The sequence below is a fragment of the Clostridium senegalense JC122 genome (genome assembly GCF_000285575.1).
GTDB classification, from domain to species: domain Bacteria; phylum Bacillota; class Clostridia; order Clostridiales; family Clostridiaceae; genus Clostridium_J; species Clostridium_J senegalense.
On record NZ_HE611053.1, the window covers coordinates 342,094 to 399,764 of the forward strand.

Consider the following 57,671-nt stretch of genomic DNA (forward strand, 5'->3'; position numbering starts at 1 on the left):
GTTTGTTCCTGGTTCAAAATCGTAAGGTAAATGTTTAAAATTATTTATTAAATCTATTGTCTTATGACTTTTTCTCATAATATTAGAGAACTCTTCAATGTCGGTATAATTAAAGACTCCTGCTGTATGAGTTAATAAATTATGAATGGTTATATTTTTTCCCTTAGGATAATCATTTATATATTTATCTAAAGTATCAGTTAAATTTAACACTCCTTTATCATATAATTGTAATATTGTTGCTGCTGTAAATTGTTTAGTTATAGAACCAATTCGAAACTTTGTCACATTAGTATTTTTAACATCCAATTCAAAATTTGCCATGCCAAAGCCTTTGCTTATTAATTTTTTATCTTTTATTGAAATTAATATAGCTCCATTAAAGTTCTCTTTATATAGATAATTTTCAATTTCTAATTTTACTTGATTTAAAACATTTTCATTAACCATAATTTTTTAGAAAAAGATTGATACTTATTTCTATCTTTTCCCTCCCCCTTTCTTGAATTATAAGTAGCTAAAGTCTAATATTATTTAAAGCTGCTTTAAAATAAAAATTATTTATTACACCCTTTTTAATAAGATAAGTAAAGCTTATAGAATCACTTCATTTTATACTTTTTATAAACTTCAATCATTTCCTCTACGTCTATGCCGTTAATATACATACCATCTATATTACAATTTTCAATATTTAAATTTTGAATATTAGAATCTATTATCATACTATGATTTAAATCGCATCTTTTTATAGTAATGTTACAATTTTCTTTATCCACATCTAAATTGACATCATGTATATATGCATCTGTTAATGACACATGACATATTTCTACTTTATTCATATTTGAATCACCAAATACTGAGTTACTCATATTATCATTAGTAAATCTACTATTATTTAAGTTTGAATTTGCATATGTATTTTTACATAATTCCATATTGGAAAATTTAGAATTACTCATATTACAGCTATATAAATCAACATCACTTATATCACAGTTACGTAAATTGCTGTTGCTAAAATTTTTGCTTTCTACCTTCTTTTCTATCTTATCATTAATATTATTATTTTTCTTGCAATAATATCTTTCTTCTGAGTCTTGTCCTACTAATTTATATCCATTTTTTTCGTAAAAATGATGATTTCTTTGACTTTGCTGAATAGTATCTAATGTCCATATATTAATACCTTGAAATAAATTTTCTACTAATTTAAGAACCTCAGATCCCATTCCTAAATTTTGGTATTCGGGTAGTATATAGAACCTATCTATTCTTCCATGCTCTTTTCCTGTGGTATATATAAGAACTACACCAACAATATTATTTTCATATATAATTTTATAATACTTATTATCCCATGTATGATATTTTTGCATTTCTATGGAATTATATCCTGGTACATATGGTTTATCACCATTTTTAAACCATCTTACAGACTCATCCTCAACAATCTTAATCATAATATCTTTTATTTCTAACGCATCACTAATTAATATAGGCTCTAATCTTAACTCTTTACTCATTCAAAACCTCTCCTTTTATATAATATAATACCTTTTAATATACTTTAATACAATAATTTACATATTTAAAATAATGCTGTTTTCTATATTTTATCTATTTTACTAAAATAAAAAATAGAAGTATCTTTTAAAAATACTTCCATACATAACTTTTATATTTAATTACTTAGTTGTAAATCTTTTTATAGAATCATAAATAACCAATATTCCAATAATAAATGATACTGTTCTCATAATAAAATCACTAATTAATAAACCACCTAATAAGTAACTAACATTATAAAAATGACCTGTAATTATACTTGGACCCAATATAATTGTAATGCCTAAAAGACAATTAATTAATAATATAATAATTTTTTGAATATTTAACTTCATTTAAATCCTCCTAATATTTCAAATAAAAATTACTCATATTTTAATATCGGATAATTATCAGCTATAGAAGATAATTATGCTATTTTAGTAAATTATAAAATAACTGATATTTACTTGATTTATCAATTCTATCGATTATAATTTAAAGCATTTCCTTATATATTTCTCTACTTCAAGAAATTCACCTCCTAAACTTTCTTATTTCTTTACTTAATTTATCTAATTTTTTATAATAAAAAAGGTCTCCATCCATAAAGGACGAAGACCTGTATTGCCAACTTTTAGGCTTAACTTTACACCTATGCTTAATATCCTATAGTATTAACAACTTGTTTTTTTACACTTTTTTTCAAACCCATGTAACCAATTAAATTTTAGATAGTAAATTAAAAAAATTACAGAACTTAAAAACCAAGTCAATGGATATGCCCAAAATATCATTCTTATTTCAGGTATAAAATGTGTAGCCACTGTTACATAAATTACTCTTATAATGCACCAGCAACACAACATTACAAGCATTGGAACAATAGCTTTTCCTGCGCCCCTTAAAATTCCTGCTACACAATGAGAAAATGCAAGAAGAAAGAAAAACAACGAAATTGTTCTTGCCTGAGATGTACCATATTGAATAACTTCTGGTTCACTATTAAAAAGTGCAACAAGTTTTGGTGCTGTTAAAAAGAAAATTATACCAATAACTTCTGCAAGAATAATTGAAACAACTATTCCAAAATATGTTCCTTTCTTAGCACGTTCATATTTTTTTGCACCAAGGTTTTGACTAACAAATGTTGTCATAGAAAAAGCAAAGCTAGTAATTGGAATAAATACAAACCCTTCAATTTTAGAATATGCACCACAACCTGCTACTGCCACGGCACCAAAAAAATTTATATTTGATTGCACAACAATATTTGCAAGAGCAATAACAGAATTTTGTATACCTGCTGGTATTCCCATGTGAAGAATTTGTTTAAGCATATCTAAGTTTAAACGTATTTTATTAAAGGTTACTTTATAAATATCTTTTGTACGAACAAGATGATAAAATGCTAGTACAACACTTACTGCTTGAGAAATAACAGTTGCTATTGCAGCACCACCAATTCCCATTTTAAAAACTGCAACGAATAATAAATCTAATACAACATTTACAATTGATGAAACAATAAGATAGTACAGTGGATGTTTGCTATCACCTACTGCTTGAAAAATACCACTTGCAGTGTTATACATAACAACTGTTAAAATTCCACCAAAATAAATTCTCACATATAAAACAGCATTAGGAAATACTGACTCCGGTGTTCCCATAAGCCTTAATATTTGAGGTGAAAATACTGTTCCTACTAAAGTTAATATAATTCCTGATATAATTCCAAAGGCAATAGATGTATGAATTGCTGTTTGTACATTTTCTTTTTCATTTGCACCAAAGTATTTTGAAATAACAACACCTGCACCCATAAAAATTCCACCAAATAACCCAACTAGTAAAAATATAAGTGAACCAGTAGAACTTACTGCTGCTAATGCATCTCTTCCTACAAAATTACCAATTACTAATGAATCAACTATATTGTATAACTGCTGAAATAAGTTTCCCCAAAAGATTGGCAATGCAAATCTAATAATTTTTTTACCTATTGATCCGTTTGTCATTAATACTGCATTTGATTCCATATAATCTGTCACCCACTCTCAAACAACCACTTGTTCATTATTCTAATCTAATCATATACACTATTTTTCAGCCATATAAACAATAAATGAAAAATTATATAAAATATATTTAAATTAAATAATTTTTCTTAGCACTATTTAAAAACTATAACATTATTTTACAAAATAATCAATTTCATAAAAAGAGTAGATAATCAAAGTAAGTATCTTACAACTTGATATATACATACAAGGGTCAACGCAAAAAACAAAATTATATTTCTAATAATTACTTTATTGTCATGTTCATTTCTAGACATCTTATATTTTAAATAAATTAAAGTTAAAAACACTAAAGCTAACCCAGACAAAATAATTCTAAATATATACATATACAATTTAATATTTTCAATAGTAATTATAAAAACTGGGATATAAAAAAATAAATATAATTTGTAATATCCTTTTTTATCTAGAATATCTTCTTGTAAACCATATAAGAATTCATTATCCATAAAACCATACCCTTTCAAAGCTATAATAGTTTCAATTTATAAATCTTTTAATAACATTTGAATTTCTTCTTCTACAAGGGTTCTATATTGTCCTTTTTTTAGAGTTTCATCTAAAGTTAACCCTCCAATTGAAACCCTCTTTAGGTAGATTACATAACATCCAACTGCTTTTAGCATTCGCTTTACTTGATGTTTACGCCCTTCAGAAATTATAAGATATCCAGATACAACTGGTTGATTATAGCGATTTGAATCTATGTTATAAAATTTTTTAATGTCCATTTCCTTTTCAAATTCTTTATAAGTTCCATTTCTAATTATATTTATTTTTGCAGGCTTAGTTAATGGTTCATCTTTACCTATAGAAAGTCCCTTTTCTAATTTATTAACATCATCTTCTGTTAGTGAACCTAATGCTATAAAAAAGTACTTTTTTTCAACATGTTTTTGTGGACACATTAAATGATGTTCAAAATCACCATCATTAGTAAATAGTAATAATCCCTCTGTATCCTTATCTAATCTTCCAACATGGAATACTCCATTCATATCAACTTCATCAAAATAATCAATGACTGTTCTATTAACTTCGTCTTTTCTTGCAGTAATACATCCTGCTGGTTTATGAAACATGTAATACACCTTTCCAGGATGAACAACTAATTTATCAAAATACTCAATAACATCCACATTTTCATTAATATCTATTGCTGGTTCTGTTATAACTTGTCCATTTACTTTTACAGAACCTTCTTTAATATAAATACGAACATTTTTTCTACTTCCAATTGATGATTCTGCTAAAAATTTATCTAATCTCATGTTTCTCCTTTTCTTATCCTTTGTAAAATAGTTTTAAGTGTAAATCAACTATTTTAATATACACCAGTTTTATTTCTCAGTAAAGATATCTAAATTTAAACTTTCTTTCTAAAAATAAGTATTTATAATACCTATTCAGTATATATGCATTTTTACAAATTTCAATACATATCTTTAATTATATGAACAATATAATTTTCTTAATAATTAAGTGGATTCTAAAAATTTATAATTAGGGGGTGTATTTATGTTTTTTTATGAATCATTACCTTTTACAAGTTGGCTCATGTGGTTAGTAGTATTTTTGGTGTTAATTGGACTAAATGAATTAGGTCGTAGATCTAAATATGGTGGAATTTTTCTTTTTGTTGTATTACCAATAATTCTTACTTTTGCTATATGGCCAAAAACTACTGAAGGTACAAGTGTAAACGACTGGTTCCATTATGCTAAGGTATATTCTGCACTTGCAGGATGTATTGGTTTTTGGATTATTCGTCATGTTAAAGATGTAAGTACTAAAAAATGGGTTTTATGCTTTCCACCACTTATTTTAGCTATTAATATTTGTGAAGCAGTAGCTCGTGATTTTCAAATCTATGGATTACACCTTAATAAAGAAATATTCGAAGGAATGATGACTTTAAGTGGACCTTGGAATATTATGAATGGAGTTGCTGGAATATTAAATATTATTACTATTACAGGCTGGTTTGGAATATGTATTAGTAAAGATAAAAGTAAAGATATGTTATGGCCTGATATGCTATGGTTTTGGATTGTAGCATATGATATTTGGAATTTTGCATATACTTATAATTGTTTACCTGATCATTCATGGTATTGCGGTTTAGCACTATTATTAGCTCCTACCTTTGCTGCTTTCTTTATAAAAAAAGGTGCTTGGTTACAACATCGTGCACAAACACTTGCATTATGGTGTATGTTTGCAATGACCTGTCCGAGCTTTATTGATGAATCACAGTTTGCAGTTAGATCATCACATAATTCAACTGCATTATTTATTGTAAGTTTAATAGCACTAATAGCAAATATAGCAGTATTTATATACTATGTCTATAAAATAGTTAAAACAAAACGTAATCCTATTAAAGGAGAACTTTATACTGATCTTAATAGTTATAAAGAAATTAAAGCATTATCTGAGTAATGTTATTATAATTTTAAGAGTGCCCTAAAAATTGAGAAATATTTTATGGCACTCTTTTATTTTAATTATATTATTCATATTTAAAGTATTATTCTAACTTTTTTGTTGAATTTGAAGTGATTCTGAGCATATCTCACTATTTTAGGTATCTAAGTTTTGAAATGGATAATTTTAAAAGTCAACTTGGAACCCTATAATTCACTTATTGATTATACTTTACAAATTTATAAGATTTCTATTCAATTCTTATTATTGTTACCAAGGAAAAATTTAATAGTGATATAATAAATTACAGGGGGATTTATTATATGAGTAGTTCAATTAAAGAAATTATTATTAAATTTATTTTTGTTTTTTTATTTCTTTGTATTATTGGCTATTTTATAAAATGGTTAGAAATTAATTTTAATAAGGCATTAGCAATATCCCTTGGTATAGGATTAGTTGATTTTGTAACATACACTATAAAAAATTCTAGAAATAAAACAAATTTTTAAATTCAAAAAGAGTGCTCTCCTACTGAGATGCACTCTTTGAAATAAATTTAAACTTCACTTAACAACTTTTTTTTCTTTTCAGTAAATTCTTCGTCTGTTAAAATTCCTTCTTCTTTTAATCTAGACAATTCTCTAAGTTTTTCATATACTGTGGTGCAATTATCTATTAACTGAGAATTATTTTTATCATTAACAAATTGTATTTCTTTTTCAGGAATTAAATCTTTTAGTGTATCATAGGCTGATATATGAAAAAACAACTGCTCATATTTATTATTATTAATAAATTCCAGTGTAATATCCTCTTTTTTAGATTGAGAATCCTTTGATGTTACTATTTTATTATGAATTCCTCTATCCTGTTTTAAAAAATGTAAAATATCATCTCTATGAATTTCTAATAATTTTATTATTATAGAATGATATTTATTAGCAAAACATAATTTATCATCTTTAATCCATACATATAATTCAGTGTTATTAATCATTTTTATCAAGGAAGATCTGCTACAAATAACTATCTTTGCTGTTTCAGGCACACCGTTTTTTATTATTTGCTCATTTAATACTTTTTCTAAATTATATTTTTCTAGTTTGATGTTATACTCTTTTAGTCTATTTTCAAATTTAGTTTTATATATAGTCTTATTTAATGTAAAGTTTATTAATAAGCAAATTGTAGGAATTATAATTGGAGGAATTATGATTAAGATTATAACTATAATTTTCCATGATCCATCGCTTAGCCCTAAATCATAACAAAAGAAGTTATAAAATTTCTCTTGTATGGAATCCACGAACAAAATTAGTAAGGAGAATATACCCCCAATAATAAACCCCAGACAGCCAGGTGCAACGCCCATATAATCCGGTGGAGTTGGTTCAGTATCTAATTTACTCATTTTAAATCCCCCTATTTTTATTAAATATGTATTAAATTATATATATGAATAAAATGACGATAAAATTACAATGTTATATTTACTTTTTCAATATTACTTCATGATTAAATCCTATATAACAATAAACACACTAAAAAATACCATGAATTTTCATGGTATTTGGATAACGTAAGCTTATTATTGTATATATTTAAAAATAATTGATTCCACTGCATCTATTTTAGGCGCAAATTTCATTGTGGTTACATTAGTTAGAATAATTACTTGTAAATCATATTTTAAGAAAACATGATTTATTTAAAAAAATCTCTATGGGAAACATCTAAATTTTCAATATTATTTATTTTTATATCTATACTACCACTAGCATTTTTACCAACTACCCTAACAAAATATTTTTCATTTTTTATAGCATCAAATTCTATATTTGATTTCTTATCTAATTCATTATTTTTATCTATTATATTATAATCAGAATCTAAAATCACAGTATAACATTTTCCACTATTAATCTTACTATTATCATCTATAGTTATTCTATTATTTTCTTTAGCACTTAACTCTATTAAATCCCAAGTGCCACTAAGCCCTGTAAAGTTAAAATTTATTCCATTAGGAGTATCATTCAAATCATCCATTAATTTAACTTTTAGTTCATCTGGATTCTTGCATGATAAATACCTGTCAGAACCAATATAGAAATTAGTATTTTTATAAAAAATACCTCCTATTAATGGAATTATTATTAAAATTAATACATAAATAATTGTTAATTTATTTTTCTTTATATTTTTCATAATTATCAAACTCCCCTTTTTACAATACTTATTTGTATAATATATGAAAGTTTAAAGCCCTAAAGACTTATTTTATTTTAATAAATCTTTAGAGCTATTTTTTGCAAAATATTATAGAATTTAATTTTAAAACATTTACATGTTTGTCGTTATATTATTATTTTCTTTATATTCTTTAGTAAATATAAATGGTACAAAAACAATAGCATTAATTGCTATTCCCAATAATAACATTTTCAATGTAAAGTTGGATTCATAACTTCCACCAGAAAGAGCAACTGATACAGCATTGTTTGTTAAATGAATTAATATTGGAGTCCATAAATTTTCAGTTTTCATATATGCATACCCTAAGAATATTCCTAGAAGTATACAATAAGCTATATGAAATATAACACAATGTATCGGTGTTTTTGGACTATATAATGTAAAACAAAGTGGTAAATGCCATATTCCCCAAATTGGCCCTAATATTAAAACTCCTAGTTTTTTTCCAAAAATACTTTGTAATCTTGGTTGAAGATATCCTCTCCATCCAAATTCTTCTCCAAAAAACATAATGAAAGAAAAAACTACATTAAAAAATAAACTTAAAGGTAAAGAAACCAAGGTGAAAATTAAAGTTGAAACTTTAAAAGAATCATCCGGCTGCACTATTAAACTTACACCTGCCCTTATTATAAACAGACCAACAAATATCAATAAAACTATAACAACTTTTTTAAAATTTTTACCAATTTCTAAATTTAAACCTTCAAAATCTTTATTTTTGTTAGAAAATATAACAATAGAAGAAGCAACACTAGCTATGGCAATAATACCTTGGATAGTAAAACTTAAAACTTTAGGATTATTACTAAAGAAAAAAGTACATATAAATAAAGCACAAATAGAAATTATAGTAGTTGCTATAAAAATATTAAAAAATATATTTACCGGTTTGCTAAGCTTTTCTTTATTAAAATATTTTATAGTAATAATTGTAGCAAAGGCTGGATACAGCATTTGAACTGCACCAAAATACTGAATGCTTTCTGAAGGTATTTTTTCATATAGCACAAAAAGTATGATTCCAATTAAAGCTGTAATAGCAAAATTGATTGCTAAAGCTATAGAAATCTCTTTTTTTACATTTGATGAATAGTTGTTCATTGAATCACGCTCCCTTATTTTATTGTATCAACTATATAACTATTTTACATAAAATTTCACCTTTTTACAATAAATTCAATTGATTTTTAAAATTGTTTATTTATTTTTTCCTAAATCTTAATTTCTAATTAAATATATTTCTCAACTAATAATAAGGATTTTATGTGTATTTTTAGTGTGATAAAAGTATTTATATCTACACATGTAAATAATTAAATATTTATTTGGGTATTATTATAGGATTCCAATTTTACTTTTAAAATTATCCATTTCAAAACTTGGATACCTAAAATAGTGAGACATGCTCTAAATCACTTGGAATTCAACACTATATTTTGTATAAAAATACTTTAAAGTTATTGAATAAATTTAAATTTGAGCTTGTTTCCCTATATTTTTCTTATATTCTTTAGTAAATATGAACGGTACAAAAATAATAACATTAATTGCTATTCCTACTAATAATGTTTCTAATTCAAAAGTTGCTTCGTAATTTCCACCACTAAAAATTCCTGCAAAATTATTATTTATTAAATGAATTAATATTGGTGCCCATAAATTTTCAGTTTTCATATATGCATATCCTAAAAATATACTTAAAAGTATACAATGGGCTATATGTGCTATAACGCAATATATCGGTGTTTCTGGACTGTATAATGTAAAACAAAGCGGCAAATGCCATATTCCCCAAATTGCTCCTAATATTAAAACTCCTAATCTTTTTCCAAAAATACTTTGTAATCTTGGCTGAAGATATCCCCTCCATCCAAATTCTTCTCCAAAAAACATAATAAACTCAAAAAATAAATTAAAAACTAATAAAACTGGTAAAGTAATTAGATGTATAATTAAGGTAGAAAACTTAAAAGTAATACTATTATCATGTACTAGAGCTATACACGTTGTTATCATAAATAAACTTATAAAAATTAATAAAATTATAACAACTTTTTTAAAATTTTTAGTAAATTTTAAATTAAATCTTTTAAAGGAATTATTTTCATTGGAAAATATAAGCATGATAAAAATGATATTGGATATAGTAACAATACCCTGTATAATACAGCTTAAAATTTTAGGATTATCATTAAAGAAAAAAGTACATACTAGTAATGAAATGATAGAAACTATAGTAGTTGCAATAAATACATTGAAAAATATATTTAATTCTTTATCAATTTTTCCTTTATTAAAATATTTAATTGTAATAATTGTAGCAAAGGCTGGATACAGCATTTGAACCACTGCAAAATCAGAAGTACTAGTTGTTGGTATTTTTTTATATGCTACCACTAATATAATCCCCATTAAAGCTGTAATACCAAAATTAATTATTAAAGCCATAGAAACTTCTTTTTTTGCATTTGATAAGTAATTGTTCATTTAATTACGCCCCCTTATTTTTGTAAACTATATAATTATTTTACATAATGTTTCATAAAATTACAATTTATTCAATTAACGTTTTAAACTATATTTTAAATAAATAGAATTTATGCTATCTATTTAATGAAGTTTATATTATCTAAAGTAGAAAAGTGACTATATTTAGAATAAGTTTTTTCATTCTAATATAGCCACTTTTTATTACATTTATATTTCAAATTTTTCTATTATTTCATGTAACTTTTTAGATATATTTTTAAGTTCCTCTGAATAATTAAGTAGAGTTTTCATCTTTATATTTTGCTCATCAGTAGCTGCTGATACTTCTTCTGTTGCTGCTGCAGACTCTTCTGAAACTGCTGATATAGATTGAATATTTTCAATAAATTCATTTTTAGCCACATTTATTTGTTTTAAATTATCATTTACTTGATTTATCAATACTTTTAGATTTGATATTTCCATATTTATATTTGTAAACACTTCAAATGTACTTTCCACATTCTCATTTCCTTTATTTATAGTTATATTGGTATTATTAATATCCTTTACGACTTTATCTATATCATTAATGTTTAATTTTATTATACTTTCAATTTCAGAAGCTGATTGTGATGATTGTTCTGCAAGCTTTCTTATCTCTTCTGCTACAACTGCAAATCCTTTGCCACTTTCCCCTGCTCTTGCTGCTTCTATACTTGCATTTAATGCTAATAAATTAGTTCTACTTGTTATAGATTTTATAGCATCTAATATAATATTTATTTTTTGAGAATTATCTTGTAATATTTTTGAACGTTCCACTGTCAATTCTATATTTTTTGTAATATCATTTTGCATATCTTTAAGTTGTGATATTACTTGTTTACCTTTTTTAACAGAATCCATTGTATTATTAGACTTTGTTATTACTTCTTGAGAATACTCAACAGATGCTTTAACTCTATCACCTAATTCTAAAGATAAATTAACAGTTTTTTCTAATGATGATGATTGTTCTATTGCTCCTTTTGATATTTCACCCATAGCTTGAGCTATATTACTACTTATATTGTCTGATTCCTGTGATATGCTAGTTAATTCATTAGACTTATCATAAACTTCTTTAGATGTATTAAATGCATTATTTAAAAGTAACACTATATCTTCTATCATCATATTAGTTCCGTTAGCAATCTCCAAGAACTCTTTATTATCAATTTTAGATATATCAATTTTTTCTTTAAAATTCCCATTTTTACAATTATATAAAACATCTACTATTATTTTAGATGCTTTAGTTATCCTTCTAGAGAATATAATCGTTAATATTATAGCTATTATAAATATTAACATTGTTATTATAATAGTGAATTTAATATTTGAAAGAGTTAATTTATATATATCATCATTGGATATAAACCCATATAATGAATAATTTGTGTTTTTGTTTTCTAATTTTTTTACAATATAATTTTCTCCATTTAAATTCATTGTAGATTCATCTTTTATAGACTTTAAATTCTCACCATAACTCTCTTGAGATAAGTTTTTCATCAAAAATTCTTCTTTGCTACTAGCTATTATATTATCGTCATTATATGCAACAATTAAAAATCCATTATTACCAATCTTACAATTAGAAACTATTTCTGATAACTTAGAAAGCTGTATATCTATAGCTAAAGCACCTTGTATTTCTCCTTTTTCATTAGTAATTTTTTTGATATAGTTATTATATTTGTTGATGTAAACGCATCTAAATAAGGTGGAGTAATAGCTATGCTTTCTGAATTTTGTGCATCTATATACCATTGCCTTGTTCTTGGATCATAATTTGATAGCTCTTTTTTAGGATATAATAATGTTTCTCCTTTAATTGACCCCATATATACAGAAGACACATTTTCATTATTATCTTTTATACTTTTAAATACCTTTAACGTTTTTTCCTTAAAGCTATCTTCTTTAAAGCTATCTATTATATATGGATCCTGTGATAAAATTTCTATAAATTCTGTATTTTTTAGAACTAATGTTTCAATCTCTTTTTCAACTGATAGTATATTTTTATAAGTTTCATTTATAAAAACAGTTTTTGATGCAGAATATTGAGCTTTATTTAACCCTAATCCAAGTAGACAAATAGGAATAATACTTGTTAAAATAACCATTACAATTAATTCTGTTTTTAATGTACGTATTTTCTTTTTTCTCACAATTCTCCCCTCCCAAGTAGTAAAATATTTTCTATGTTATCTATATTTATCGTTGTTTTAAAATTTTATTTTATATTATCTAATATTATATTTACATTGTTTACAATTTATTATATAAAAATAGACTACCTAACATTAGGTAGTCTAAAAAACATATACTTTTATTGATCAACAACTATAGTGTCAAATATTTTATCATGCCATGCTTGATTATCTCTATCAATAAATATCCATATATAGCCTAAACCAAAAAACAATCCTGATACCTGTTTTCCAATTAATTCTCTTAAAACCATCTTCAAAAATCCCACTGGTTGATGAGTTCTTTTATCTAAAACTTTCATCTTCAAAATTGCTTTCCCCATTGAAGTACTTTTACTCCAAAAGTAAAATTGTATTATTATTGTAGATAATATTAATACCCCTATATAAACTGCATATAATCCACTAAAAAAGCTATTTATATTTTCAGTATCTGCTATAAATATACTAGGCAATCCTATAAAAAGGCTTATTATAAGTGCTAATATAAAACTAACTAAAATATCAAGAATATAAGCCAAAAATCTTCTTCCTGGTGATGAAATCATATTTAACACCCTTTCTTTTTTACTTTTAAATAGTATTCCACTAAAAAAGGTGTTTTAATAAGGAAATATTATGAAAACAATTTAATAATCTACATCTATTACACTTACTTATTTTTACAAAATTTTCTTCATTTCTATAAATTCTGTTTCTTCTCCATTTACATTCCATATAAATTCTTCTAAAATTTCAAATTCTAAATTACTATATAGTTTTATTGCTCTTTTATTAAATTTAGCAACTAATAAATATATTTCATTGAATTTGTAGTTCTCCTTAGCAAATTTGAGTATAAATTTTAATACTTCATCACCCATTCCTTTTCCAGTTAAGTCTGGTCTCATTTGTACCCCAAAATTAAATTTTATGTTATCATCATCAAAATAGAAACAACAATTTCCTATTAATTTATTTTCTTCATTATACATAACAAATGTATCTTTTTCATTATGTATATTTAATGCCCATTGCTGTTTTTCTTTTGTTTTATCATTGTCATAAAATGAATAAATACCTTCATATCTCCATGTAGCTATGTCTTTTCCATCATACTTATTTGGTTTTCTAAATTCAATATTCATAAAAAAGCCTCCCTAAAATAAAAACTTTATACATATTTTAGCATTTAGCTTTGACTTTTTAAATCTTAAAAACAGTTATTAACTAAAGTTGAGACTACCTATAGAGTTGCAAATTTATATAAAATAGATTAGTTGTATATCTAAATTATTTTAGATTATTGCATTATTAAATTTCACAAAAAAGAAGAAGCATTTTACTTCTTCTTACAATCTAACTTAAAAAACTTTTACTTATTATCTTTTAATTTATTAATAAGTTTTTCTGGATTTACAATCTTTTTTAGTTCATATTGATTTTCATCGTTTTTTATTTTTATACTGTCTCCAGTTTCTAATGCTGTTTTCCAAAATAAATCTGGTGTAATATCCGGATTAACTTGACATGCTAAAGCATATAATCCTGAAATATATGGTGCGCACCAATTCCATCCACCACAAGGATAAAAAACATAGTCATTTTTACCAGTCTCACTTGCTACCGTTCTTGAATCCATTGGCACCAATAATATTTCATTATATTTTAAATTTTCAGCCTTATTATTGTAAAGTTCTCCTTTTTCTTCATAGAATGCTTTTCTGCACTGTTCATTTATATTATAGGATGAAACTTCATTTGGATCCTGCAAAATTCCTCTTCCTAATCCATCATATCCAAAACCATAGGTCTTGTTTAAATATGGTGTTACTACAAATATATTTGCTTCTTTTGCTCTGTCAACAGCTTCCATAAACTCCTTATATCCTTTTTGATTTTCACTTATTCCTACTGAAGCTGATATAACCCTAATTTTCTTATCCGAATCTAAACTTTTATTAATTTCTATTATATAATCAATAGATTCAGCTAGCCAAATAAAATTATATTGAACTCCATCAGATTGTGAACTTATATCTTCCCAATCAGTTGCCACATAGTATAAATTTGCTTTTGGTGCCACCCCTATATTTTTTCCTACAGCTATAGATGCTACTGCTGCTCCATCCATATTAAGATTCATTTCAAGATTATGAATTTCTTTGTAATCTTGAAGATTATTTTTATACTCATTATGATCTTTTAAAAGTTTCTTATCAATTATAGCTATTCCTATATTTTCTCCATTAATTCCTTTTTTGTGAATACTTTTTAATCCTAATCCTGGATTTTTTCCATATTCTAATACTTTTTTAGGATTATATTCATTTGGAAGCTTTTTAGTCCACTTTGTAGAAGTGTTAAAGACTGCATGTTCTAAATTATTTAACTCATTAGTTAAATCCAATTCAGATAAATCTTTATCTCTTACATCTACTTGATATGGTGAATTTATATTTTGTTCATACTTTGGCAGTGAAGAGAGCTTAGGTATAGAATTTGAAGATTTACTGCATCCATAAGTAAACATTAACATAAATGCTATTATAACAGTTAGAAATTTTTTCATCTTTTCTCACACCCTAACATCTTATTAAAATTAGCCATATAAATATGCCTTAAATATATTATATTAAATCATTGTTAAATAAATTGTTGAAAAAACATTTTCAACACTAAATAATATTTAAACCTTTTGTAACGTTTTAAATATTATTTTTATAAGACTTAATAAAAATATAAACTTTAAATTTTATCTAACTTTAAAACCAGCCCCAGATAGTTCCTTAATATTAAGGAGCTATCTTATGGACTGGCCTTTATATAACCTTTTATAATAATTTTAAGTTAAAATTTATTTTTTCTTTATGAACTATTCTTCTTATGCTTTTATCCGAAAGAAAGTATATGTCCACTAATTGATTAATAGTAGCACCTTTTAAATACATATTGTAGATTTCAGAATCTCTAGTTTGTAAAAATTTTCTCGTACCATTTTTTTCACCCCAGGATTTTTCATTTTCAAACTTTCTTGGGATATAAATACAATCTCCATCTATATATTTCTTGAATTAGTTTTATTATTTCACTTGGTAATACATCTGCTACTCAAAATATGGACAAAAATACCCATATTGAGATTTTTCCTGTTTCAATGTACTCCATTTTGCCGAAGCTACTTTAGTTTATATAGCACTCCACAGGCTTAAATTCCCATCTAGCCAACGGTACATATATAAGTATCTATTTAACGTTAGATAATCTTATATTCTTTTGCATCTCTGAGATTATATGAAGCATTTGCATCTCTATCAAAACTATAACCACACTTGCAATTATATACTCTATCTGAAAGCTTTAAGTCCTTTTTTATGCTTCCACATTTATTACAAAGTTTAGATGATGGATACCATCTACTCACTTGTCTTATTTCAATATTATTTTGATGTGATTTTGAAATAAGTTTATTTCTTAAGTCATACAATTTTTGTTGTTGTACAGCTTTAGATAAATGCTTATTCTTAATCATATTAGAAATAGCTAAATCTTCTATAGTTATAAAAACTGGTTTGTTTTTCACTAGTTCTGAAACTATTTTATTATTATAATCATTTCTAATATTATATAATCTTTGATGGATTTTCTGTACCTTAACTACTTGCTTTTGGATATTTTGTCTAGTAGCTCCCTCCTTATTATTTTTATTTCTTATTTTTAAACTTTCATATTTCCTTGAAAGTTTTCTTTGTTCCTTTTTTAATTTTCTTTCTATTTTTTTAACTTTACTCGTCTTATTTATATTTTTAAATTTTATTCCATTACTGCAAATAGCAGTATCTTTTATCCCTAAATCAATACCTATTCCACAAGAATAAGGTTTATCATTCGGTTTTATATCTTCTTCAACCAATATAGAGACATAATATCTATCTGATTTTTGACTAACTGTTCCACTCTTTACAATAGAGTTAGTTGGTATATACCCATATTCTTTTAATCTCATCCACCCAATCGTTGGTATATTAACTCTATGTCTTTCTATAGTCCAATCAGTTTTATTATTCTTAGGAAAATAAGCTTTAACATCTTTATTCTTCTTTTTCTTGAACTTAGGAAAACTTGTTTCTCCTTTAAAGAATTTTTTAAAAGCTTTTTCTCCATTCATAATAGCTTGTTTTGTAGCTTTAGAAGATACCTCTTTTATCCATTTTTTATCTTGGTTCTTAGGGATATATTCATTATTAAGCCATTTTGAAAAATCGATTCCACTTACAAATCTTTTTTCTTTTTGATAAATTTCTTTATTATGAGCAAGATAGAAATTATATATAAACCTTGATATGCCTATAGTTTGATGTATTTTTATTTTTTGTGCTAAAGTAGGTTTAATCTCTATCTTGTAAGCTCTTTTCAATTTCTTCATCCTCCTTAATCTTTTTCTTATACTTTCTAAGACCATAAATTCTGCAACTAAAAACATGTAATATTGATATTACAACAATAATACCTTTTGATTGTTGGTAGAAACTCTTGTATAAATGATTATTTTTCTTTCCATTTCTTTTTTAAAACCTTTGAATTCTAAATATTGGTCATAAGTATAATACCTTCGATTAGTAGGAGTTCTTTTTACTTTTAATATATCTTCTCTATCCCAATGCTGAAGTGTTTTTACTGATACGTTTAGTAATTCAGCAAAATCTTTTGGTTTGTAATTTGTAATATGTTTCATTTAATATACTCACTTCCTTTTATGAGTACATTTCAACACATTTTTACACTAATTTCAATAAATTTAGCAACTATTACTTAGCTCCTGCTTTAATATAAGCCATAGCTTTTCTCCTTTTTATAAATAATATAAAAGTTAGGGAAAAGGTTACTATAGTGAAATAAAACTTTTAAAATATTTTTTAAAAGTTAACTTATTTTATCATAGCAACCTCTGCTATGATAAGAAAAATAACTTTAAAGCAGTATATTTCATAAATTTATCCTCCTATTAAAATACAATTTAGTTATATTTATGATACCACATAGTATTCATTTTGCTCCTTATAATTAATTAAGTTTCATAAACTTTTTCCTTTTCTGATAAAAGTTGAACATCCTGTGCATCTCCAGCATATAAACTTTTTCTTAAAGCAATTATTGCTATAAACATTATACTAGCACAGACTAAGACTGCCATATAAGCTGGTATTTTATCATAAAGTATTCCAAAAAACATTGTTCCTAATGGTGCTATGGCCATTAATAATGAATTCATTACTGTAGACACTCTTCCTAAATATTCTATAGGGACTTGTTTTTGAATAGAAATAGATAAGGCCATATTAACTGCAGATATCATAGTTATAAATATTATACATAACATAGTTATTATTCCAAACAAAATTAAATTACTTGAGACGGATTTAACTACTATGCTTGTTGTACATATTGATATTAAAAATATCATTACTGAAGAAATAAGTACTCCTTTAAATATTAATTTTCCTAGCGGCATCTTTTTGCACATAAACGCACAAATAACTGGTGCTAAAAACATTCCTATAACTAAAATAGACTGCATCATTCCATATTGGGAATCAGATACTTTTAAAATTTCTTTACTAATATATAATAACCCTACTGATACAAATGAACTAAATGCAAAATTTAAAACCATACCTAATTTTATTATAGTTTTAATAATACTTCTTTCTTTTATAAATTTAAGACCTTCTGAGAAATCTTTTTTAAAAGATTTAAAGTTGATTTTTTCAGGTTTTTTATTAGTCTTTGGAACATTTATAAACATTTCACTTATCGCTGATAATATAAAGCTTACAGAATTTATTATCAGTACCAATTGCAATCCTTTTATTCCAAATAATATACCTGCAATACATGGCGAAATTAACAAACCTATATTCATTATAGTAGAATTTACCCCATTTGCTGCTACAAGCTCTTCTTCTTGAACAATGCTAGGTATAACTGTTGAAATTGCAGGTTGAAATAATAATTCAATAGTGGCAAGTATTATAGTTAAAACATATATACTCAGCATTGAAAGTTCTCCGTTTATAAAAAATAAAATAGCATATATCCCAATAATTATTCCATTTATAAAGTCTAAACATACTATTATTTTCTTTCTATCAAACCAATCAGCAAAAACTCCTGCTACTGGTCCTAGTATAATTTTAGGTATAACTGTTATTGCAACAACTGAAGCAAACTTAGTTGCAGAGCCAGTAATAGCTAGAACATATAGAGATAAAGCAAAACTTTGCATTTCGCTTCCGATTAATGAAACAAGCTTACCTAACATGAGCAATAAGAAATCTTTCTTTTTAAATAATTTCACGTTCATTTAAAGTAATTCCTCCTCTTTAAAACAACTGCTATTGTTAAGAATATTCTATATTTTTAAAACATTTCGATTTCTCATCTTTTGTACCTAATATTCTTATTACTATGTAAAATATTTATTTGATTAACATATTGGTATTTTTAATATATGATTTTAATCTTAAATTTTCTCATTTAATAAATTTTTAAAATCAAATTAAGACATTATAAAATTTCCATTAATTTTTTATATTTTAAACTGATATTATTAAATGTGTTCACTGTAGTATGCTTAATAAAATGTGATTATTATTAATTTTATATTTGATTGGTTTATTATATAAAAACTTAGCAAAATGTATACATGATAGTTGTATTTACAAATTTCATTATATTACTTATTTCAATGCTTACTTTTATTTGAAAAGTTTACTTTTATTTTAAATAGTTATATTCATATTATCATTTTCTTTTATTAAAGTAAACACTCTTTTATTCACTTTTTATTTTTATAATATGTTTAATAACAAACAAACTGCTTTAAAACAGAATTTAACTTCTACTTTAAAGCAGTTCTTATAAATAATTTTTTAATATTTTTTTATTTTATTAAATAATTTCACTAATTCATACCACATTACTGAAATTATTGATATAATCACAACTGTACCTAATTGCTTTATACTAAGTGCTGATAAACTTAAAAAACTAGAAATTGGTGAATAAAGTATTACAGCTAATCCTAAAAATGTTCCACCTATTGCCAACCACATTACTGGGTCTTTTTTTAAATACATAAATGATTTATATGCAAAATCTTTATTAGAACTATTAACTTGAACAAGTAATATATTAGAAATTATTATTATAGATAATCCCATAGAGCGAGCTACATTAGCACTAAGTGGATTATTCTTTAAACTTATATAATACGTTCCAAAAGAAGCTGCAAATAAAACTAATCCTTGTATTATACTTTTGATTAAAATTTTTGAAGTTAATATTCCCTCATTCGGATTACGAGGATTACGATTCATAATATCATCTTCTGCACGTTGTCTTTCTAATACTATCGAACAAGTTGGATCTATTACAAGTTCTAAAAGTACTACATGTACTGGTAGTAATAATAAAAGTGATGATTTAATACCAAGAAGTGGTCCTAATAAAGATGCAAAGGCAATTGGTATATGAATTGTAAATATATATCCAATGGCTTTTCTTATATTATCATAAATTCTTCTTCCATCTTTAATAGTATCAACTATAGTTGAAAAATTATCATCTAATAAAATTAAATCTGCTGCCTCTCTTGAAACTTCTGAGCCCTTTTTCCCCATAGCTATTCCAATGTCTGCATATTTCAAGGCTGGTGCATCATTTACCCCATCACCAGTCATTGCAACAACTTCTCCATTTTCTTTAAATGCTTTTACTATTCTCATTTTATGCTCAGGTACAACTCTTGAAAAAATACTAACTTCTTTAACTCTTTCTCTAAGAACTTCATTACTCATACTGTCAAGTTCATCACCAGTAATGACTTCATTACTATGTGGAATACCAACCTGTTTTGCAATAGAACTTGCTGTTATTCCATTGTCACCAGTAATCATAACTACTCTTATACCTGCTTTAATACAGTTTTCTATATCACCTTTTATTGATTCTCTTGGTGGATCCATAAATCCTATTAATCCTAAAAATTCTAAATTACACTCTTCTAAAGTAGTTGGTATATTTGATTTATCCTCAATATCCATTTTACCGATAGCAATTACTCTTAATCCTTTAGAAGACATTGAATGTATCTTTTCTTCTACTTTTTTATTTTCTTCTTGCTTCAAATTACATAAAGTTAAAATTTTTTCTGGTGACCCCTTAGCTGCTATAATAACTTTTTTATCTTTTTCCCATACGTGACCCATCATTTTATTTTCATTAGTAAATGAATATTCATAAATTAAATTTCCGCTAAATAAATCTTTTTTACTTATATCATTATCTTCACAATATTTAAGCATAGCATGTTCCATTGGATCATAAGCATCAGTTTCACAAGCCATTCCCATAACATAACTTAACTCTTTTATATCGCAATTTAAAGTCCATGTGTCACTTAGTTCCATCTTATTCATTGTAATTGTCCCAGTTTTATCTACACATAATATAGATACAGCTCCTAAAGTTTCAACTGATGGAAGTTTTCGAACTAAAGATTTCTTTTTTGCTAATCTCCAAGCTCCCATAGATAAAAACACTGTTAAAATAACTGGAAACTCCTCTGGTATCATTGCCATAGCTAGAGTTATTCCAGATAATATACTCTCAATAATCCTATCTTTTAAGCTATGGTCTGAAAGATTTATATACGTTATTACACAAACTAATAAGAATAAAACTGCTGCTATTATTGCACAAACCTTTACTAATTTTCCAGTTTGTTTCTGAAGTGGTGTAGGCATATCTGGTGCTTTTGCTATATCAATACCTATCTTCCCATATTCAGTGTCGGCTCCTATTTTATCTACTAAAACTATTCCACTACCTTGGGTAACTAAAGTACCTGCATAACAATAATCTTTTTTCCAATAGTCCTTATTCTCGCTATCATCTGTACATTTCCATACACCTTCAGCTTCACCAGTTAAAGAAGATTCATTTACACAAAGATCACTAACTTTAATTAGTTTACCATCTGCAGGAATTTTCACACCTTCATTTATTATCATTAAATCCTTTGGAACCAAGTCTTCACTATTTATAATGCATTCTACTCCATCTCTAATCACGGTTATATTGGGAGCTGATAAATTTTTAAGTGCACTTAAAGTTTTATCTGTTTTCCATTCTTGAATGACATCAATACTAATTATTCCAACTACAAATATTAACATTACTAGTCCATCTCGCGGTTCACCTAATATAAAGTATATGATTGCAGCTAAAATTAAGAGTAAAAACATAGGCTCTTTTAATACTTCTAAAATTTTTAGAAAGAAACTTTCTTTTTTCTCAGGTATTAGCTGATTTTTGCCATACCTCTCTTGAGCTTTAATTACCTCTTCCTTAGTTAAACCTTTAAAATCATTTACCTTTTTTTGTTCTGTCATAAAAAGTTACCTCCGTTAATTCTTGATTTATCAAGAATATTTTGTTTGATAGCTCTATGGCATTGCATTAAAGATCTTATTTGTTTTATTGTTCTAAAGGTAGACAAAAAACACCTGTAGAACAATAAACTGTCCCACAGGTGTTTTTATAATCCTGTTGCCAATTAAGGCCCGGCTCCATAAACAAAATAATTCATCGGCCTGATCAGTTTGTACTGTAGATTTATATGCAGTGCAAAGAGATTACATATTATTATATGTGATAAACAAAATAGTTTCTACAACTTAACAAAAATTTTATTTTTTTAATAAAATAATCTCTAATTTACAATGTATAGATTCAAATATAATTTTATATTCTATATAAATAAATTAACCATTTCTCTAGTGATTTATTCTTTGGTTATATTAGTTTTCAATTTTGATTTTAGTTTACATTTATTTTTATATACTTAATTTAAATTATGTAAACTAATTGTATTTTTTAAGTAATTTAAAGTTTTCTACGTATATATATCTAAAATTTTTTACTCAAAATTTTTTATTAAATTTAAGGTACTATAGGGAAATAAGCTCCTATTTAAATTTATTCAATAACCTTAAAATATTTTCGTACAAGATTCAGCATTGAATTCTAAATGATTCGGAGCATGTCTCACTATTTTAGGTATCCAAGTTTTGTAATAGATAATTTTAAAAGTCAACTTGGAATCCTATATAATCTATATTAATGTAAGGATTTACAATAGTTTAATAATAGTATATTATTAAGTTAATAGAATTTGTCGAATAAGGAGAATCGCGGTGGAGAATTGTTTAAATTGTAATGCATCATCCTATAAAGATATTGAGGAATATAAAATCGATATAAATAATGCAATAAAAGAAATTTTAAATAATAACCAAAGGTTAAGTTTTGCTTTGGTTGTAAAGAAGGTAAAGATTACTCCTTTTGTTATAAATAAATACCCTCAACTTAGGACATATGTATTAGAAAGAATGAAATACTATAAAGAAATAAGAGTTATAGATTGTAAAATTGATAGAGCCGTTGAAAAATAATAAAATCAAATGAAAATTTAACTTTTATGGCAATAGCAAAAAATGTAGATTTTCTCTTGATACTGTTTATAAAAATGAATATATTAAAGAAAAAATTATTAATACTATTATAGAAAATAAAAACCAATTAGGTTATAAAATTATCTAATTGGTTTTTTATTATATACTACAAAATTTAATTATAATCAAAATAATAACTATTCAATAAATATTTTGATTCATATTTTATTGCATATTCCTTTAAAAGTTTTTTTATTTCTGTTAAGTCTTTTCTATTTTCTTCAAATTCCTTTATCATTTCAAAAAGGCATGTTTTTTCTTCTTCAGTAGCAACTTTTTTAAAATATCCCCATATATGATGAACTGTATTTATTACTTGACTTTTCATAGGTGTTTCTTTTATTACTATGTTTATCTTTTCATTAAATTCCTTATGTGTATAATTGTTCAAACCTATATCTTTACTTATTTCTTTATACTCTTTATAAGATCGTTCCATTACAACATATTTATATTTGGACCAAAGAATATCTATGTTTTTTCTATCTTCCTTTATTGTCAACTAAAACACCCCATTTCATATATTTAAATAAAAAAATAACCAGTAAACAAATTTGGCGACCTAGAAGGGACTCGAACCCTCGACCCCCGGCGTGACAGGCCGGTACTCTAACCAACTGAGCCACTAGGCCATATCGCAATGTTTACTGATTACATACATTATATTACATGAATATTTTATAATTGTCAATACTTTTTGGAAAGATTGTAAAATATTATTATTACATTGAGTTAATATATATTAATTTTCACTATTTATAGATTTTGCTTCATGGTAATAACATAATATAGAAGTAATAAAAGCTGCTATAATTTTTACAATTAAATCTGTTGCAGTGTCTTCAATTCCACCCTTTACCATATTAGTTTTAAATAAATAGTCTCCTACAAATTCAAACACTTCCCACATAGTACCTAATGAAATTGAAAAATTAAATGCAATAACTAATTTAAAAATAAGAAACCGTTTTTTAGTTGTTTCCTTTGTGTTTGTAATAATTCCTTGATTTAATTTTAATGCTATAAGAACTGCATAACTACCAAATATAAAGTGAATAAATAAATCCCACCACCAAAACCTCATATAAAATTTTCTAAACTCTCCAAAATATATTGTAAGTACAATAAACACTAAAGATATTAATTGAAAATTATAAGGTAATATTATATTTTTTTTATTAGCAATGCTAGTAATTATAAATGGAAATGTAATGCACACAATAGCCAATATTAAAAAATTCAACCCACTCCATTGTTTAAATATAACATTTAAAATAATAGTACCTAATAAAAATATTTCAAGTATTACTGCTATTCCAATAGTCCATTTATTATTTTTATTACTCATTTAAAATTTATTCCTTTCAAATATTATGATTTTTAAATAATTAGATATATAGGGAAACAAGCTCACATTTAAATTTATTCAATAATTTTAAAATATTTTCACATAAGATACAGTTTTGAATTTTAAGTGATTCGGAGCATGTCTCACTGTTTTAGGTATCCAAGTTTTGGAATGAATAATTTTAAAAGTCAACTTGGAACCCTATACATATACAAATTTAAAGGTTAACTTAATATATGAAAATTTGAAATTCTATAATTATTTACTTATATGTTTTCCTTTTATATAAAAAAATATAATATATAATTGCTGTATAAACTAAAAATATCCCTAAAAAATAATATTAATACTATTTTTAGAGATATTTCCTATAAAATATCATTATTTTAAATTTCAAAACAATACCTATTGATTTTTATAAATATATTTATGATGCTGTCTTAGTCTTTGATACAAAAGATTTCCCAAGCCATTTTCTTTTCTTCCATCTATTATAAACCAATATTCCTCTAAACCATTCATCTATTGCAAATGCTATCCACATTCCAACAAGTCCAAGACCCAATTTTATTCCTAGTATGTATGCAAGTCCAACTCCAAAGGTCCACATTGAAAAAATACCTATACATACAGGAAATTTAACATCACCTGTAGCTCTTAAAGATGTAATACCAACTAAATTTATAGTTCTTCCTGGTTCTAATATTAAATCTACAATTAGAACTATAAATCCAAGAGCTATTATTTCTTCATTTGATGTAAATATTCCAAGTATATGTTTTCCAAGTAAAAGAAATATAAAACTAACCGTTGTTGTAACAATCATTGCTTTTTTTAAACATTTTAAACATAATTTATATGCTAACTCCGTTTCTTCTTCTCCTACTAATTGTCCAACAAGTATACTACACCCTTGTGCCAATGATGCTGAAAATAAATAAGCAAAACTTGCAATATTAGCTATGTAGCTTTTAGTTGCCATAGAATTTATACTAATCAAATTAATAAAACCTGTAACAACTAACTGTGAAAGACTATAGGATATTTCCTCACCAGCTGCTGGAATTCCTATTATCAATATATTTTTAAAATCCTCCATTGGAAATTTTTTAAATAGGCTTAATTTAAAATCTTTCAATACTTTTTTATAAACAACTATTCCTAAGATTATAGTACCAATAATTTTACTTAAAGTTGTTGAAATGGCTGCGCCTTTAACACCTAATGCTGGTAAATTAAAGTTTCCGAATATTAATATGTAATTTAAAGTAATATTAATTATATTCATTATAAATGTTACTATCATACAAATCTTAGTAAGTCCGTGTGGTCTTAAGATTGCAGTAAAAGTCATTGAAAGTGCCTGTATGAACACAAAACCACCAACAAAACTCACATAACTGTTTCCATAAATTAAAAGCTCATCAGCTGTATTTAGAGCTTTTAATAAAACAGTTCCTCCCATAACCATTAAAATACTTATTATTATTCCAATAATAAGATTAAACACTATTGATACTATACTTACTTTAATTATATTTTCATTACCTTTTTTATACTCTTTATTATGACCAATATATTGAGACACTAAAATTGACGTACCAGCGGTTATTATTGCAAAGGTTAAATTCACCATAAACATAAGTTGATTTGCTACACCAACTGCCGCAACTGCATTATCTGAGTACCTTCCCAGCATAAAAATATCAGTTCCTCCAAGTAATGAAAATAATATACTCTCTATAAAAATAGGCCATGTAATCTTTATAAGTTTTTCTTTTAATTTTCTTTCTTCCATAAATTTATTCTCCAAACTAGTATTATTAGTTTTTAAGTTTAATTAACAAACCTTGTTTAGTATATACAATATTAAAACCTAATTCCATATACAAGAAAAAATTTTAAAAACTAAAACTTTTAAATATTTTCAAAAAATTTAAATAAGAGCCTAATTAATAGACTCTTATTTTAAGGATTTTTTATAAAAAACTCTATGATAGCTCCACGCTCTTCACTATTATAAGCTTTAATGTTTCCATTGTGCTTTTCAACTAAACTTTTAGAAATATATAGTCCTAAACCTGAATTTCCTGTAGATTTTCTTCTTGATTTGTCCCCTCTATAAAATTTAGTAAAAATATTTTTTAAATCTTCTTCATTAAACCCTTCTCCACTATCACAAATTTTAAAAAATAAGTTTTCTTTTTCATATTCCACATCAATTTGAATTTTTCCACCTTCCGGAGAAAATCTTAAACCATTTGTAATTATATTATCTAAAACTTGAGAAATTCTCAATTTATCTAAATAAAATGTAGTATTTGCATCTATATTTATTTCATTTAAACTTAATTTTATATTTTTCTTATTTGAAAATGGTAGATATTCCTCAATTTTATCTTCAAGAAAACTTTTTACATTAATTTGTTCTACTTGTAATGTAAAATCAGGATTTTCTAGTTTGGATAATAAATTTAAATCTTCTACCAATAAAACTGCTCTATTAACTGAATTTTCCATAGAGTTTAGATATCTTAATAGCCTCTCTTCATTCTTATATGAACCATCTTGCAAAAGCTCAACATGACCTTTGATAACTGTAAGTGGTGTTCTTAAATCATGAGATAATGCATTAATCATATCTGTTTTTTCCTTTTCTGTTTCCCATTGTTTAGTTAAAGTTTTATCCAACTCAACTCTCATTGATTCAAAACTTTTCATAAGTTTACCTATTTCATTGTCATAGGGATAATTTAGTTTAAAATTTAAATCTTGAACTTGTATTTTATTTGAGGCTTCAATTAACTGTTTAAAAGGTTCATTTAAGTTTTTACTTAATTTTCTACCAAATATAATACTATATATTATTATAAATATAAATGGACTAAGTAAAGTAATAACACCTAATACTGTTCCTATTAACTTTTTATGAGGATTAATGGTAGCTTTTAAATTATAATTTAAATAAACTACACCTCCTAATGTTCCATTATTACTTATTATTGGAACTACTTTTGTTACATTATTAAAAGCATTTATATCTACTGTGTTTAATTTCTTTAAAATAGAATTATTATCTTCATCTTTAATTTGTAAATTACCATAACTACTTTTATTTTTTAGATTATAAACTTTATATTTTATACCTTCAGTAGGTATTATATTTTCAAGATTTCCTTTTTCATTTTCATTTAATATATTATTCCCACACTTCATTATATAATCTTCAATTTTTGGGATTTGTCTTTCATAATAGTTTGCTGGATATAACATATTACTATTTAATATATACATAAATATTAAAAACAATATAACAAAACTTATTAAGCTAAATATTAAAGCCAAAAAAAATGTTGATATAAATTGCTTTTTTATAGAATATTTTTTAAGCATTTGTTCACCTTACTCCCTTAATTCTCCCACTTATATCCTACACCCCATACAGTAGAAATATATTTATTAGAGATATTATGCTTATTAAATTTAAAACGTATTTTCTTTATATGCTCAGCTACTGTTGAAGAATCGCCTTCTGCATCATATCCCCAAATTTTTTCATATATTTGTTCTTTTGAAAAAACTTGTCCGTTATTTAATGCTAGAAGTTCAATTATATCAAATTCTCTTTTAGTTAAAATAACTTCCTCATCTTTTAAAAGAACTTTTCTTCCTTTTAAATCAATTTTTAAATCATTAAAAATAATATATTTCTTATTCTCCATAGAAAAATTTCTTTTATCTCGCCTTATATGTGCTCCTATTCTAGCTTTAAGCCCTCTTATACTAAAAGGTTTTGTAATATAATCATCTCCACCTATAGCTAGACCCTTTAATAAATCAGCTTCATTTATTTTAGCAGTTATAAATATAATTGGACAGGAAATTGCATCTCTTATTTCAGTGCAAAACTCAAAGCCATTTTTTCCTGGCATCATAACATCTAATAATATTATATCTGGATTAATTTTAAGTTTTTCTAAAGCTTCATCACAATCCTTTGCAGTAAATACTAAATAGCCATCATCAGATAAAGCATCAGAAATTAAAGAAAGTATTTCTTCTTCATCATCAACAACTAAAACCTTTTCATTCATCTTAATTCCCCCTGAAAACAACTAATATCTTTTAGTAAATATTATCATAAAAAACTATATTTCTACAACTTTTTATAGCATCTCCAACTTGAACTACTAAAATAAATGTTTAATTATAATATTTATTTTATAAAAATACTGTTTCAGATTTACTTTTTCTACATATTATAATAACAGAGAGTGAGATATAAAATTCCAAATTAAATTTTAAACTTATTCATTTATAAAATGAGAAAACGCAAATTAATATTTTATCAATAACTACAGGTTATTTTAGTTAAGAGTTAAGAGTGAATAGTTGTGGGATTTTTCTTAACTGATAACAAAAATTTGATGTATAAATTTAAGTTATATATTGCATCCCTATATATGAGAAACAAGTTGACTTTTAAAATTATTTATTTCTAAACTTGGATACCCAAAATAGTGAGACATGCTCTGAATAACTTAGAATTTAACATTACATCTTATATAATTTTATTTAACTATATTTACTCTAAAAAATATAGTTAACCTTATATAAGTTTACTATATAGAGTAAACTTAATACTCTTTATGTTGAAATTTAGGAGGATTAATAATGTTTGTTACAATTATATGTGATATAAAAAATTCAAGACTATTAGAAAATAGACATGACTTTCAGTTATATCTTATTGATGTATTAAAAGAATGTAACACCTTATTTAAAGATTATATAGTTGCTCCTTTTATAATAACATTAGGTGATGAATGGCAAGGACTTTTAAAAGAAAATTCTCCTTACTTAGAAATATTAGATTTTTTTAAAAGTAAACTACCTTCAAATGTAAAATTTTATACAGGCATTGGAATAGGTGAAATAACAATTCATAACTTTGAACTTACTGTAAATCAGCTTGACGGCCCTTCCTTTTATTTAGCAAGAAAAGCTATTAAATACGCTAAAAGAAATCAATGCTCATTAGTGGTTATACAAGACTAAGAAATACCAATAACATTCTAATTGTTATTGGTATTTCTTATAATAAAGTGTATATAAATTTTCCACCTATCATTGCTATTATAAAACTTATAAAAGTCCCAATAATAAAATATTCTGCAAAGCTTTCATCTTCAAGTTTTTTAAACCTTGCTATAGATTTAGTAGCTAATACAAATCCTATTAGAGGGGCCTGGTTTATGGCCATTATCAGTAATATAAAGGATCTTTCTAATATTCCAATTATAAGTCCACCATTTTCAGCACCTGTATTATCATTTTTTATAGGTATATATATGTTATTTTTTCTTGCCTTTATATATTTTTTACTTGTTAAGCTTCTTATTAGCACTTTAATAAATATTCCTGTTACATTTGTACAAATTAATATTATTAAAACAATAGCTAAAAATCTATCCATAGATGTAAAACTTGTCCTATAATTTAATAATTTTATTAATCCTTCTTTAAAATTCATGTCTTCACATAAAATAAAAACATTAACGATGACCAATAAATGCAAAAACTGATCTAATAAAAAAATTATTACATCCTCTTTCAACCATGATTTCTTTAATATTAAACCTGACTTTAAACAATCTATAATAAAATGAAATATAGTAATAATAAGTATACATCTATTTAAAATTTCTAATGGTTGTCCATTTGCTAAATAAAACCCCAAAAGAAATAAATTCATACCTAAAAAATGAAAAAAGCTATGAATAAAATTACCTTTTAATATAGATTTAATTGAATTATCTTTTGGGAATCTTAATTTTAGTATATTATTATGTTGAAAAATAAAATCAAAAGTAATATGTGAAATTAAATAAACTAAAAATAAACTAAAATACATTACTACTCCTTTCAATTATTTTTATATATGTTGTTAATAATAACCTTATGATTCTTGTATTATGTACAGTCAAAAAATAACTACAAGAATTTAATCTTTGAGATATGTTAGATTTAGACAAATTACCATCTGTAGAAATCATATTATTGTATGATCCATGTTTTTCATACAAATCTATTAATTCTCTTTGCTTTTCTGTAAACTTACTTTCTATAGTTTCATTATTTTCAATAATTGAATTTATAACTTGATTTAAAGTTATATTATCATCATATTCAGAAGTAACAGCTATTTCATCTAAAATAAATTTATTATATAAATCAATTGGTAAATCTACACCTTTGAAAAATACTCTATTATGCTTTGACTTAATATTCTGACCATAAAACCCTTTAGTTTTTTTAGCTATATTTATAGCTTCTCTACCATTTATAAAAACTTCTCCATCCATCTCTCTAGTGTCCTTTGAAAGATTAGTTGATATTTGACCTATCCCTATGCCACAGTATACTTGTATATTTTTTCTTAATAAATATCTTTGAATTTCTTTAAAAATATCATAACTTTTCTCTGGTGAGCTAGAAACAATTTGCCATTCATCACCTAATGTAAATGTTATTGGTGCAACTAATATTTTAGAATATTTTTTACTCAAAGTTTTTAAATATATTTTTAGTTCCTCTTGAAAATTAGCCCTATCTTTTATTTTTCTAGAGCTTACAATGTCCATATTTATTACACTATACATACTTAAAGCGTTCTGCTACTTAAAATCTAGATAAATACACCTATATAGAGATTATTTCTATTTCTTTACGGATAAGTTTATTATAAAACACTCCCTAGCTTTTAAATTCTATATTAATCTTGGTTGCAAATATCTAATTATTTTTATGATAACTTGAAGGTTCTAATTGTAGCAGCTCCTCCCTTCTCTATTCTTAAATTTTCTCATAATAATAGTCTTTTATAGTCCTTTTTAAAATTAAAACTTCTAACTTATAATTTTAAACTCAGAATACCATTTAAAAATATTTATATTTATATAAATTCTATTTATATTTAAATACTCCTTTATATATTAAAAGACTATATCTATTATTGCCCATATTCCATATTTATATAAAACTTTCCATATAAAAAGAAAAAATTAAACTAATAACAAATATAAAGTGGAAAATACTCTTTAAAAATAGTATACTTCCACTTTATATTTATTATGTATTAATTTATTTACAATATGTATCATACCAATTTCCGAATTTTTTTATACAAGTATCATCTTTCGAGTTAGTATCATATCTTAAGAAGTCTTCTTCATCAAATTCAGCTAAAGTCTTTAAAAATCCTTTCGGTTTAAATATATACCAAAGATTTGACCACTTTTCATTATTTTCATTTTCTCTTATGCTATGAGCTAAAGTTCCATGGTCATTACTTTCAAAAAATTCCATATTCTCACCATCGTAATATGCAAGACAAGATTTAAAAGTACACTTTCTATTTTCCACCTTGTCCATTAATTTTAAAAGTCCTTCTATACCTATAGTTTCTAGCATATGATTTACATAAGCTTTAGGGAATCCATTTAACGCTTCTACAAAAAAACCAGAATCTAGTGCTATACAAGGCTTTTTTACAATTTTATACGCTTGTAAAACCTTTTGTTTTGCAATTTCTTTTATATCGTCACCTCTAGGTTCTATAAGTTCTGCATTATATGGTAACACTTCAATGTTTTTTAATTCTCTTTGTGCTGAAGCAATCTTGCCTTTATTAGTTGTTACAAAAATAATTTCTTTCATCATCCCCTATATCCTCCTCACATAAAAAATATTATCATATTTAAAATATTATAACATATATACTATTACAACTACATTTTATATGTCGTACCATGTAATTAAATGTTAAAATATATATATTTTTAGTAATTATACACTAAAAATACACTTATTAATAGATTAAATAAGTAAAAAAATAAATTTTATTCTAATATTTAATACAAAAAGAAAATATAAAAATATAAAGTTACTATTTAAGTTATACTATTAAAATTTTTATTTCAACTTATAACACTATTTTTTTATTATATTTTAATAATTTCACAACCTTATTTACAAATAATACTGCAATTAGTTTATCAAAATAATCTGTAATAAATTGAACTAAAAAAACACTTAAAATACTACCTAATCCTAGTTTTCTAAGTAATGCTATTATATAACTAGACCCTGAAGAAGTAAAACCTCCAAATATAAAAGCTGTTAAAATCGCACCTATGCTACTTATAAATATAGTAGCAAAAAATACTGAGAAAAGAATTTTCCATCCTTCTAGGAACTTCTTTTTAAACATAACTCCTAATATTAACCCTGTAAATATTTGAACTGGAGAAAACCACAAAGAATATATATCAAAAGTTAACCCACTAACTACACTACTAAAAAACCCAGTTATTATACCAAAATAAGGCCCTAATATAAAACTTATAAATACAGTTCCTATAGAATCTAGATATATTGGAAGTTTCAAATTAAATGCTACAAATGCTCCTGCTATATTAAGAGCTATTGCTACACCAATTATAGCTATTTTAAATGTATCTGATTTATCCATATTTTTTAACTCCTAACCACTATATTTTTCATTATTTAAAATTAAATTTATTTCACTTTTTTTATGTGGTAAAATTCTAGTTAAAAATTCTTTCATAAACATATTAGAATCTACACTTGTTAAAATATTACAATTAGCTTTTAATTTATAAAAATTTTCACTATCAATTACGGTTTGACCTATAGCTATCCCTTCAGTCACAACATCCATATATGCTGAAAATCCTTTACATAAAGACCTATTGATAAAATATAAAACTGCTAAAGGATCATTTATTACACAACCTAATATTTTTTCTTGTTTCCAATGAAAATCAACGTAAAATCTTGTTATCTTAACAATAAAATCTGCTTTTTTATCATTAAGCTGATTCAAAAGTTCTATATAATTCGGAGTCAAAACACATTCTCTTGTTACATCAAGACCTACCATATGAAAAGGTACTTGTGAGTTTTTCATAATATATTTAACACTATGTGGATCTACCCAATAATTAAATTCTGCTACTGGTGAACAGTTACCATGACTTTTAAAAGTTCCCCCCATAGATACAATTTCAACTATTTTATTAAAGGTATTAGGACTTTTTTTTAATACTTCAGCAAGATTTGTAAGTGGTCCTAATGCTATTATTGATATGTCTTTTTCTTTATTTAATATATCTATTATATAATTCACAGCATCTTTTTTTACTATACCTTCATTTATATCTTCAAAAAAGTTTTCACCAATTCCATCTACTCCATGGGTATCCTCTGCTACAACAAGTTCTCTTTTAAATGGTTTTCCATCGCCTATGTATATAGGTATATCTAATCGTCCCATTATTTTAAGTGCTTGAAGTGCATTCTTAAAACCTTTATTTACATGAACATTGCCAGATACTATAGTAAGAGCTTTAACATCTAACTCTTTACTTGAAAGTGCAACCATTATTGCTAAAGTATCATCTATTCCTGGATCACAATCTATTATCACTTTTCTTTTATTCATTTTATTTTTCCTTTCTTTAGGTATTAAATATAATTTACTTATAAAATATCTTATGGTAATAAAAAAAGAGCAGGATTCTCCTACTCTAAAAAAACTAAACTATAAAATATATAATATAGCAAAAAAATATAAAGCCACACCTAAATTAGGGTGACCTTCACAATCTAAGTACATATATTATATAACTAAAACTTAATTTAACAAAAAATATAAATTTTAATTACTTTTATAAGTTTGCCTAGTTTTTTATAGAGGGATGGTCAAAACGAACCTCTTTTATAGTTATCACTATAAACATATTCAATTTATTCTATTTGAAGTATATAATAAATATTTATAAAATTCAAGTGCATATATTTCTCTATTTAAATATATTTATATTGTTTATATATTCCCAATTACCTACATATCCACTGTTTTTAGCCCCTAACTGAAAGTGTAGCATAGATATTCCAAGATCTATTTTTTCATACCCATGTTTTTGCCCATCTATAAATGCTTTTATAATTCCTTTGGAATATTCATATTTCCAAGGCTGTTTATTTATAGCAGATGGTGCTTTTCTTACCGCTTCTATACCATTTTTAACCCAATTAGGAACTTCTTTTTCATTGCAACTTAAAATTTCATTTGAAGATTTCCTATTTTTACTAAAAGATGATAATAATTTCTCTTTTATTCCTTTCTCTTCTTTTACATATCCTATTGAAATTACACAATAAAGTTTTTCATTTTCTTTTATATCTATTTTATTTTCAACCTCCTTTTTATCATAGGTTCCACCAATCCAACAAGTACCTATTCCTAAAGAAGTACATTCTAAAACTAGAGCTTCTCCAAAATATCCTATTTTACTTTCAACATTAATAATATTTTCTTCTCCAACAAGTGCAATAAAAGATTTTACCCCACTTATCATTCCATAAGATTTCTTTATTCCTTTAAAAGGCTTTTCTCCATCTTTTATAAGCTGAATATTCAAAGATGATTCTTTATTAATTTTATCTATAAGACTTGAAATTTTGTTTAAATAATCTAAATTTAAGTCTTTATCTATATAAGTTCTTCTTGATGTTCTTTTATCAATGCTTTTATACCACTGAGTTTTTAGTTCCATGTAAACACCTTCCAAATTTAATTTATCTTTCTTAATATATTGCAGTTTAGTTTTTTTCATTCAAATTTATAAAATAACTATAGGTATGCACTCTATAACTTAAATTTATACATCAAATTTTTGTTATCAGTTGAGAAAAACCCCACAACTGTTCACTATTAACCCTTAATTAAAATAATATGTTAGTTATTGATAAAATATTAATTTGAGTTTTCTCATTTGATAAATGAATAACTTTAAAGCTATTTTGACATAAACAACTTTAAAAAATATCCTTTTTTTATCTTATTACAAATTCTACATTCAAATATACTATAATATAAATAATAATCACCTTTTGAGTTTCTTACGTGTATTTTTTTATCTAAAAATATTTCCTTAAGATTATAATCATGTTTATGATTAGCATTCTTATTTTTCATAAAATCCTCACTATAATTACATTTAAGTGTTATTTAACAACTTTTACTTCTAAAATTTCCCCATAAGCATATTTTTTTAAAAAATCTATACTATTACTTATATAATCTTGTAAATTTTTTTCACCATTAAATGAAATTATATTCATTAATATGCATTTTGTATCTTTTGTTATCATAGCTCTTATGGAATCTGAAGTAGCACTTCCAAATTTACCTTTTTCATCTTGGAAAACTGGCATATTTTCTAAATTTATAGAGCCTCTTCCTATACCCTCATAAGTTTCGCCAGGTTTTCCTACTGTAAAACATATATCTTCACCTATTTTTTCTAAATCATATGTTCCAACTGAATTAAGACTTTTTAAGGATATTAAATTATTTATATCTACTATAGTATTAACCTTATAAAGATCCAATCCCTTTACTAACCTTCTAACCAAAGACTCTGATGAAACCCTATATTTACTTGGATCTTTTTTTAATTTTTTGTACCCATCTCTAGATGCCTTTATATTTTCAAGTTGCAAAACGTCCTTTAATTCCATTGTCCCTTGAAACTTTAAACACTCTTCATTTATTTCTTTCCATAATTTTTCGTCATACTCTGTAACTTTTACATTTGCTATGATGCATCCTAAAACTAAATTTGGGCATTTTTCCTTTAATTCTTCATCTATTCTAATCTTCATCCTTTGCAACTCCTTTTCTATAATTCTATATAACTCTATATAGTTTTATATTATCATAATTTACCATTATAAGTTATACTTATTTCATTATTAAATATACTTTTATATAATATTAAAAAGAGGAATGCTTATCTTTTTTTAACTATGTACATTCCACCTTGTTTTTTTAAATACTTTTCTAAATTAGCTGTAGCTATATTACTAAATAATATGTTCATTGAAACAACTAAAATCCAAATAATATATGTACCAATTGTGATTCTTTCAAAAACTCCAAAATATATATATTCATTGACAGCGCCAACAGCACTAATACATCCACTGATAAATATAATTAAACTTGATATCATTGAATAGATAGTTAAATGTCTAAACTTAACTATATTTTTAACACCTATCCCTATAAATAATGGAGGTAATATACTAAATATTAAAGAAAATCCTGTTACCACAACATATCTAATGCCAATAAATGTTATTTGCGATTCTCTAACATCCATAGAAATAAAAGTCATCATCATACCTACTAGAGAATTAAATAATACTAATAAAAAAGCTATTCTACATATAGTAGACTTATATTTTTTAAAATCCATAAAAGCAATAATGCTAAAAAAAGCAAGAGATGACCTATAGATTATTGTTAATTTTCCCAACCATATAAAACTATCTTGTGGTACAAAATATGGTAACTCACTTATTGCATTAGTAAGATGACTATATTCACCATCGCTTAAAACTCCCCCTACAATTACATATATAATATAACTAATTGATGCAATTACCCCTAATAAAGGATAAATCTTTTTCATTTGTAAAACCTCTTTTCCTATTTCACTTTTAAATAATCGCAGATAAAACTTATATGCTTAAACATTTTTTTTATTATTGGAGATGTATCTTTCCCATCATTTATTGCATGCGCATATTCAAAAGTTATTGCAACTAAAGCATAATTATATTCATCTGCCACAAGTGAAGTATCTATATTTTTGATTAAATTCTTTTTTATCATCATATCTAATATTTCTTTTATAAATCGTGAAGGCTCTTTTATTATAGTCTCAACCATTAATTCCTTTGCTTTTTTATTTTTAAATTGCTCTGAATATATTATTATTGCTATACTATCAAGCTTTCCATTTAAAAACTTACCATAGGTTATTACAAGATGCTTAAACAACTCCTCTGGTAACATAAAATCCATCATTCTATTTAGTTCTGGGGTAGAAGGCCTATAATCTTTAATAGACTTAGCAAAATATTCAAATATAGATTCTATTATCTCATCTTTACTTTTATAATGATTATAAATTGAACTTTCTCTAATACCTACACCTTTTGCTATTTGTCGTATGGATACACCATTAAATCCCTTTTTAGAAAATAATTCTATGGATTTTGCAAAAATTTTTTCTTTAGTACTTAATTTCTCATTTTCCATTTTTAATCACCTTTTCTTAACATTTAACTAACACTTGTTCGTTTTCTTAAACATTATACTAACATTCACTAGTAAATACAATGTGTTTCTTTATAGTACTTAATATAGAAATAAAAAAAATCATATTAAAATTTTAATTTCATTTTAATATGATTATAGGGTTCAAAGTTGACCCTTTAAATTTATTCATTCCAAAACTTGGATACCCCTTTTAAACTATATAATAAAAAAATTCATCTAATAATTATATTAAGTTAGTTTTAAATTTAAAATTCTATTTTAAATCTAATGATTTTGCCCATTTTTTTGCTTTACTAATAGATTCACCTGTATCCTTTTTTAAAGGTTCTAAAAACTCTACATATCCTTTAAATTTATTGTTTGGTAATTGTTTTTCTAAATCCTTATAACATTTTGATATACCGCCACCACCATGACATACAAATACTGCTATATTTTTATTTTCTATTTCATTAGTTTCTATAAAAGTTTTTATTGGCGGTGAGAAAGTTCCTACCCAAATAGGCGTTCCAATAAGTATATTATCATATTTATCAAGGTCTACATCCAACGGTAAAAGCTCTGGTTTTTCTTTAAACAAAACACTTTTACCACCCCACAAGAATTTTTTAAATCCTGAAGTAGGATATTGTTTTTTGGATTTTAACTCTAGTAATTCACAATCAAGTTCATCACTAATAGCCTTAGCTATTGTTTTTGTATTATTTTCTAATGAAAAAAACACTACTAAACTTTTCATTAATACACACCTTCTCTTCCTAGTATATAATACTAAATTATAGGCTAATACTTGGGGTTTAAACACTATACTTTTCTATTTTATTTAAAATGTTTTAAAACCCATTTTGTAATAATTTCTACTAATTTGTCATAATGATTAATAAAACTATGATTTTCTCCATGGATAACTACAATATCACTATTTTTTAAGTAATTCATTGCATTTTTAGACCTTTTACACAATTGAACTTCTTCATCATCATTATCCCCATGAATTATAATAACTGGACAAGTTATATTTTCAAGTAATTTTTCTTGATTTATTCTTTCAAAATCTAATAACATACTATTATCTACAACTACAGATTTTCTTTGAATTTCATTAACATTTTCAATAAAATAGCCTTTATTATTTAAATCATTAAGTTGATTTTCATCTAAGTATTCTTCCCAATTATAGTTCATACTATCTGTTAATGCTCCACTTAAAGCAATAGCACTAATATCCTTATTATAACTTAATAAACTTATATAACTTCCAAAACTATGTCCATAAAGTGCAATTTTCTTATATCCTTTAGACTTTATAAATTTTATTGCACTTTTTAAATCATCTATTCTTTTTTCTGTTGTACATATATCATTATCACTTTCCCCACATCCACTAAAATCAAAAGTTAAAATATCATAGCCACAATTATTAAGTGCTTTTGCTAAAAGCGGAAACCTTCCTTTAGAATCTTTATTAGATATCCATCCATGGGAAAAAATTATGATTAAATCACTATCTACTGAATAAAGATTTCCTACTAAATTTAATCCTCTGGAATTTTCAAACTCTACTTTTATCATAAATTTTCCTCTTTTATCTCTATATTTCTTTCCCTGAAACTATATTTTGAAATTCTACATTATTAAAAATATCTTTATTTAAATCATATTCAATATGATTAATTAATATTTTACCATTTTCAAAAATAACTAATTCATTAATTTTATCTTTGTCAATTTTAAAACTTATATGATATTTTTTATATCTCCATCAACGCCTTTCCAAAAGCTTCTATTTACCTTCTGTTTGCACAAATAATTATAAAACTTAGTTACCTCTAATGTATTAGTTATTTTATAATCTTTCTTTTTAAATCCTTGTGAATATACTATTTTTACCTCGTTAAATTTAGAAATATATTTTTCAAGTTTAACATCATGATTATATTTATATACTATTGATAGAAAATATATAGTAAATAAAATTATACCATTAAATATTTTTTATTTCTATTCATTATTATAATCTCCTTTAAAACAGTTCCATTACTTATATTCTATAGCATTATTTGAAAACCTTTTATCTAAATGTATAAACAAAAATCTTTATAATAATGCATATTCTGGCATATATTTCTATATAGGTATATACTATAGATATACCTATTACTAATTTTTATAATAAAGTTTAGTATGGTAAATGATAAAAGGTAGGTCTTTATTGTGGTTAATAATACAAATAATATTACTCTTGCAAAAATTAATAATACTTTTGCAAATGAACTTGTTAAAATATTAAATACAGATAATAAATTACAGGATTCTTTAGGTGCAAAAAAAAGCAATATATCTCATAATGAATTTATTATCTATAACAATCACTGGTCCAAAGTTAATAATGCAGAGATATTTGCCATTTTATATAAAGAAATTGCCATTGGAACAATCTCTTTAAGTCATCAAAATATAAAACTTAAAAAAGCTGAAATTGGTTATTGGATTAGCAGTAAATATTGGAAGAAAGGATATACAACTGAAGCTTTTTCTCAAATTTTAAATTATGCAAAATCAAAAGGAATAAAACACTTATCTTCTAAAATAAAAAAAGATAATATACCATCTAGAAAAATTTGGATAAATAAAGGTTCAAAAATAGAATTAATAGATGATTACTTTTTTGTTTCTATGATGCTATAATTTATGCGTACTTTCATTTAATACTTATTTTTATCCTTTTTATTTAACATTAAATTATTACATATAAAATATATTTAACATATGTTATAAGAAACAAGCTCCAATTTAAATTTATTCAATAACTTTAAATTATTTATATACGAGATGCAGTGTTGAATTCTATGTGATTCGGAGCATGTCTCACTATTTTAGTTATCCAAGTTTTGGAATGGATAATTTTTAAAATCAACTTGGAATCCTATATAAAGTTTATTCATCAAATCTTTGTTATCAGTTGATAAAAATAAGTAGCACTATAGTTAACTAAAATAAGCTGTTAACTATCTATAAAATATTATACAAATTTAAAAGCTATATAAAAACAGTATCCTTGTTTTTATATAGCTTTTATTTTTATTTATTCTTTTAAAATATACTTTTAGCTCTATCTAATATTCCATTTAAATAGGCTATTAAAACCCCATAATTAGTTATCGGTACATTTTTTTCCTTACATAATCTAACTCTATTTAACACTGTTTTTCTATTAATCATACACGCACCACAATGTATAATTAAATCATATTTTTCTATATCCTCTGGAAAATCATGACCTACTCTATACTCATAAGTTAAGTTAAACCCAACATGTTTATTAAGAAATTTAGGAATTTTTACTCTTCCTATATCCTCATGAGAAACATTGTGTGAACAACTTTCACAAATAAGTATTTTAGAATTCTCATTTAAATCCTCAACTTTATTTGCCCCATATAAAAACTCTTTTAAATCACCCTTTTGTCTTGCAAAAAGCATTGAAAAGCTCGTTAAATTAATATTCTTTGGAACAATTTTATCAACTTTTTTAAAAGCTTGAGAATCAGTAATCACTAAGTCAACGTCCTTAACATCTTTAAGGGCGGATTCAAGTTCTGTATCTCTTACCACATAACTTTTTATGCCATTATCTAAACAATCTCTTATACACTGAACTTGAGGTAATATAAGTCTTCCTTTTGGTGCTTCACTATCAATTGGTACTACAAGAATAACCTTACTATTATAAGGAAGTAAATCCCCAATTATAGGCAAATCTTCTTCAGTTTCTCCTACTTTTTTTATTAAAACATCAATTAAATTATTGTAGCCTTCTTTAGTTTCACTTGATATAAATACAGCTTCTTTAAACTTATCTTTTAATAAAAATAAATTTTCTTCACTTATAATATCTATTTTATTAAACACTAATATGTGTGGTATATTAAATCTTTTAAACTCACTTTTCATTTTGTCATAATAGGTTAAATCTATATCATTTACATCCATAACATATATAGCAATATCTGTTCTTTTTAATATTTCTAAAGTTTTATTTACTCTTAATTTTCCAAGTTCACTTATATCATCAATACCTGCAGTATCAATAAAAACTACAGGTCCTACAGGAATTAACTCCATAGGTTTTAATACAGGGTCTGTGGTTGTTCCTTTTGTTTCTGATACTAAAGCAACCTTTGAGTTGAAAAATCTATTCATTAATGAGGATTTACCTGCATTAGCTTTTCCATATATAGCTATATGTTTTCTATTACTATTTGGTGTAGTATTCATATAAACCTCTCTTTAGATATAAAGATCTCTTTTTCCTTCTTTTAATTTTTTAATATTTTCTTTTACAAGTTCTCTTATATCTTCTCTTTTTATATATTTTAAGTTATCTATTATAGTTTTTTCTGCTTTTTCAATAAACTTATCATCACCATAATCTAATGCATATTCCATTAATGTAGTCATGGCATTAGGCTCACATACATTTTGAATTTGTCCTGATTTGGCAAGACTCATAAACCTTTCCCCAGTTCTTCCCTTTCTATAGCAAGCAGTGCAATAGCTTGGAATATAACCGTCATCTAATAATTCATTTAAAACTTCTATAGGACTTCTATTATCTGAAACAGTAAACTGATCTACATTGTTACCATCCTCTTGCTCTTTGTATCCACCAACACCAGTTATAGAGCCTGCACTAACTTGTGATACCCCATATTTTAAAAGTTCTTTTCTCATATTAGCACTTTCTCTAGTAGAAAGAATTATTCCTGTAAAAGGTACAGCTATTCTTATTATAGTAACTATTTTTTTGAAGGTTTCATCATCTACTAAATTAGGAAAGTTTTCTAAAGTCATACCTTCAGCTTTTTTAAGTCTTGGAACAGAAATTGTATGGAACCCTACATTGAATTTTTCTTCTAAATGTTCATTATGAATCATAAGTGATAATACTTCAAATTTATAATCAGCAAGTCCAAATAATACACCAGCGCCAACATCCTCTATTCCTGCTTCCATAGCTCTATCAAAAGCTGTTAAGTGATACATATAATCAGATTTTAATGAGTTTGGATGCATTGCCTCATAACTTGGTTTATGATAAGTTTCTTGAAATAATATATATGTTCCTATATTGGCATCTTTTAACTTTTTATAATTTTCTACAGTAGTTGCTGCTATATTTACATTAACTCTTCTTATCTCTCCATTACTATTTTGAGTTTTATATATTGTATCTAAACATTCAAACACATACTCAATTGGTGCATTCACTGGATCTTCTCCAAGTTCTAATGCCAATCTTTTATGACCCATTTTTTCTAAAATTCTAACTTCCTCAGCAACTTCTGCTTGAGTTAACTTTCTTCTATTAAATTTATTACATCTTTTATATCCACAATAAACACAGTTGTTTACGCAATAATCACTAACATAAAGAGGTGCAAAAAGAACTACTCTTTTTCCATAAATAGATTGTTTTATATCTCCTGCAATTTTATACATTTCCATTAATTGATTTTCATCTTCAATTTGAAGTAATATTGCTATATCTTCATGACTTAATCCTTTACGTTCTTTAGCTTTATCTAAAACCCTTTGTATATCTTCCTTTGATGCACTTTTAGCCTTTTCTAAAATACTTTCTATATAATCATGTTTTATAAACATAAAAATCCTCCATTATCAATAAACTTATTATTTTTAACTTTATTTCTTGTTATTAAAATTATAATTAGCAATTTAGTACAGTTATATTATAATACCTTACTATCGCCTCTTGATATTTCAACTTTAAATCCAATAGAATTTATTCTATCCTCTATCTCTTTTTTACATTCTGCAGCTTCATCACCACTTGATACTTTACCATTATAAAGTGCATATTTTTCTCGCACCTTATTAGGTGATAAATTTGGCATAACTACATTAGCTCCTGCTTTTATACCTTTTTCTCTACCATTTGAATCTATTGTTCCTAACGCTGTAGTTGCTGGTAATAAAACTTTTGGAACTAACAGCCTTGTCAAGGCTAACATTATTATTGTTTTTTTAGTGGTTCCACTTTTTTCATCTTTAAATATGGTGTCTTTATGAGGAATAAATGGCCCTATTCCACACATATGTGGTGTAAGTTTTTTTATAAATAATAAATCTTTAACTAAATCTTCATTAGTTTGACCTGGTATTCCTACCATAAATCCAGCACCAATTTGGTATCCAAGTTCTTTTAAATTCAACAAACATTGTACTCTATTTTCAAAACTACTATTAGGATGAAGACTTTCATAAAGATTTTTATTAGCAGTTTCATGTCTTAACAAATATCTATCTACACCTGCTTTTTTTATATCTTTATATGACTTATAACTTCTTTCTCCAATAGATAAAGTTACAGCACAATCTGGACACTTCTTTTTTATACTCTGAACAATATCTATTATTTTCTCATCAGTAAAATATGGATCTTCTCCACCTTGTAATACAAAGGTTTTATATCCTAATTTATCTCCTTTTTCTACACACTCTAAAATCTCATCTTTAGTTAACCTATATCTCTGAGCATTTTTATTACATGCCCTTATTCCACAATATATACAGTTTCTACTGCAGTAATTAGTAAATTCTATAAGTCCTCTTATGTACACACTGTTATTATAATTGTGTATAGCTGTTTTATGAGCTAGTTCTATAAGATAGTTAATCCCTTCTTCATCTAAATTGTTTAGTAAATATAAAAGTTCCTCTTCATTTAAATTATTAGTACTATATAATTTGTCTAAAAGTTTTTTTATAGCCATGTTTCCTCCATAAAATTTAATTAGGCATGTGAAAAGAAATAATAGACCAAAGATTTGAAGCATATTTGTCATGAGACAATGAGATGAAATCTAGGCATAGTGCTGCTATGTCTGGATTTTACCGACGAAGTATTCGTGGCAAATAGTGGAGAATAATGGCCTATTATTTATTTGATTATGCCTTATATTTCAACTTTAGAAATTGACGTCTTGACGGTAACTCCTTCTATATTTCCAAGCTTACCAGTAAGACTATTTATCTCATTCAACTCACCTGTAACAACTATAGATATAACTGAAATTCCCTCTTCAAAAGGTATACCCATCCTACCTTTTATACTTCCTCTAAATTTTGTGATAACTTCATTAAACTCATTTTGACAACTAATTGGCTCTTCAAGTATTGCACTTATAACAGCTATTTTTTTCATATATAATTCCTCCATAAATTTAAGACATAATCAAATAAATAATAAGTCAGCATTCTTACTTATTTGTTACGAATACTTCATGGATAAAATCTAGATATAGCCACACTATAATCTAGTTCCATCTTCTTATCTTGTAACAAATATGTTTCGAATTTTTTATTTCTATTTTTAATATGCCTAATATATTAAAACAAAACTCAAAAAGACTAGTCTTCTAAAAGAAAACTAGTCATATAAATATACACCTTATATACACCCCATATAATATGATTTTAAATCTATTATATTATAATGGAGCTACAAATAAATTGCTCAATTTTTATATAGTTTTAAATTAAAAACTATATATTTTTAAGCAATATGTATTCTTATAAAACCATTAACAAATGATTTTATACATTCTATATTTATATCATTACTTCTCTTTCAGATTAGATTTTCTCTTTTCTGTCAGACATCATTTTATAAAGTATAAAAAATTGAAACTCTACTTATTACATTAGAATTTTATAATACAATTAAATATATTTAAACAAAAAAATAAAGAATTCTCTTTATTTAAATGAATAATAAATACAACTATATAATACTGCTATTTAGAAAGATTTGTCAATACAAATTAGGTCATAATCAACTCTTTTACTTATTCTTTCTTTTATATGCCTTATTCCACTTGTTTTAAAAGTCTACGAACTACATCATTTACTTTCACCTCTGGAAGTTCATAGTCTGCTATAACTAATACTAATTTAATATCATTACTTGATGGGTCCCATTTATAAGCTTTTATATCTAAAACTGAATCTTCACCTACTAATTCTTCTAAATCTAAAGCCAAATCCTCAGCTACTGTAAGATACTCATCAAATAATTCATCTTCACTTAATTCTTTTGGATTAAAACCTGCTTCTATTATCATCTCATTTAATATATCTATGCTAACACTTAAATTATATGCTAATATATCTTCTCTTTTTGACCCCTTACACATGTCTTTTACAACCTTAAAATCTGTTTCACTTTCAATTTTATTTTTAAATTCTTTGCTATCTACAGCTTCATTTCCTAAAACTACGTACATATATTTCCTCCTAAAATTATATTTTAAGTTTGTTTTTATCTTTTATATAAGACCTCAATTTTTAATTCATTATCTAACCTAAAATATTTATTATTTTTATTGATAATAAAAGACTTACATAATTTTAAATACAAACTTTAAATCCTAGATTCTTATTTTAAGCTAAAATAAAAATCTCTATGTATAAATTAATATTTGCACCTATATTCCTATACATCTTTATACTTTACAAATTATTGTATTAAAAGTCAATTATAAATAAAAACTTTAAATTTTACTATTATATTTATTTCACAAAATAACTTATATTTTTATAAATATATAGGAAAATACGCTCCAATTTAAATTTATTCAATAACTTTAAAATATTTTCATACAAGATATAGTGTTGAATTCTAAATGATTCGTAACATGTCTCACTATTTTGAGTATCTAAGTTTCGGAATATATAATTTTAAAAATAATCTTGGCATCCTATATATTATGCTGTAAATTTTTGAATTTAAGTGATAAAATTTTTATAACTTATTATGAAAGGGAGTGTTATTATGTGTACTAAAAATTATGAAAAAGCTATATTTGCTGGTGGATGTTTTTGGTGTATGGTATCACCTTTTGATATTTTAGATGGAATCATAAAAGTTACCTCTGGATATATCGGAGGCACCTTAGATAATCCAACTTATAAAGATGTAAAAAGTCAAAGTTCTGGTCATTATGAAGCTATAGAAGTTATCTTCGACCCTAAAGTAATATCTTATAAAGATCTTGTAGATGTATTTTGGCGCCAAATTGACCCAACAGATGATGAAGGACAATTTCAAGATAGGGGAAATTCATATAGAGCTGCAATATTTTATTTAACTGAAGGTCAAAAGCTTATAGCTGAAGAGTCAAAAGAAAACCTTAACAATTCCAAGCGATTTGAAAAACCAGTAATAACAAGAATCTTGCCTGCTACTACGTTTTATAATGCTGAGGAATATCATCAAAATTTTTATAAAAAGAACTCTAAAGAATATAAAAAAGATCGTGAAAGGTCCGGTCGTGATGAATTTATAAATAAGTATTGGGGTGACGAATATTACAATATATATGAAACCTTACCACTTAAAGATGAATAATATATAAGCTTTAACCCCCATTATAGCTTATCATTTAGTTATAATGAGGGTTTAATTATTCTATACTTTTTATACTTTCAACTATGGTTCCATTGTAAATATTTTTTAATGACATTAACGCTGCTAACAAACATATAACAATACAACTAAAGAAAACCAATATTATTGTAAATAACGAAAATTTCCATATTAAAGTAGTGTTTATAATATCTTTGCTTATAAAATGAATTATTATAGTTGTAAAAGTTCCAATTATGCATCCAGATATTGAAGATATCACTCCGTAAAATAAGCCTTCATAAATTATCATTTTCTTAACTTTTTTATTATCCAATCCTATAGAACGTAACATACTTATATCTTTTTTTCTTAAAACAACGCTCATCTTCATTACATTAACAATGTTTATTACTGTAATTATCGATATAACAACCAAAAAACCATACAATATAGCTGTTTTATTTCTATTTTTAACTTTTTCTTTTTCTAATTCTTCTTTATAATCTTTTAAAACTATTTCCTTTGAATTTCTTAATTGATTTGTTAACTTTTCTTTCACAGTTTCATAAGAGCCTTTATTGCTTAAATTAACTCTAACTTCACTATATTTTTGCTCATTTAAATATGTGCTCATAGCTTCATTACTTATAAATGGAGCAACCCTATCTAAACTTACATCAACCTTACTCCCATCAATTATTCCTACAACTTTAAACTGTACTGTATCACTTCCTAAAAAATCTCCATCTTCATTAAATTTATCGGTTTTAAATTTAACAAAATTATCAGCCTGAATATTAGTATACCCATTTTGCAAAACTATGGCATAAGGTTTATCTTTAATTTCTTTAATATCTTCAGTTTTGAAAATTGTATATTCTTCTAATACCTTTAATTCTTTTTCATCACATCCATATACATTAATAGGAAAATTATATATACCCTTTTGTAAATTTTCTCTAGAATTACTATCACCCTTTACTACAGACTCTAAAAATTTATATCCTTTTGATGTTATTGTATCCGGTGGAATTTCCATGCCACTACTTTTAACTTTACTTTTTTATCTATATATAAATTCCCCATGTTTTCTATATCTTTTATAGTTTTTTCTGTTATACCATCTTTTCCATTAGTACTATAAGAATTTAAAATAAAATCACTATTAAAAGATTTTTTAAAATCGTTTATAGGATTTATTGTTCCTATTAAATAATTTACTGTAAATAATAAAACTATTATTATATTAAAAGAAATAACAGTTGTTATAAACCTTCTTTTATTTCTAACTAAATTTAAATATGCCATATTACCTTCAAAATTTAGTTTTCTTCTTATACTTTTTTTAGGATTTAAACCTTCTTTTAACATATGACCTTTTAACTCTAAATTGTTATTAGATACTATTGCTTCTATTGGAGATATTTTTGATGCTTTTTTTGCTGGAAAATAACATCCAATTATTATAGCTAAAATTCCTATTAAAAAGGATTGAATAATACCATTTAAAGGTGCATTAAATAAGTTTAATAAATTATTGCTACTATTCCTTAATCCTATTACTATTATATTTACAAAGAAAGTTCCTATTAATATTCCTATAGGTATAAATACTATCCCCACCATAATACCTTCTAAAACAACTATAATTTTTATCTTATTTGATGATGCACCTAATGCTCTATATATTCCAAATTCCTTTATCCGCTCTGTAACCATTATATTAAATATGTTATAAATTACTATTCCTGCAACTATGGCTATAACTATAAATAAAATTTGAAAAGTAACTGTAACAAGCCTAATTGTACCACCTAAAAAATATTTACCCATATTATTTCTTACATTAATATTTCTATATTCATCTATCATTCCTATAGCAATAAATAAATCATCTAATGAATATCGATTAGAGTTTGTAGCATATGCTAGTGTTTGTACATTAATTTCGCCTAAAATTTTTCTAGCAAATTCATTAGTAATACATGCCACTCCTTTATTCTTAGCTATTAACTCATCTCTTGTAAAACTTACTTTTCCAACTAATATAAACTCCCTTTCATCTTTAAATATATTCATTCCATTTTTAGACATATACGTTGAAGAATACTCTAATTTAATTTTATCTCCTATTTTATAACTTATAGGAAATTGTTCTAATACCCAATCTTGTATTGCTATCTCACTATCATTCTTAGGATATCTTCCTTCTATTAAATTAAAATTTAATAATTCCTCTAAATTATCATCATATCCACTTATTTGTAACTCAGTTTTAGAGTTAGGCATTTTATAAACTCCAACATCATTTACTAATGTAACCTTGCCAAAAAGAGGATCATTTTTAAATTTGCTTATATCTTTATAATCATTAGATGCTCCTTGAATATCATATACTCCACCTGAAAAATTTATCACTTCATTATTTAATTCTTTTATAGTTAAATCTTTTATAATACTTAAAGCCATAACCAATGAAACAGCTAATATTATAGAAACCCCTATAATAAAATTTCGTTTTTATTTTTCAATATGTTTTTAGGAATTATGGAAAAAAAACTATTCATTTACTAGCTCATCTCCTTTTAACACATAGTGAAATTAAAGTTATACTTAATTTTTATAACTTTTGTATAACTTTAACATCAAATTATATTTATAGGGAAACAAGCTCCAACTTAAATTTATTCAATAACCTTAAAATAATTTCATACAAAATGCAGTGTTAAATTCTAAGTGATTCTGAGCATGTCTCACTATTTTAGGTATCCAAGTTTTGTAATAGATAATTTTAAAAGTCAACTTGGAACCCTATAGTTAAAAGTTAAAATAAACAGATAAGACTTTTAAATTATTTTCAAAAGCCTTATCTGTAAAAAACAAATTAATTACTCTATACTTCTTAATGAATCTATAATACTATCTTTAAACACTTTTCTTAATGGTAATAATGCTGATACTGCACATACTGTTATAGATATAATTAAGGAAAGTACTATTGAGACTATTGGAATATGAAATGCTATAATTTTATTTGAACTTCTCTTTACTATATAAGATAATATATACACTAATATTGTACCTAAAATTGACCCTGAGAGTCCTGAAGCTATGCCATAAAACAAACCTTCTTTTAATATCATTTCTTTTACTCCTTTGTTGCCTATTCCTATGGCTCTTAGCATGCTTATGTCTTTTTTTCTTAAAATTACACTCATATTCATAACATTTATAATGTTTATTATTACAACTATAAAAACAATAGCTATAAAGCTATATAATATCATCAACTGATCTTTGCTATCTTTTTTCAGTTTTTCTAGCTCACTTTTATAATCTAATAGGGTTATTTCTTTTGAATTTTTTATTTCTTTATTGATTAATGTTTTTACATTATCATACTGGTTTTCATCACTTAAACTTACCTTTAAATTACTATAGTTTTTTACATTTAAATACCTTTCCATAGCCTCATTAGACATTATAGTTGTTATACATCTTTCACTTAAGTTTACTTTACTTTCATCTAAAACTGCTATAACTTTAAATTCTACGGTATTATCACCTTTAAACTCCCCATGTTCATCATATAAAGGAATTTTTAACTTTACAAAATCATCTTCACTTACTTTACTATATTTGTTTTGTATTAAAATCACATATGGATTTTCTCTCATTTCTTCATAATCAATCTCTCCAAATTTAACAAACTCTTTAAGCTTTTCTATTTCATCTTTTTCATATCCATATGAATAAGAATTAAAATCACAAATTCCTTTATTTAAATTATCTAATGATGCTTTATTACCTCCATAATAAGCCTTTAAGTATTTATATCCTGAATCAGTTACACTATCCTTAGGTATCTGCAATAACATGTTTATATATTTCTCTTTACCTTTTATATTAACAGAAGGCATTTTAGATATATTTTCAATGTTCTTTTTGTTTATTCCTTGATTACCTTTTATTGCAGAAGATTTAATTATGAAATCTCCACCAAATTTATTTTTAAAATCTTTAATAGGATTCATTGTTCCTATTAAAAAATTCACTCCAAAAAACATTATTATTGTTATATTAAAAGATATAACTGTTGTTATAAAACGTTTTTTATTTCTAATTAAATTTAAATAGGCCATATTAGATATAAATGAGAAATTTTTTCTAAATTTTTCTTTTGGTTCTAATCCCGGTTTCAACATATGACCTTTTAGCTCTAAATTATTATTTGAGAAAATAGCTTCCATAGGTGTTATTTTTGAAGCTTTTTTAGCAGGGAAATATGCCCCACCTATTATAGAAAAAAATCCTACTATGCAAGACCACTTTAATCCATCTTTAGGTATATAAAAATTTGATATATTGGCATTATTTATAAGTAATGTTATAAAAGCTCCTCCAATCAATATACCTATAGGTATAAATATTATCCCTAAAGCAATACCTTCTAAAATAACTAAAACTTTAATTTTTCCTGGTGATGTACCTAAAGCTCTAAATATACCAAAATCTTTAGTTCTTTCTGTAACCATTATATTAAAGATATTATAAATAACAATTGCTGCTACTACTCCTACAATCCAAAATATCATTTTAAATATTCCATTAAAAACTTTCATTGCATTTAATGTAAATTCTTTAAAAGCATTTGTTCTTATAGACATTTGCTCATAATCATTAGTAAGTTTTAATATAATGTCAACATCTTCTAAAGAATATTTATCTTTTTTTATTCCATATGCACTATACTCTCCTGGAATATCTTTAACTATTTTTTTAGCACAAGCATTAGTTATATATGCCTTACCTCTATTTTTTAATGAATCTTCTTCTCTTGTGTACTTTATAACACCTACTAAAGTAAATTCATTTTCACCGATTAACTTCTTATTTCGTGAATAATTATTTTCATAACTTAAATTTATCTTGTCGCCTAATTTATAGTTTGGAACTATTTCATCTAAAATCCAAGATTCAATTGCTATTTCATTTTCTTTTTCTGGGTATTTACCTTTTAAAAGTTTAAAGTTTAAAATATACTTTGCATTTTCATCATAACCATCTATTGATATTTCTGTTTTAGAATTTTTAACTTTATGAATACCAACATTAGTAACTATTGTTGCCTTTTTAAAAATTTCATCTTCTTTGAATTTACTCATGTTTTTATATCCATTTTGATATGCCATAACATCATAAATTCCGCCAGAAGCATCTATATATCCCTGTTTTGCATTTTTAATTATAGAGCTTTCAATTATACTCAAAGAGGTAATAAGGGCTGCTGCTAGCATAATTGATACTCCTATTAAAAAATTTCTTTTCTTATTTTTTAATATATTACGTGGAATAAGCCCCCAAAAACTTTTCATTAATGAGTCCTCCTATCTCCACTTATCTCGCCGTCAGATATAGTTATTATTCTATCTGCTCTTTCTGCTATTTTAGGATCATGAGTTATCATAACTAAAGTTTGATTATATTTTTTAATTGACATTGTAAGTAGGTCCATTACTTCTTCACTATTTTTACTATCTAAATTTCCAGTAGGTTCATCAGCAAATATTATTGAAGGTTTTGTAATTAATGCTCGTGCTATTGATGCTCTTTGTTGTTGTCCTCCTGATACTTCCCCAGGAAGGTGTCTTTTTCTATCTGTAAGTCCTAAGGTTTCTATTATTTCATTAAAATAATCTTCATCAACTTTTCTTCCATCCATTAAAATTGGTAATTTAATATTTTCTTCTATAGAAAGTATAGGAATAAGATTAAAAAACTGGAATATAAATCCTATATTAGTTCTTCTAAACTTAGAAAGCTCTTTTTCACTCATAGAATATATTTCTTTTCCATTAATATACACCTTACCACTTGATGGTTTATCAAGACCTGCTAAAAGATGTAGTAGTGTACTTTTTCCTGAACCACTTGGACCTATAATGGCAGTAAATTCACCTTCATTTATACTAAGATCCGTAGGTTTTAAAGCTTTAACTTCCGTTTCCTTAAACCCATAACTTTTAGTTAAATATTCAGTTCTTAAAAGTTCCAAAAACTCATCCCCTTTTAAAATATATATAATATTTTTAATAAATAAATCTATTCTATATCTCTTATAGATTGTATAATGCTATCTTTAAACAAAGTTCTTAATGGTAATAATGATGCTAATAAACATATTATCAATGATACAACTATTGCAACCATGATAGATATAATTGGTATATTCCATGATACTGTTGCATTTATATGTTTTTTTATTATACTATACATAAAAAATGAAACTATAGTTCCTAATATAGAACCTGATACCCCTGAAAAAATACCATAAAAAAATCCTTCTTTTAATATCATTTCTTTTACACCTTTATTACTTATTCCTATAGCTCTTAGCATACTTATATCTTTTTTCTTAAAATTACACTCATATTCATAACATTTACAATGTTTATTACTACAACTATACAAACAGTTATTATAAAACTATATAGTATAAATACTCTAGCCTTGCTATCTTTTTTTATCTTTTCTAATTCAGATTTATAATCTAACAATGATAGTTCCTTTTTATTTTTATTTTTCATTTAATTGTGATTTTATATCTTCATATTTATCTTTATAATCTATATTTATTTTTATATTATTATAATTTGATAAACTTAAATATTTCGTCATTGCTTCATTAGATATTATAGGAATTATTGAACGTTCACCTATTCTCACTTTATTTTCATCTAACAATGCTACAACTACAAAATCAATAATTTTATTTCCCTTAATGTTACCGTTATTATCATATGTTGGAGCCATGATTTCTACAAGGTCTCCTACTTTAACTTTACTATATTGATTTTGGATTAATATTGCATATTGTTTTTCTTGCATATCATCTAAATTAATTTCTCCATCTATAACAAACTCCTTGAACCTTTCTATTTCATTTTTATCATATCCATGGATATCACTAATAAATTTATATATTCCATTATTTAAATTATCAAGTTCAGATTTATTTGATTTAGATTCAGCTTTTAAATAATTATATCCTGATTTAGTTAAAGCTCTTTTAGGAATCTGTACATTACAACTTAATACCTTGTCTTTTGAAACTACATTTACTGATGATAAATTTGATATATCATCTATAAAAGTTTCACTTATTCTTTTATCTGTAGATGTTGTTATAATAAAATCTGACGAAAAATCTTTTTTGAAAGATTTAACAGGATTTATAGTAGTTATTATATAATTGACTGCAAAGAACATTATTATTGTTATATTAAAAGATATGACTGTTGTTATAAAGCGTTTTTTATTTCTAATTAAATTTAAATAGGCCATATTAGATATAAATGAGAAATTTTTTCTAAATTTTTCTTCTGGTTCCAATCCTGGTTTTAACATATGACCTTTCAACTCTAAATTATTATTTGAAAAAATAGCTTCCATAGGTGTTATTTTTGAAGCTTTTTTAGCTGGGAAATACGAACCACCTATTATAGATAAGAATCCCACTATGCAAGACCATTTTAATCCATCTCTAGGTATATAAAAATTTGATATATTGGCATTATTTATAAGTAATGTAATAAAAGCTCCTCCAATTAATATACCTATAGGTATAAATATCACCCCTAAAGCAATACCTTCTAAAATAACTAAAACCTTAATTTTTCCTGGTGATGTACCTAAAGCTCTAAATATACCAAAATCTTTAGTTCTTTCTGTAACCATTATGTTAAAGATATTATAAATAACAATTGCTGCTACTACTCCCACAATCCAAAATATCATTTTAAATGTTCCATTTAAAACCTTTATTCCATCTAAGGCAAATTCTTTAAAATAATTATGGTATATAGACATTTGTTCATAATCCTTAGTAACGCCTAATATAATATCAATATCTTCTAAAGAATATTTATCTTTTTTTATTCCATATGCACTATATTTTACAGGAAAATACTTAACTATTTTTTTAGCATAATCATCAGTTATATATGCCTTACCTCTATTTTTAAATGAATCTTCTTCTCTTGTGTACTTTATAACACCTACTAATGTAAATTCATTTTCACCGGTTAATTTCTTGTTTTGTGAACTATTATTTTCATAACTTAAATTTATCTTGTCGCCTAATTTATAGTTTGGAAGAATTTCATCTAAAATCCAAGATTCAATTGCTATTTCATTTTCTTTTTCTGGATATTTACCTTTTAAAAGTTTAAAGTTTAAAATATGTTTTGCATTTTCATCATAACCATCTATTGATATTTCTGTTTTAGAATCTTTAACTTTATGAATACCAACATTAGTAACCATCGTTGCTTTTTTAAAAATTTCATCTTCTTTGAATTTACTCATGTCTTTATATCCATTTTGATATGCCATAACATCATAAATTCCGCCGGAAGCATCTATATATCCCTGTTTTGCATTTTTAATTATAGAGCTTTCAATTATGCTTAAAGATGTAATAAGGGCTGCTGCTAGCATAATTGATACTCCTATTAAAAAATTTCTTTTCTTATTTTTTAATATATTACGTGGAATAAGCCCCCAAAAACTTTTCATTAATGAGTCCTCCTATCTCCACTTATCTCACCGTCAGATATAGTTATTATTCTATCTGCTCTTTCTGCTATTTTAGGATCATGTGTTATCATAACTAAAGTTTGATTATATTTTTTAATTGACATTGTAAGTAGGTCCATTACTTCTTCACTATTTTTACTATCTAAATTTCCAGTAGGTTCATCGGCAAATATTATTGAAGGTTTTGTAATTAACGCTCGTGCTATTGATGCTCTTTGCTGTTGTCCTCCTGATACTTCTCCAGGAAGGTGTCTTTTTCTATCGGTAAGTCCTAAAGTTTCTATTATTTCATTAAAATAATCTTCATCAACTTTTCTTCCATCCATTAAAATTGGTAATTTAATATTTTCTTCTATAGAAAGTATAGGAATAAGATTAAAAAACTGAAATATAAATCCTATATTAGTTCTTCTAAACTTAGAAAGCTCCTTTTCACTCATAGAATATATTTCTTTTCCATTAATATACACTTTACCACTTGATGGTTTATCAAGACCTGCTAAAAGATGTAATAGTGTACTTTTTCCTGAACCACTTGGACCGATAATGGCAGTAAATTCACCTTCATTTATACTAAAATCTGTAGGTTTTAAAGCTTTAACTTCCGTTTCTTTAAATCCATAACTTTTAGTTAAATATTCAGTTCTTAAAAGTTCCAAAACTTTTCCTCCTTTCATCTCGCTTTAGAATATATAATATATATTATAGTTCATTTGGTAAATATATACTATATTAATATACATAATTTTCATAATATTCTGTTTTTATTTTAGCATTTTGTAAAAATTTAAATGTAATAAATAACTCTTAACCTATAATTTTATATAGAAAAAACCTGTGTTTAAAAATTTAAATTTTATTTTAAACACAGGCTTTTCATTATTATTTTTAATTTTTCTAAGTTAAACAATTCATTTAACTAAATAAACTGCTTTAGCCACTCTTTAGTGTCTTCGTCTGCAAATGTTGCTTCCACTGTTTTTAAATATATATTCTTATAATCATCATTATTTATTTTAAATTTCTCAAAGGCAATATTACATTCATTTGTCATATCTATATTAGAAACTGTTCTATTGTCTGTATTTATTGTAACGTTGATTCCATCTTTGTAAAAATCATAAAACGGATGGCTATCAAAAGATTTTACAGCCTTAGTTTGAACATTACTTGTTGGGCATGTTTCAAGGGTTATCCCTTTTTCTTTTACTATTTTATAAGCTTCATCACAGTTAGTTATAAATATTCCATGACCTATTCTTTCTGCACCTAAAAGTTTTACTGCATCTAAAACATTTATACCAAATCCTGTTTCACCAGCGTGAATAGTTACTCTATATCCATATTCTCTAGCAAGTCTTATGGCTTTTACAAACTCATGTACAAATCCATTTTCTTCTGGTCCACATAAATCTATGGCAACAACATAATTTCCTAAGAATTTTTTTCCTTCTTCAATA

55 protein-coding genes, 1 tRNA gene, 1 pseudogene and 2 riboswitches (2 of these 59 only partly in view) are annotated in these 57,671 nt (G+C 25.1%); of the genes and pseudogenes, 6 read left to right on the forward strand and 51 right to left on the reverse strand.

Translation table 11 applies throughout. The annotated features are described in order from the left end of the window. The 5 genes from CSGHG_RS21140 to CSGHG_RS15650 all read right to left on the reverse strand — a co-directional run. On the reverse strand, positions 1-450 hold the beginning of the coding sequence (locus CSGHG_RS21140; RefSeq protein ID WP_010297318.1) for a serine hydrolase domain-containing protein. It extends 582 nt beyond the left edge of the window; only the first 450 of its 1,032 coding nucleotides appear in the window; it begins with the start codon at positions 448-450; its stop codon lies beyond the left edge, outside the window. 152 nt (positions 451-602) lie between these two features. Next, positions 603-1,529, reverse strand: a complete 927-nt coding sequence (locus CSGHG_RS15630) for a GNAT family N-acetyltransferase (RefSeq protein WP_010297323.1) — start codon at positions 1,527-1,529, stop codon at positions 603-605. A gap of 162 nt (positions 1,530-1,691) precedes the next feature. Next, positions 1,692-1,907 (reverse strand): hypothetical protein, encoded by a 216-nt coding sequence (locus CSGHG_RS21145; RefSeq protein ID WP_010297326.1) that lies wholly within the window; start codon positions 1,905-1,907, stop codon positions 1,692-1,694. Positions 1,908-2,228: 321 nt separating this feature from the next. Then, positions 2,229-3,593: an MATE family efflux transporter gene (locus tag CSGHG_RS15640; protein ID WP_010297329.1), complete on the reverse strand. Its 1,365-nt coding sequence runs from the start codon at positions 3,591-3,593 to the stop codon at positions 2,229-2,231. 530 nt (positions 3,594-4,123) lie between these two features. After that, positions 4,124-4,909: a pseudouridine synthase gene (locus CSGHG_RS15650; RefSeq protein ID WP_010297335.1), complete on the reverse strand. Its 786-nt coding sequence runs from the start codon at positions 4,907-4,909 to the stop codon at positions 4,124-4,126. Between the two features lie 247 nt (positions 4,910-5,156). On the opposite strand from CSGHG_RS15650, the gene CSGHG_RS15655 reads away from it, so the two are divergent. Continuing rightward, on the forward strand, positions 5,157-6,080 hold the full coding sequence (locus CSGHG_RS15655) for a DUF5692 family protein (protein WP_010297338.1): 924 nt from the start codon (positions 5,157-5,159) through the stop codon (positions 6,078-6,080). Between the two features lie 308 nt (positions 6,081-6,388). Next, on the forward strand, positions 6,389-6,577 hold the full coding sequence (locus tag CSGHG_RS15660) for a hypothetical protein (protein WP_010297341.1): 189 nt from the start codon (positions 6,389-6,391) through the stop codon (positions 6,575-6,577). 47 nt (positions 6,578-6,624) lie between these two features. Here CSGHG_RS15660 and CSGHG_RS23955 read toward each other — a convergent pair whose 3' ends face one another. The 14 genes and pseudogenes from CSGHG_RS23955 to CSGHG_RS15725 form a co-directional block, all read right to left on the reverse strand. Beyond that, positions 6,625-7,479 carry an SHOCT domain-containing protein gene (locus tag CSGHG_RS23955; RefSeq protein WP_010297344.1) on the reverse strand — a complete coding sequence of 285 codons (855 nt, stop codon included), beginning with the start codon at positions 7,477-7,479 and terminating at the stop codon, positions 6,625-6,627. Positions 7,480-7,772: 293 nt separating this feature from the next. Then, positions 7,773-8,276 carry a hypothetical protein gene (locus tag CSGHG_RS15670; RefSeq protein ID WP_010297348.1) on the reverse strand — a complete coding sequence of 168 codons (504 nt, stop codon included), beginning with the start codon at positions 8,274-8,276 and terminating at the stop codon, positions 7,773-7,775. Positions 8,277-8,411: 135 nt separating this feature from the next. Then, positions 8,412-9,428 (reverse strand): CPBP family intramembrane glutamic endopeptidase, encoded by a 1,017-nt coding sequence (locus tag CSGHG_RS15675; RefSeq protein WP_010297351.1) that lies wholly within the window; start codon positions 9,426-9,428, stop codon positions 8,412-8,414. 369 nt (positions 9,429-9,797) lie between these two features. Then, on the reverse strand, positions 9,798-10,814 hold the full coding sequence (locus CSGHG_RS15680) for a CPBP family intramembrane glutamic endopeptidase (RefSeq protein ID WP_010297354.1): 1,017 nt from the start codon (positions 10,812-10,814) through the stop codon (positions 9,798-9,800). Positions 10,815-11,024: 210 nt separating this feature from the next. Beyond that, positions 11,025-12,353: a methyl-accepting chemotaxis protein gene (locus tag CSGHG_RS24920; RefSeq protein WP_010297356.1), complete on the reverse strand. Its 1,329-nt coding sequence runs from the start codon at positions 12,351-12,353 to the stop codon at positions 11,025-11,027. Between the two features lie 125 nt (positions 12,354-12,478). Then, a complete protein-coding gene (locus CSGHG_RS24420; RefSeq protein WP_010297359.1) occupies positions 12,479-13,015 on the reverse strand; it encodes a PDC sensor domain-containing protein in 537 nt (178 codons plus the stop codon). A gap of 161 nt (positions 13,016-13,176) precedes the next feature. Further along, entirely contained in the window at positions 13,177-13,605 is a 429-nt protein-coding gene (locus CSGHG_RS22140) for an RDD family protein (protein WP_010297362.1), read from the reverse strand. Positions 13,606-13,719: 114 nt separating this feature from the next. Continuing rightward, complete coding sequence (locus CSGHG_RS15700) at positions 13,720-14,184, reverse strand: GNAT family N-acetyltransferase (RefSeq protein ID WP_010297364.1); 465 nt, start codon at positions 14,182-14,184, stop codon at positions 13,720-13,722. A gap of 227 nt (positions 14,185-14,411) precedes the next feature. After that, entirely contained in the window at positions 14,412-15,608 is a 1,197-nt protein-coding gene (locus CSGHG_RS24425; protein ID WP_010297368.1) for a S8 family serine peptidase, read from the reverse strand. A 262-nt stretch (positions 15,609-15,870) separates the two neighbouring features. Further along, the gene (locus tag CSGHG_RS24430) at positions 15,871-16,098 is read right to left on the reverse strand and encodes a CD3324 family protein (protein ID WP_328284746.1); all 228 of its coding nucleotides are present in this window, start codon (positions 16,096-16,098) and stop codon (positions 15,871-15,873) included. A 194-nt stretch (positions 16,099-16,292) separates the two neighbouring features. Then, entirely contained in the window at positions 16,293-17,453 is a 1,161-nt protein-coding gene (locus CSGHG_RS15710) for an RNA-guided endonuclease TnpB family protein (protein ID WP_010297371.1), read from the reverse strand. Then, positions 17,425-17,762: pseudogene (locus CSGHG_RS15715) on the reverse strand (MerR family DNA-binding transcriptional regulator). The gene CSGHG_RS15710 and the pseudogene CSGHG_RS15715 overlap by 29 nt, the downstream one beginning before the upstream one ends. Positions 17,763-18,104: 342 nt before the next feature. Beyond that, positions 18,105-19,400: an MFS transporter gene (locus CSGHG_RS15720; protein ID WP_010297375.1), complete on the reverse strand. Its 1,296-nt coding sequence runs from the start codon at positions 19,398-19,400 to the stop codon at positions 18,105-18,107. A gap of 568 nt (positions 19,401-19,968) precedes the next feature. After that, positions 19,969-22,491 carry an HAD-IC family P-type ATPase gene (locus tag CSGHG_RS15725; RefSeq protein ID WP_010297379.1) on the reverse strand — a complete coding sequence of 841 codons (2,523 nt, stop codon included), beginning with the start codon at positions 22,489-22,491 and terminating at the stop codon, positions 19,969-19,971. Between the two features lie 127 nt (positions 22,492-22,618). Beyond that, positions 22,619-22,710: riboswitch (NiCo riboswitch) on the reverse strand. Between the two features lie 585 nt (positions 22,711-23,295). Here CSGHG_RS15725 and CSGHG_RS24435 point away from each other — a divergent pair. Then, positions 23,296-23,553, forward strand: a complete 258-nt coding sequence (locus CSGHG_RS24435) for a hypothetical protein (protein ID WP_010297381.1) — start codon at positions 23,296-23,298, stop codon at positions 23,551-23,553. A gap of 175 nt (positions 23,554-23,728) precedes the next feature. On the opposite strand, the gene CSGHG_RS22145 is transcribed toward CSGHG_RS24435, so the two are convergent. From CSGHG_RS22145 to CSGHG_RS15760, 6 genes are all read right to left on the reverse strand, one after another. Then, a complete protein-coding gene (locus tag CSGHG_RS22145; RefSeq protein ID WP_010297385.1) occupies positions 23,729-24,115 on the reverse strand; it encodes a YbgA family protein in 387 nt (128 codons plus the stop codon). Between the two features lie 53 nt (positions 24,116-24,168). Continuing rightward, positions 24,169-24,245: transfer RNA gene (locus tag CSGHG_RS15740), tRNA-Asp, on the reverse strand. Between the two features lie 110 nt (positions 24,246-24,355). After that, a complete protein-coding gene (locus CSGHG_RS15745; protein WP_010297388.1) occupies positions 24,356-24,961 on the reverse strand; it encodes a hypothetical protein in 606 nt (201 codons plus the stop codon). A 427-nt stretch (positions 24,962-25,388) separates the two neighbouring features. Then, complete coding sequence (locus CSGHG_RS15750) at positions 25,389-26,759, reverse strand: MATE family efflux transporter (RefSeq protein ID WP_010297392.1); 1,371 nt, start codon at positions 26,757-26,759, stop codon at positions 25,389-25,391. 170 nt (positions 26,760-26,929) lie between these two features. Beyond that, positions 26,930-28,354 carry a HAMP domain-containing sensor histidine kinase gene (locus tag CSGHG_RS15755; RefSeq protein ID WP_010297394.1) on the reverse strand — a complete coding sequence of 475 codons (1,425 nt, stop codon included), beginning with the start codon at positions 28,352-28,354 and terminating at the stop codon, positions 26,930-26,932. A gap of 17 nt (positions 28,355-28,371) precedes the next feature. Next, the gene (locus CSGHG_RS15760; protein WP_010297399.1) at positions 28,372-29,055 is read right to left on the reverse strand and encodes a response regulator transcription factor; all 684 of its coding nucleotides are present in this window, start codon (positions 29,053-29,055) and stop codon (positions 28,372-28,374) included. A gap of 580 nt (positions 29,056-29,635) precedes the next feature. Here CSGHG_RS15760 and CSGHG_RS15765 point away from each other — a divergent pair. Next, positions 29,636-30,019, forward strand: a complete 384-nt coding sequence (locus CSGHG_RS15765) for a SatD family protein (protein WP_010297402.1) — start codon at positions 29,636-29,638, stop codon at positions 30,017-30,019. 37 nt (positions 30,020-30,056) lie between these two features. Here the strand turns inward: CSGHG_RS15765 and CSGHG_RS15770 are convergent, their stop codons facing one another. From CSGHG_RS15770 to CSGHG_RS15825, 12 genes are all read right to left on the reverse strand, one after another. Then, positions 30,057-30,875: a DUF3307 domain-containing protein gene (locus CSGHG_RS15770; RefSeq protein ID WP_010297404.1), complete on the reverse strand. Its 819-nt coding sequence runs from the start codon at positions 30,873-30,875 to the stop codon at positions 30,057-30,059. Continuing rightward, entirely contained in the window at positions 30,865-31,605 is a 741-nt protein-coding gene (locus CSGHG_RS22150; protein ID WP_162130922.1) for a SatD family protein, read from the reverse strand. The genes CSGHG_RS15770 and CSGHG_RS22150 overlap by 11 nt, the downstream gene beginning before the upstream one ends. A gap of 499 nt (positions 31,606-32,104) precedes the next feature. Continuing rightward, positions 32,105-32,683, reverse strand: coding sequence for a non-canonical purine NTP pyrophosphatase (locus CSGHG_RS15780; protein WP_010297410.1), 579 nt, complete (start codon positions 32,681-32,683; stop codon positions 32,105-32,107). A gap of 262 nt (positions 32,684-32,945) precedes the next feature. Then, positions 32,946-33,494, reverse strand: a complete 549-nt coding sequence (locus tag CSGHG_RS15785) for an ECF transporter S component (protein WP_010297412.1) — start codon at positions 33,492-33,494, stop codon at positions 32,946-32,948. A 12-nt stretch (positions 33,495-33,506) separates the two neighbouring features. Beyond that, positions 33,507-34,487, reverse strand: coding sequence for a nucleoside hydrolase (locus CSGHG_RS15790; RefSeq protein ID WP_010297414.1), 981 nt, complete (start codon positions 34,485-34,487; stop codon positions 33,507-33,509). Between the two features lie 232 nt (positions 34,488-34,719). Further along, positions 34,720-34,767: riboswitch (PreQ1 riboswitch) on the reverse strand. Positions 34,768-34,848: 81 nt separating this feature from the next. After that, positions 34,849-35,604 carry a nitroreductase family protein gene (locus tag CSGHG_RS15795; RefSeq protein ID WP_010297417.1) on the reverse strand — a complete coding sequence of 252 codons (756 nt, stop codon included), beginning with the start codon at positions 35,602-35,604 and terminating at the stop codon, positions 34,849-34,851. Positions 35,605-35,846: 242 nt separating this feature from the next. After that, positions 35,847-36,026, reverse strand: a complete 180-nt coding sequence (locus CSGHG_RS15800; protein ID WP_026022401.1) for a hypothetical protein — start codon at positions 36,024-36,026, stop codon at positions 35,847-35,849. Positions 36,027-36,055: 29 nt separating this feature from the next. Beyond that, positions 36,056-36,715, reverse strand: coding sequence for a B3/B4 domain-containing protein (locus CSGHG_RS15805; protein ID WP_010297421.1), 660 nt, complete (start codon positions 36,713-36,715; stop codon positions 36,056-36,058). A gap of 128 nt (positions 36,716-36,843) precedes the next feature. Continuing rightward, entirely contained in the window at positions 36,844-37,527 is a 684-nt protein-coding gene (locus CSGHG_RS15810; RefSeq protein ID WP_010297425.1) for a DUF998 domain-containing protein, read from the reverse strand. A gap of 17 nt (positions 37,528-37,544) precedes the next feature. Further along, positions 37,545-38,159, reverse strand: a complete 615-nt coding sequence (locus tag CSGHG_RS15815) for a TetR/AcrR family transcriptional regulator (RefSeq protein ID WP_010297428.1) — start codon at positions 38,157-38,159, stop codon at positions 37,545-37,547. Positions 38,160-38,433: 274 nt separating this feature from the next. After that, positions 38,434-38,919, reverse strand: coding sequence for a flavodoxin family protein (locus CSGHG_RS15820; RefSeq protein WP_010297431.1), 486 nt, complete (start codon positions 38,917-38,919; stop codon positions 38,434-38,436). A gap of 80 nt (positions 38,920-38,999) precedes the next feature. Next, positions 39,000-39,752 (reverse strand): alpha/beta hydrolase family protein, encoded by a 753-nt coding sequence (locus tag CSGHG_RS15825; RefSeq protein ID WP_010297434.1) that lies wholly within the window; start codon positions 39,750-39,752, stop codon positions 39,000-39,002. Between the two features lie 642 nt (positions 39,753-40,394). On the opposite strand from CSGHG_RS15825, the gene CSGHG_RS15830 reads away from it, so the two are divergent. Beyond that, positions 40,395-40,868: a GNAT family N-acetyltransferase gene (locus CSGHG_RS15830; protein ID WP_010297437.1), complete on the forward strand. Its 474-nt coding sequence runs from the start codon at positions 40,395-40,397 to the stop codon at positions 40,866-40,868. A gap of 405 nt (positions 40,869-41,273) precedes the next feature. Here the strand turns inward: CSGHG_RS15830 and hydF are convergent, their stop codons facing one another. The 5 genes from hydF to CSGHG_RS15860 form a co-directional block, all read right to left on the reverse strand. Beyond that, entirely contained in the window at positions 41,274-42,458 is a 1,185-nt protein-coding gene (hydF, locus tag CSGHG_RS15835; protein ID WP_010297440.1) for a [FeFe] hydrogenase H-cluster maturation GTPase HydF, read from the reverse strand. Between the two features lie 12 nt (positions 42,459-42,470). Beyond that, positions 42,471-43,847: a [FeFe] hydrogenase H-cluster radical SAM maturase HydG gene (gene hydG / locus CSGHG_RS15840; protein ID WP_010297443.1), complete on the reverse strand. Its 1,377-nt coding sequence runs from the start codon at positions 43,845-43,847 to the stop codon at positions 42,471-42,473. Positions 43,848-43,933: 86 nt separating this feature from the next. Next, complete coding sequence (gene hydE, locus CSGHG_RS15850; protein ID WP_026022402.1) at positions 43,934-44,971, reverse strand: [FeFe] hydrogenase H-cluster radical SAM maturase HydE; 1,038 nt, start codon at positions 44,969-44,971, stop codon at positions 43,934-43,936. Positions 44,972-45,159: 188 nt separating this feature from the next. Beyond that, positions 45,160-45,408, reverse strand: a complete 249-nt coding sequence (locus CSGHG_RS15855; RefSeq protein ID WP_010297449.1) for a TM1266 family iron-only hydrogenase system putative regulator — start codon at positions 45,406-45,408, stop codon at positions 45,160-45,162. Between the two features lie 664 nt (positions 45,409-46,072). Then, positions 46,073-46,489 (reverse strand): hypothetical protein, encoded by a 417-nt coding sequence (locus tag CSGHG_RS15860; protein WP_010297452.1) that lies wholly within the window; start codon positions 46,487-46,489, stop codon positions 46,073-46,075. A gap of 548 nt (positions 46,490-47,037) precedes the next feature. Between CSGHG_RS15860 and msrA the strand changes: the two genes are divergently transcribed. Continuing rightward, a complete protein-coding gene (gene msrA, locus CSGHG_RS15865; protein WP_010297455.1) occupies positions 47,038-47,613 on the forward strand; it encodes a peptide-methionine (S)-S-oxide reductase MsrA in 576 nt (191 codons plus the stop codon). Positions 47,614-47,668: 55 nt separating this feature from the next. On the opposite strand, the gene CSGHG_RS15870 is transcribed toward msrA, so the two are convergent. From CSGHG_RS15870 to add, 9 genes are all read right to left on the reverse strand, one after another. Next, positions 47,669-48,652, reverse strand: coding sequence for an ABC transporter permease (locus CSGHG_RS15870; RefSeq protein ID WP_010297458.1), 984 nt, complete (start codon positions 48,650-48,652; stop codon positions 47,669-47,671). After that, positions 48,628-50,082 (reverse strand): ABC transporter permease, encoded by a 1,455-nt coding sequence (locus CSGHG_RS15875; protein WP_010297461.1) that lies wholly within the window; start codon positions 50,080-50,082, stop codon positions 48,628-48,630. Before CSGHG_RS15875 ends, CSGHG_RS15870 begins: the two co-directional genes overlap by 25 nt. A 419-nt stretch (positions 50,083-50,501) precedes the next feature. After that, positions 50,502-52,988, reverse strand: a complete 2,487-nt coding sequence (locus CSGHG_RS15880; RefSeq protein ID WP_010297464.1) for an ABC transporter permease — start codon at positions 52,986-52,988, stop codon at positions 50,502-50,504. Beyond that, positions 52,988-53,668: an ABC transporter ATP-binding protein gene (locus tag CSGHG_RS15885; RefSeq protein WP_010297467.1), complete on the reverse strand. Its 681-nt coding sequence runs from the start codon at positions 53,666-53,668 to the stop codon at positions 52,988-52,990. Before CSGHG_RS15885 ends, CSGHG_RS15880 begins: the two co-directional genes overlap by 1 nt. A gap of 47 nt (positions 53,669-53,715) precedes the next feature. Next, entirely contained in the window at positions 53,716-54,012 is a 297-nt protein-coding gene (locus CSGHG_RS15890; protein ID WP_010297471.1) for an FtsX-like permease family protein, read from the reverse strand. A gap of 2 nt (positions 54,013-54,014) precedes the next feature. Further along, positions 54,015-54,200 carry a hypothetical protein gene (locus CSGHG_RS15895; RefSeq protein ID WP_010297474.1) on the reverse strand — a complete coding sequence of 62 codons (186 nt, stop codon included), beginning with the start codon at positions 54,198-54,200 and terminating at the stop codon, positions 54,015-54,017. Further along, on the reverse strand, positions 54,190-56,190 hold the full coding sequence (locus CSGHG_RS15900; RefSeq protein ID WP_010297476.1) for an ABC transporter permease: 2,001 nt from the start codon (positions 56,188-56,190) through the stop codon (positions 54,190-54,192). The genes CSGHG_RS15895 and CSGHG_RS15900 overlap by 11 nt, the downstream gene beginning before the upstream one ends. Next, positions 56,190-56,870, reverse strand: coding sequence for an ABC transporter ATP-binding protein (locus CSGHG_RS15905; RefSeq protein WP_010297479.1), 681 nt, complete (start codon positions 56,868-56,870; stop codon positions 56,190-56,192). Before CSGHG_RS15905 ends, CSGHG_RS15900 begins: the two co-directional genes overlap by 1 nt. 260 nt (positions 56,871-57,130) lie before the next feature. Next, a protein-coding gene (gene add / locus CSGHG_RS15910) for an adenosine deaminase (protein ID WP_010297482.1) crosses the window boundary here: on the reverse strand, positions 57,131-57,671 show its 3' portion. 449 nt of this gene lie beyond the right edge of the window; only the last 541 of its 990 coding nucleotides appear in the window; its start codon lies beyond the right edge, outside the window — the gene reads right to left on this strand; its stop codon occupies positions 57,131-57,133.

Excerpts from the sequence above, each read along its gene's own strand:
- CSGHG_RS15630 (WP_010297323.1), bottom strand. The coding sequence starts at position 1,529 with ATGAGTAAAGAGTTAAGATTAGAGCCTATATTAATTAGTGATGCGTTA.
- CSGHG_RS21145 (WP_010297326.1), bottom strand. The coding sequence starts at position 1,907 with ATGAAGTTAAATATTCAAAAAATTATTATATTATTAATTAATTGTCTT.
- CSGHG_RS15640 (WP_010297329.1), bottom strand. The coding sequence starts at position 3,593 with ATGGAATCAAATGCAGTATTAATGACAAACGGATCAATAGGTAAAAAA.
- CSGHG_RS15650 (WP_010297335.1), bottom strand. The coding sequence starts at position 4,909 with ATGAGATTAGATAAATTTTTAGCAGAATCATCAATTGGAAGTAGAAAA.
- CSGHG_RS15655 (WP_010297338.1), top strand. The coding sequence starts at position 5,157 with ATGTTTTTTTATGAATCATTACCTTTTACAAGTTGGCTCATGTGGTTA.
- CSGHG_RS15660 (WP_010297341.1), top strand. The coding sequence starts at position 6,389 with ATGAGTAGTTCAATTAAAGAAATTATTATTAAATTTATTTTTGTTTTT.
- CSGHG_RS23955 (WP_010297344.1), bottom strand. The coding sequence starts at position 7,479 with ATGAGTAAATTAGATACTGAACCAACTCCACCGGATTATATGGGCGTT.
- CSGHG_RS15670 (WP_010297348.1), bottom strand. The coding sequence starts at position 8,276 with ATGAAAAATATAAAGAAAAATAAATTAACAATTATTTATGTATTAATT.
- CSGHG_RS15675 (WP_010297351.1), bottom strand. The coding sequence starts at position 9,428 with ATGAACAACTATTCATCAAATGTAAAAAAAGAGATTTCTATAGCTTTA.
- CSGHG_RS15680 (WP_010297354.1), bottom strand. The coding sequence starts at position 10,814 with ATGAACAATTACTTATCAAATGCAAAAAAAGAAGTTTCTATGGCTTTA.
- CSGHG_RS24920 (WP_010297356.1), bottom strand. The coding sequence starts at position 12,353 with ATGAAAAACTTATCTCAAGAGAGTTATGGTGAGAATTTAAAGTCTATA.
- CSGHG_RS22140 (WP_010297362.1), bottom strand. The coding sequence starts at position 13,605 with ATGATTTCATCACCAGGAAGAAGATTTTTGGCTTATATTCTTGATATT.
- CSGHG_RS15700 (WP_010297364.1), bottom strand. The coding sequence starts at position 14,184 with ATGAATATTGAATTTAGAAAACCAAATAAGTATGATGGAAAAGACATA.
- CSGHG_RS24425 (WP_010297368.1), bottom strand. The coding sequence starts at position 15,608 with ATGAAAAAATTTCTAACTGTTATAATAGCATTTATGTTAATGTTTACT.
- CSGHG_RS15720 (WP_010297375.1), bottom strand. The coding sequence starts at position 19,400 with ATGAACGTGAAATTATTTAAAAAGAAAGATTTCTTATTGCTCATGTTA.
- CSGHG_RS15725 (WP_010297379.1), bottom strand. The coding sequence starts at position 22,491 with ATGACAGAACAAAAAAAGGTAAATGATTTTAAAGGTTTAACTAAGGAA.
- CSGHG_RS15745 (WP_010297388.1), bottom strand. The coding sequence starts at position 24,961 with ATGAGTAATAAAAATAATAAATGGACTATTGGAATAGCAGTAATACTT.
- CSGHG_RS15750 (WP_010297392.1), bottom strand. The coding sequence starts at position 26,759 with ATGGAAGAAAGAAAATTAAAAGAAAAACTTATAAAGATTACATGGCCT.
- CSGHG_RS15755 (WP_010297394.1), bottom strand. The coding sequence starts at position 28,354 with ATGCTTAAAAAATATTCTATAAAAAAGCAATTTATATCAACATTTTTT.
- CSGHG_RS15760 (WP_010297399.1), bottom strand. The coding sequence starts at position 29,055 with ATGAATGAAAAGGTTTTAGTTGTTGATGATGAAGAAGAAATACTTTCT.
- CSGHG_RS15765 (WP_010297402.1), top strand. The coding sequence starts at position 29,636 with ATGTTTGTTACAATTATATGTGATATAAAAAATTCAAGACTATTAGAA.
- CSGHG_RS15770 (WP_010297404.1), bottom strand. The coding sequence starts at position 30,875 with ATGTATTTTAGTTTATTTTTAGTTTATTTAATTTCACATATTACTTTT.
- CSGHG_RS22150 (WP_162130922.1), bottom strand. The coding sequence starts at position 31,605 with ATGGACATTGTAAGCTCTAGAAAAATAAAAGATAGGGCTAATTTTCAA.
- CSGHG_RS15780 (WP_010297410.1), bottom strand. The coding sequence starts at position 32,683 with ATGATGAAAGAAATTATTTTTGTAACAACTAATAAAGGCAAGATTGCT.
- CSGHG_RS15785 (WP_010297412.1), bottom strand. The coding sequence starts at position 33,494 with ATGGATAAATCAGATACATTTAAAATAGCTATAATTGGTGTAGCAATA.
- CSGHG_RS15790 (WP_010297414.1), bottom strand. The coding sequence starts at position 34,487 with ATGAATAAAAGAAAAGTGATAATAGATTGTGATCCAGGAATAGATGAT.
- CSGHG_RS15795 (WP_010297417.1), bottom strand. The coding sequence starts at position 35,604 with ATGGAACTAAAAACTCAGTGGTATAAAAGCATTGATAAAAGAACATCA.
- CSGHG_RS15800 (WP_026022401.1), bottom strand. The coding sequence starts at position 36,026 with ATGAAAAATAAGAATGCTAATCATAAACATGATTATAATCTTAAGGAA.
- CSGHG_RS15805 (WP_010297421.1), bottom strand. The coding sequence starts at position 36,715 with ATGAAGATTAGAATAGATGAAGAATTAAAGGAAAAATGCCCAAATTTA.
- CSGHG_RS15810 (WP_010297425.1), bottom strand. The coding sequence starts at position 37,527 with ATGAAAAAGATTTATCCTTTATTAGGGGTAATTGCATCAATTAGTTAT.
- CSGHG_RS15815 (WP_010297428.1), bottom strand. The coding sequence starts at position 38,159 with ATGGAAAATGAGAAATTAAGTACTAAAGAAAAAATTTTTGCAAAATCC.
- CSGHG_RS15820 (WP_010297431.1), bottom strand. The coding sequence starts at position 38,919 with ATGAAAAGTTTAGTAGTGTTTTTTTCATTAGAAAATAATACAAAAACA.
- CSGHG_RS15825 (WP_010297434.1), bottom strand. The coding sequence starts at position 39,752 with ATGATAAAAGTAGAGTTTGAAAATTCCAGAGGATTAAATTTAGTAGGA.
- hydF (WP_010297440.1), bottom strand. The coding sequence starts at position 42,458 with ATGAATACTACACCAAATAGTAATAGAAAACATATAGCTATATATGGA.
- hydG (WP_010297443.1), bottom strand. The coding sequence starts at position 43,847 with ATGTTTATAAAACATGATTATATAGAAAGTATTTTAGAAAAGGCTAAA.
- CSGHG_RS15855 (WP_010297449.1), bottom strand. The coding sequence starts at position 45,408 with ATGAAAAAAATAGCTGTTATAAGTGCAATACTTGAAGAGCCAATTAGT.
- CSGHG_RS15860 (WP_010297452.1), bottom strand. The coding sequence starts at position 46,489 with ATGTACGTAGTTTTAGGAAATGAAGCTGTAGATAGCAAAGAATTTAAA.
- msrA (WP_010297455.1), top strand. The coding sequence starts at position 47,038 with ATGTGTACTAAAAATTATGAAAAAGCTATATTTGCTGGTGGATGTTTT.
- CSGHG_RS15870 (WP_010297458.1), bottom strand. The coding sequence starts at position 48,652 with ATGGAAATTCCACCGGATACAATAACATCAAAAGGATATAAATTTTTA.
- CSGHG_RS15875 (WP_010297461.1), bottom strand. The coding sequence starts at position 50,082 with ATGGCTTTAAGTATTATAAAAGATTTAACTATAAAAGAATTAAATAAT.
- CSGHG_RS15880 (WP_010297464.1), bottom strand. The coding sequence starts at position 52,988 with ATGAAAAGTTTTTGGGGGCTTATTCCACGTAATATATTAAAAAATAAG.
- CSGHG_RS15890 (WP_010297471.1), bottom strand. The coding sequence starts at position 54,012 with ATGCTAAGAGCTATAGGAATAAGTAATAAAGGTGTAAAAGAAATGATA.
- CSGHG_RS15895 (WP_010297474.1), bottom strand. The coding sequence starts at position 54,200 with ATGAAAAATAAAAATAAAAAGGAACTATCATTGTTAGATTATAAATCT.
- CSGHG_RS15900 (WP_010297476.1), bottom strand. The coding sequence starts at position 56,190 with ATGAAAAGTTTTTGGGGGCTTATTCCACGTAATATATTAAAAAATAAG.